The following is a 56,632-nucleotide window of genomic DNA, read 5'->3' on the forward strand; positions in this document are numbered from 1 at the left end:
TGCGAACCCGTCTCCGGAAGCCCCGCGTCCCCGCGCGGATCCCCGTCGCCCGGCAGCCCCGTCGAGCAGGGGGCTCCGCAGGCCCCGGCGCCAAGCGTCCAGCCCGGGGGCTCCGGCCGCCCCTCGGCCCGGCAGGCACCCACGCCGTCCGAACCCCTCTCCGGAAGCCCTGCCGCCCCGCGCAGGTCCCCGTCGCCCGGCAGCCCCCTCGCCCCCGCCGAGCAGGGGGCCCGGCAGGCCCCGGCGCCAAGCGTCCAGCCCGGGGGCTCCGGCCGCCCCTCGGCCCCGCAGGCGCCCGCGCCCGAGCCGGGCTGCGGTCGGCCCCCGGCTTCGCCGCCCCCCGCGTCCTCGGGCGACGTCTCCTCCGTGAGCCCTGCACCATGCGCACTCTCCGTGGTGTCCGGTCAGTCCCCGGAGGGGCCCGCGCTCGCCACGGACTCCGGCATCCCCGACCGGTCCCCACCCCGCCCACGAGCCCCCCTCGTCCCCCGCTCGCTCCTGCCGTTCCTCGCCTGCCTTCCGGGAATCGCCGTCGTGCTCGTGCTCGTGCTGTGCGTCACGGGTATCGAGGACGCGGTCGCGGACAAGTCCGCGCGAGGTGTCGCCGCCGCCCGGCACGGCGTGGTCCCGCACACCGCGGTCAGGCCGCACATCGTGCCGAGGTCGGTGTGGGCCGTCGGCGGTGAGGCGAACAGCACCGCCCGTACCCCGCCGCCCCCGCACTACGACGACAAGGTGCTCGCGGTGTTCGTGCACCACACCGACTCGCCCAACGACTACGACTGCGCCGACGCGCCCCGCATCATCCGCTACCTCGCCGCCGGCCAGACCGGCGCCCGGGACTGGGACGACATCGGCTACAACTTCCTCGTCGACCGCTGCGGCACCATCTACGAGGGCCGGGCCGGCGGCGTCGACCGCCCCGTCACCGGCGCCCACACCCTGGGCTTCAACCACCGCACGGCCGGCATCGCCGCCCTCGGCACCTTCACCGCGGGCGCCGCCGTCCCGCGGGCGATGACCGACGCGATCGCTGCCCTGACCGCCTGGAAACTCGGCCTCGCCGGCATCGACCCGCGCACCACCGTCCGTCTCACCTCCAGCAACAGCCTCAGCCGCTACACCGCCGGCACCACCGCCGAGCTGCCCGCCCTCGCGGCCCACGGCGACGCCTACATGACGACCTGCCCCGGCGCCGCCCTCAAGGCCCTGCTGCCCGAGATGAGGGAGCGCGCGGCCCGCCTCCAGGGCAGGAAGTGAGCCGCCGAGAGCGCGGGGCAACCGGCAGCCGGGTCACCTACGGCCGAGATACATCCCCAACGCCCGCTGCAGCACCCGCCCCTGGAGCCCCACCGGCCGTTCCCACTCGCCGAGGTACTCCACGACCCGGCCCCCCGCCCCCGTCTTGAAGCGGAGCCGGCCCAGCAGACGGTCCTCGTCGAGAGAGGGCGTGACGGAACGCAGGTCGTATGTCTCGGCACCGGCCGCCCGAGCATCGCACAGCATCCGCCACAACAGCGCGCTGCTGGGCCGCAGTTCCCGCCCCCGGCGGCCGGACGCGGCGTAGGAGTGCCAGACCCGGGAGCCCACGTTGATCATCAGCGCGGCGGAGAGCACCTCACCGTCGTACTCGGCGAGATAGAGCCGCAGCCGGTCGGGGTCCTCGGCGTTCAGGGCCTCCCACATACGCCGGAAGTAGACCGGAGGGCGGGCCCGGAAGCCGTCTCGGGCGGCGGTCGCGGTGTAGAGGCGGTAGAAGTCGGGCAGGTCGGCGGCCGTGCCCCAGGAGACCCGGACGCCCGCCGACTCGGCGGTGCGCAGGGACTGCGCGAAGTGCGGGGCGAGGGCTTCGCGCAGCTCGTCCACCGAGCGCCCCGCCAGCGGGATGTGACAGCCGTAGCGCGGCTGCCCGGGGCCGAAGCCGCTGTCCTCGTCGGCCGCGCACCGCCGCCACCCGAGCCCGCGCAGCCGCTCCCCGGCGTCCAGTGCGAACCCGTCGACGCCCGCCGCGGGCAGCTCGCGCACATGGTGGACGCCGGGGTCGGCGATACCCGCCGTCACCGTGCCGGCGTCCCAGTGCCGGACGACGACGGGCGGCCCGATCCGTACCGAGAACGCCCCGCGCTTCTCCAGATGAGCGACCAGGGGATCCAGCAGGCGCTCCGGGCGCGGGCCCAGCCAGTCGATCGTGGGGCCGTCGGGGAGGTAGGCGAGACGGCGCCGGGTGCCGGGCAGCGGCCGGTACAGGACCAGTGCCGCCGCGATCCTGGCCTCGTCCTCGAACCAGCCGACGCTCTCCGCCTGCCAGTCGGGCTTCACCTCGGCCCACTCGGGGATCTGGAGATGGCTCGCGTCGGGGTGCAGCCGCAGGTGGGCGAGATGTTCCTCGCGCGTGATCTCGCGCACGTACGGGCTGGTCATGGGCGGGGTGCTCCTGTTCGGGGCGGCCACGGTAAGCCGGGAGTCACGGCGGCGGTCAAGAGTCCGAGCCCTCACAGGTTTCTCGCAGGCGACTCAAGGGCCACGCCGAAACAGCAGCCCTATCGTCCTGCACACGCACTGACCGGAGGTGGGGAAGAAATGAACAGCAGTCACATGAACACCACGGAGAAGGCGGGCTGGGTCCGGACCGCCCGCGGCCCCTGGGCGGTCGTCTGCGCCGTCGCGGCCGTGGTCCTCGGCCCGGCCGCCGTCACCGCGTCCGCACTCGACCAGGCCAACGCGGCCCCGATGCACCACGCGGTGCGGGCCGACCCGGCACAGGGGTACATCCCGGCGGACACCACCCGGCGCAGGGCCACGACCGCGGCCTGAACCCGGCGGGGCGGCCTGACGGAGGCTCAGCCCCTGAACCGCTCCCACAGCTTGGGATACCGCTCCGACAGCACCCGGTCGCTCTCCAGGTCGACCGGCGCGCCGAGCGGCTCGGAGGCCCCGGGCGGGATGCCCAGGTCGGGAGCGACGGTACCGGTGAGCTGCTCGTAGGCCTCGTCGGCCGCGTAGCCCAGTTCCTCGCCGTCGCCGTCGATCTCCTCGTCGAAGTCGGCCAGCAGATCGGCGAGCGAGTCGGGGTCGTGCACCCCGCCCTCGTACACCTCGCGGCCCTGGCCGATCAGCCAGCACCGGAAGAAGTCGAAGGCGTCGTCGCTCGCCCCGTCCAGCAGGATCCAGGCGGCGCCCCACAGGTCCCAGGTGTACGCGCGGTTGAAGCGGGCCTCGAAGTGACGGGCGAAGTCGAGGACCATCTCCGGGTCCAGCGCCAGCAGCCGGTCCACGAGCAGGTCGGCCTGTTCCTCCGGGTCGCCCTCGGCGGCCTCGCGGGTGGCGTCCACCAGCTCCCAGAACTCCGTCTCGTCCATCACGGGTCCAGCATCGGGCCTGGAGGGGTGCGGCGCACGTGGAGTGCGGCGGATTGTTATGTCCCGAACAGAGTCCTTCACGTCTTGTACAGCCCCGCCAGACGTACGGCGTCCCTCGCGAACCGCGCCCGCAGACTCTGCGGAGCCAGCACCTCCACCTCCGGCCCCAGTGCGGCGAGCTGCGCGTGGGCGACCTCCTCGGACTCCACCGGCACAGTCACCGTCACCCACCCGTCGTCGTCCGGCGGCCCGGCCGCCGCCAGCACCTCCCGGGCCGCGGCGGGATCAACGGCGTACGGCAGTCCGCGCGCCCCCGCCTCGGTGAGCCGGACGACGACCTCGGCCCGCAGGATCGAGCGGGCGAACTGTTCGGCGCGCTCCTCCCAGAAGCCGGGCAGGTCGAACTCCCCGTCGCGCTCGAACCGTTCCCCGTCGGCCGTCACCGCCGTGAACCGGTCGATGCGGTACACCCGGAAGGAGCCGTCCTCGGGGACCCGCGCGCACAGGTACCAGACGCCCGCCTTCAGCACGAGCCCGTACGGCTCCAGCTCGCGCTCCACCTCGCCCTCCCGGCCGCGGTAGCGCGCGGTGACCCGTCGGTCGTCCCACACCGCGTCGGCGACGGCGGGCAGCAGCTCGGGGGACTTCGGCTCGGTGAACCAGTTGGGCGCGTCGAGATGGAAGCGCTGGGCGGCCGTACGGGAGGCGTCACTGAGGGAGGGGAGCAGCGCGGCGGACACCTTCAGCCGGGCGGCGGAGGCCGCGTCCTCCAGCCCCATCTCGCGCAATGCCCCCGGCACCCCGGACAGGAACAGCGCCTCGGCCTCACCGCGGGCCAGTCCCGTCAGCCGGGTCCGGTACCCGCCGATCAGCCGGTACCCGCCGGCCCGCCCCCGATCGGCGTAGACCGGAACCCCGGCCTCCGACAGCGCCTGCGCGTCCCGCGTCACCGTCCGCTCCGACACCTCCAGCTCCCGCGCCAGCTCGGCGGCGGTCATGGCGGGCCGGGACTGGAGCAACAGCACCATCTTGATGAGCCGGGCAGCACGCATACTGCCATGATGCCGGGGTCCACTGACAGTGAAGGGGCACGGCGGCCGCCGTACCCCTTCACCGCGAGCGTCGTAGCTCAGGCCCTCACAGCCCGTACTTCTCCCGTGCTTCCTTCACCGCCGTCGCCTTGACCTCGCCGCGGCGGGCCAGCTGGGCCAGGGCCGCGACCACGACCGACTCGGCGTCGACGCCGAAGTGGCGGCGGGCGCCCTCACGGGTGTCGGAGAGGCCGAAGCCGTCCGCGCCCAGCGAGGACCAGTCCTGCTCGACCCACTGCGCGATCTGGTCCGGGACCTGACGCATGTAGTCGGAGACCGCGAGCACCGGGCCCTCGGCGCCGTGCAGCGCCTGACGGACATACGGGACCCGCTCCTCGCCGCGCAGCAGACCGGCGTCGGCCTCCAGCGCGTCACGGCGCAGTTCCGTCCAGGACGTCGCGGACCACACGTCGGAGGCCACGCCCCAGTCCTCGGCCAGCATCCGCTGTGCCTTCAGCACCCAGTGGATCGCGGTGCCGGAGCCGAGGAGCTGGATGCGGGGGGCGTTCGCGACCGGGGAGAGGCCCGCGGACTCCGCCGTGTTGAAGCGGTACAGGCCCTTGACGATGCCCTCGTCGATACCGAGGCCGGACGGCTTGGCGGGCTGCGGGAGCGGCTCGTTGTAGACCGTCAGGTAGTAGAAGACGTTCGGGTCCTCGCCGGGGGCCGCCTCGCCGTACATGCGGCGGATGCCGTCGCGCACGATCGTGGCGACCTCGTAGGCGAACGCCGGGTCGTACGTCAGCGCCGCCGGGTTCGTCGCCGCGATCACCGGGGAGTGACCGTCCGCGTGCTGCAGGCCCTCGCCCGTCAGCGTCGTACGGCCCGCCGTGGCGCCGACGAGGAAGCCGCGGCCGAGCTGGTCGCCGAGCTGCCACATCTGGTCGGCCGTGCGCTGCCAGCCGAACATCGAGTAGAAGATGTAGAACGGGATCATCGCCTCGCCGTGCGTCGCGTACGACGTCGAAGCGGCGATGAAGTCGGCCATCGAACCGGCCTCGGTGATCCCCTCGTTGAGGATCTGGCCGTTCTGGGCCTCCTTGTAGTACATCAGCTGGTCGCGGTCGACCGGCTCGTACGTCTGGCCCTTGGGGGAGTAGATGCCCAGGGACGGGAAGAGGCTCTCCATGCCGAAGGTGCGCGCCTCGTCCGGGACGATCGGCACCCAGCGCTTCCCGGTCTCCTTGTCGCGGACCAGGTCCTTGATCAGGCGGACGAAGGCCATCGTCGTCGCGACGTTCTGCGTACCCGAGCCCTTGTCGAAGGAGGCGAACGCCTTCTCGGCGGGCGCGGGCAGCGGGGTCACCGGGTGCACCCGGCGGGCCGGGGCCGGGCCGCCGAGGGCCGCGCGGCGCTCCTGGAGGTAGCGGACCTCGGGGGAGTCCGCGCCCGGGTGGCCGTAGGGGACCACGCCGTCGACGAAGTCGCTGTCCTTGATGGGCAGTTCGAGCAGGTCGCGCATCGTCTTGAACTCGTCCACCGAGAGCTTCTTCATCTGGTGGTTGGCGTTCTTCGACGCGAAGCCCTCGCCGAGGGTGTGGCCCTTGACCGTCTGGGCCAGGATCACGGTCGGCGCGCCCTTGAACTCGACGGCGGCCTTGTAGGCGGCGTACACCTTGCGCGCCTCGTGACCACCGCGGGAGAGGTGGAAACACTCGAGGATCTTGTCGTCGGACAGCAGCTTCGCCATCTCGACGAGCGCCGGGTCCTTGCCGAAGAAGTCCTGGCGGATGTAGGCGGCGTCGCGCGTCTGGTACGTCTGCACCTGCGCGTCCGGTACCTCGCGGAGCCGTCGTACCAGCGCGCCCGTGGTGTCGAGCTGGAAGAGCTCGTCCCAGGCGTTGCCCCACAGCGACTTGACGACGTTCCAGCCGGCGCCGCGGAACTGGGCCTCCAGCTCCTGCACGATCTTGAAGTTCGCGCGGACCGGGCCGTCGAGGCGCTGGAGGTTGCAGTTGATGACGAAGGTGAGGTTGTCGAGACCCTCGCGGCTCGCGAGCGCGAGTGCCGCCGTGGACTCCGGCTCGTCCATCTCGCCGTCGCCGAGGAAGGCCCAGACGTGGGACTCGGAGACGTCCTTGATGCCGCGGGCCGTCAGGTAGCGGTTGAAGCGCGCCTGGTAGATCGCGGAGAGCGGGCCGAGGCCCATGGAGACCGTCGGGAACTCCCACAGCCAGGGCAGGCGGCGGGGGTGCGGGTACGACGGGAGGCCGTTGCCGCCCGACTCACGGCGGAAGTTGTCGAGCTGGTGCTCGTCCAGCCGGCCGTCGAGGAAGGCGCGGGCGTAGATGCCGGGGGAGGCGTGGCCCTGGATGTAGAGCTGGTCGCCGGACCCGTCGGCCTCCTTGCCCTTGAAGAAGTGGTTGAAGCCGGTCTCGTAGAGCCAGGCCGCGGAGGCGAAGGTGGCGATGTGGCCGCCGACGCCGTATTTGCTGCCCCGGGTCACCATCGCGGCCGCGTTCCAGCGGTTCCACGCGGTGATGCGGGCCTCCATCTCCGGGTCACCGGGCAGGCCCGGCTCGGCGGCGGTGGGGATGGTGTTGACGTAGTCCGTCTCGAGGAGCTTCGGCAGCGCGATGCCGTTGCCCTCCGCCCTCTCCAGTGTGCGGCGCATCAGGTACGCGGCACGGTGCGGGCCGGCCGCCTTGGCGACCGCGTCCAGGGAGGCCTGCCATTCGGCGGTCTCCTCGGGGTCCCGGTCGGGGAGCTGGTCGAGCTCGCTCGGCTGGATGGCGTTGGGGTCGGTCATGTCGCCGCCTTCCTCAGTCGAAGGGGGGTGCCCTTGGTCTTTGGCAGGACAGGGCAATGAGGCCTCGGTAGAAGCCCGTCGGCGACTCTAACTCCCTGATCGATGATCGATCAAAGCATTCAGGGTAAAACTTCTCGATCACGAGAAAGTCGGCACTCGGTGCCTCTGTGGCAGGCACGCCGTGCCGACTTCATGGCGCGTTTTCGCAGGTGAGCGCTGGTGTGCTCGACTGCGTCAGGCCCTCGGCGCGCAACCCAGGACGTGGGCCTTCACGATCTCCGGGATCCGCGGGTCGCGGCGCTTGAAGGCGGCCACCAGCTCCTCGTGCTCCTCCGCGTACGACTGCTGGACCGTCCCCAGCCACCGGATCGACAGCGCCGTGAAGACCTCGATGCCCAGGCCCTCCCAGGTGTGCAACAGCACCGAGTTGCCGGCCGCCCGCACCAGCTCGCGGTGGAAACCCACCGTGTGCCGCACCTGGCCCGTGCCGTCCGAGTCCCGGTCGGCCTCGTAGAGCGCGGCGACATGCGGTTCCAGGGCCGAGCAGTCCTGCGCCAGCCGCTCCGCCGCAAGCTCAGCCGCGATCGCCTCGAGACCGGCCCGGACCGGGTAGCTCTCCTCCAGGTCCGCCGCCGTCAGGTTCCGCACCCGTACGCCCTTGTTCGGCGCGGACTCGATCAGCCGCAGCGACTCCAGCTCGCGCAGCGCCTCCCGCACCGGCGTCTGGCTGACCTCCAGCTCGGTCGCGATCCGGCGCTCCACGATCCGCTCGCCCGGCTGCCAGCGCCCGCTGACGATCCCCTCCACGATGTGCTCGCGGATCTGTTCGCGCAGCGAGTGGACGACGGGCGCGGTCATGAGAGCTCCTTAAGGGCGTTTGACGTTTAGACAATAAGGCCGAGGGCCCGTCCGGGAGGGGCGCACGGGGGCGCTTTCATGCAGGTGAGACGAGGCTTACACGCTCCCAGCCGTACGACTTCTGTCAAGGCATGGAACCCCGTGGCCCTGAGAGGTGTCGCGTTCGGCAGGGGTACCCGCAGGGGGCGCCTCTTCGCACCGCAGGGGGACGGCATGCACATCGGGGGACGACGGGGACTGGCGGTCGTGGCCGTGATCGGCGCGCTCGTCGGAGTGGCGGGCTGCGGACAGCCGGCCGCCCGGGCGACGGCGCAGACGGCACCGAGCAGCTCGCAAGCGATCACCGGCATGGCGGGTGCGGCCCCGAGCAGGGGCGCCGCCTGTGTCTTCATCAAGCCGGACGGCGCACAGAAGTTCGGCCACGTCGGCTGGGGCTTCAAGGTCCCGGGCACCGGCCACTGGGCCTACGGCGCCGTGGAGAACCCCAGCGCCAAGCTGTACACCCCGCCGGGCGGCGACATCGGAGCCTGGCACGCGGAGGGGTCGTACGACCGCATGCTCGGCGAGATGTCGACGGACGCCCACTACCCCGGCACGTCGCAGCACCCCTACAGCCGCTACCGCTGCACGAAGTCCTCGACGTACGACGTGAACCGCGCCCGCACCATGATCCGTACGGTCGAGGCGCGCGGGTTCCTCGTCGGCGTGGACCCGAGGACCGGCAAGCTCACCTCCCGGGACTGCCTGGACGCCACCTACGACGTCCTGAAGGCCTACCGGACCAAAGGGCTCACGCCGGCCCCGAAGCTGTCCATCCCGAACGTGTGGGTGGAGGAGCTGTGGGGCTGGTCGGACAGGCAGCTCACGCCCAGGTGAGAGAACGCCGGTGCCCCCGCCCGGAAACCGGACGGGGGCACCGTACGAGCGAAGGCGCTTACAGGCCGAGCTCGACCTCGAACTCGCCCGCCTCCAGGATCGCCTTGACCGCGGTCAGGTAACGGGCCGCGTCGGCGCCGTCCACCAGACGGTGGTCGTAGGAGAGGGTCAGGTAGGTCATGTCGCGGATGCCGATGACCGTGCCCTCCTCGGTCTCGATGACCGCCGGGCGCTTGACCGTGGCACCGATGCCGAGGATCGCGACCTGGCCCGGCGGCACGATGATCGTGTCGAAGAGCGCACCGCGCGAACCGGTGTTGGAGATGGTGAAGGTCGCGCCGGACAGCTCGTCGGGCGTGATCTTGTTAGCGCGGACCTTGCCCGCGAGCTCCGCCGTGGCCTTGGCGATGCCGGCGATGTTGAGGTCGCCCGCGTGCTTGATGACCGGGGTCATCAGGCCCTTCTCGGAGTCCACCGCGATACCGACGTTCTCGGTGTCGAAGTAGGTGATCGTGCCTTCGCCCTCGTTGATCTTGGCGTTGATCGGCGCGTGCGCCTTCAGCGCCTGCGCCGCGGCCTTGACGAAGAACGGCATCGGGGAGAGCTTGACACCCTCACGGGCCGCGAACGCGTCCTTGGCACGGGCGCGCAGCTTCATCAGGCGGGTGACGTCGACCTCGACGACCGAGGACAGCTGCGCCTGCTCGTGCAGCGCCTTGACCATGTTGTCGCCGATGACCTTGCGGATGCGAGGCATCTTGACGGTCTGGCCACGGAGGGGAGAGGCCTCCAGCGACGGCGCCTTCTTGGCGGCGGCCGGGGCGGCGGCAGCGGCCGGAGCCGGGGCGGCGGCCTTCGCGGCCTCGGCGGCGGCGACGACGTCCTGCTTGCGGATACGGCCACCGACGCCGGTGCCCTTCACGGAGCCGAGGTCGACACCGTGCTCGGCGGCGAGCTTGCGCACCAGCGGGGTGACGTAGGCGCCGTCGTCACCGGAGGTCGCGGCGGGAGCCGGGGCCGGGGTGACCGGGGCGGGCGCCGGGGCCGGAGCAGCGGGCGCCGGGTCGGGCGCCGGAGCCGTCTGCTGCTGCGGGGCCGGAGCCGAGGGAGCCTGCGGGGCCGGGGCCGGGGCCGGGGCCGGGGCCGGAGCGGGCGCCGGAGCCGCGGGGGCGGGCGCCGGAGCCGGGGCGGGGGCCTCGGCAGCAGGGGCCGGAGCGGCGGGCGCCGGGGCAGCGGCCGGAGCCGCACCCGGGGCACCGATGACGGCGAGCTTGGCGCCGACCTCGGCGGTCTCGTCCTCGCCGACCACGATCTCCAGCAGCACGCCGGCGGCGGGCGAGGGGATCTCGGTGTCGACCTTGTCGGTGGAGACCTCGAGCAGGGGCTCGTCCTCCGCGACCTCCTCGCCGACCTCCTTCAGCCACCGGGTGACGGTGCCCTCGGTCACGGACTCGCCGAGCGCGGGCAGGACGACGTCCGTGCCCTCGGCGGAGCCGCCGCCGGAAGCGGCCTCGGCGGTGGGAGCGGGCGCCGGGGCGGCCTGCTCGGTGGACGGCGCGGCCTGAGCCGGCTCGGGGGCGGGCTCGGCGACCGGCTCGGCGGCCTGAGCCGGAGCGGCGGCCGGAGCGCCGGTGCCGTCGTCGATCACGGCCAGCTCGGCGCCGACCTCGACCGTCTCGTCCTCGGCGACCTTGATGGAGGCCAGGACACCGGCGGCGGGGGAGGGGATCTCGGTGTCGACCTTGTCGGTCGACACCTCGAGCAGCGGCTCGTCGGCCTCTACACGCTCACCCTCGGCCTTCAGCCAGCGGGTGACGGTGCCCTCGGTGACGCTCTCGCCGAGCGCCGGAAGGGTTACGGAAACCGCCATGGTTTCGGTTGCTCCTTACGAATTGCGGAAGTCTGTGTTCGAAGCGGAGTCGCTTCGTCGACCGAGGGATCAGTCGTGCGAGTGCAGGGGCTTGCCGGCCAGGGCCAGGTGGGCCTCGCCGAGCGCCTCGCTCTGCGTCGGGTGGGCGTGGATGAGCTGGGCGACCTCGGCCGGCAGCGCTTCCCAGTTGTAGATCAGCTGGGCCTCGCCGACCTGCTCGCCCATGCGGTCGCCGACCATGTGGACGCCGACGACGGCACCGTCCTTGACCTGGACGAGCTTGATCTCGCCCGAGGTGTTAAGGATCTTGCTCTTGCCGTTGCCCGCGAGGTTGTACTTCAGAGCGACGACCTTGTCCGCGCCGTAGATCTCCTTGGCCTTGGCCTCGGTGATGCCCACGGAGGCGACCTCGGGGTGGCAGTACGTCACCCGCGGGACACCGTCGTAGTCGATCGGAACGGTCTTCAGACCGGCCAGACGCTCCGCCACCAGGATGCCCTCGGCGAAGCCGACGTGCGCGAGCTGGAGCGTGGGGACCAGGTCACCGACGGCGGAGATGGTCGGGACGTTGGTGCGCATGTACTCGTCGACCAGGACGTAGCCGCGGTCCATCGCGACGCCCTGCTCCTCGTAGCCGAGACCGGCGGAGACGGGCCCGCGGCCGACGGCCACCAGCAGCAGCTCGGCCTCGAACTCCTTGCCGTCGGCGAGGGTGACCTTGACGCCGTCCTGGGTGTACTCGGCCTTCTGGAAGAAGGTGCCCAGGTTGAACTTGATCCCGCGCTTGCGGAACGCGCGCTCGAGAAGCTTGGAGGAGTTCTCGTCCTCGAGGGGGGCGAGGTGCTTGAGGCCCTCGATGATGGTGATGTCGGTCCCGAAGGACTTCCAGGCGGAGGCGAACTCGACGCCGATGACACCGCCGCCGAGGACGATCGCCGACTTCGGCACGCGGTCCAGGACGAGGGCGTGGTCCGAGGAGATGATCCGGTTGCCGTCGATCTCCAGGCCCGGCAGCGACTTCGGCACGGAGCCGGTCGCGAGGAGCACGTGGCGGCCCTGGATGCGCTGGCCGTTGACATCGACGGAGGTCGGCGACGACAGCCGGCCCTCACCCTCGATGTAGTGGACCTTCCGGGAGGCGACGAGACCCTGGAGGCCCTTGTACAGGCCGGCGATCACGCCGTCCTTGTACTTGTGCACCCCGGCGATGTCGATGCCCTCGAAGGTGGTCTTCACACCGAACTGCTCGCTCTCGCGGGCCTGGTCGGCGATCTCACCCGCGTGCAGCAGGGCCTTGGTGGGGATGCATCCCCGGTGCAGGCAGGTACCGCCGACCTTGTCCTTCTCGATCAGGGCGACGTCAAGCCCCAGCTGCGCCCCGCGCAGGGCCGCGGCGTAACCGCCACTACCACCGCCGAGGATCACTAGGTCGAAAACGGTGCTGGCGTCGTTCGCCACGTCACGTCCTCCATGCATGTGCGCCGTACGCCGGTCTCCAGTGACCGGGCGGCGGCTGGTGTCCGGCCGCTCTTTCTTCGGCCCTGTGTGGGGGCCCTGTCCTGCCGAGCCCCATCTTCGCACCTGTCGGCCCTGAACGAGACGCCGGGCCGGGGTGTGAGACACCACACGCTCACATGAGAAAGGGAGATGTGGTGAGACGTTCGACCAGGGGCACGGTGAGACCCCTCAGGGGCGCGGGGCTGTGTCGATCTGCGGCTCCGCCGCGCGGGCGCGACCATCCCCACGTTCACAGGCGGACAAGGGCCGCCGTAACCCACCCAGGGGCGCGGGGAACTGCGCGACACTCCACGACGGGCCCGCAGCCGCCCACGCCCCTCAGGAGCCGGGCTCCTGGGCGAACATCAGCCCAGGTCACCCGCCGCGGTCAGCTCCGCGAGCCGCACCAGCGTACGAACCGCAGACCCCGTCCCACCCTTCGGCGTGTACCCGAACGGCCCGCCGTCGTTGAACGCGGGACCCGCGATGTCGAGGTGCGCCCACGGAATCCCCTCGCCCACGAACTCCCGCAGGAAGAGCCCGGCGACCAGCCCGCCGCCCATCCGCTCACCCATGTTGGCGATGTCGGCGGTCGGGGAGTCCATTCCCTTGCGCAGGTGCTCCGGCAGCGGCATGGGCCACGCCGGCTCCCCGACCTCCTCCGCGGCCTCGTGCACCGCCGTACGGAAGGAGTCGTCGTTGGCCATGATCCCGAAGGTCCGGCTGCCCAGCGCGACCATCATCGCCCCGGTCAGCGTCGCCACGTCCACGATCGCGTCCGGCTTCTCCGCCGACGCCGCCCACAGCGCGTCCGCGAGCACCAGTCGGCCCTCGGCGTCGGTGTTGAGCACCTCCACCGTCTTGCCGCTGTACATCCGCAGCACGTCACCGGGGCGCGTGGCCGATCCGGAGGGCATGTTCTCGGCCAGCGCCAGCCATCCGGTCACGTTGACCTCGAGACCGAGACGCGCGGCCGAGACCACGGCCGCGAACACCGCCGCCGCCCCGCTCATGTCGCACTTCATCGTCTCGTTGTGGCCCGCCGGCTTCAGCGAGATACCGCCCGAGTCGTATGTGATCCCCTTGCCGACCAGCGCGAGGTGCTTCGTCGCCTTGGACGAGGTGTACGACAGCTTCACCAGCCGCGGTCCCGAGGCAGACCCCACGCCGACGCCGAGGATCCCGCCGTAGCCGCCCTTCTCCAGGGCCTTCACGTCGAGCACCTGCACCTTGAGGCCGTGCTCCTTGCCCACGGTCTGCACGATCGCGGCGAAGGCCTCGGGGTTCAGGTCGTTGGGCGGCATGTTGATGAGGTCGCGGGCGCGGTTGAGCTCCTCGGCGACCGCGGTGGCCCGGGCGAGCGCGGCCTTGTACGCGGCGTCGCGCGGCTTGCCGCCCAGCAGGGCGGCCTCGGCCAGCGGAGCCTTGCCGTTCCTGGCCTTGGCGTCCTTGCCGTTCTCCTTGTAGGCCGTGAAGGAGTACGCCCCGAGCAGCACGCCCTCGGCGACCGCGCCGAGGTCGGCGGCGTCGCTCAGCGGCAGCACGAACGCGGCCTTCTTCGCGCCGGTCAGCGCGCGGGCGGCGACACCGGCGGCCTTGCGCAGCGCCTCCGGGGCGAAGGAGGAGTCCTTCTCGGGCTCGGCGCCCAGGCCGACCGCCACCACGAGAGGGGCCTTGAGGCCGGAGGGCGAGGGCAGCTTCGTCACCTCGCCCTCGGCCCCGGAGGCACCGAGGGTCTCCAGGACACCGGCGAGCCTGCCGTCGTAGGCCTTGTCCACGGCCTCGGCGCCCGGTGCGACGACCGGGCCCTTCGCGCCCTTGGCGACACCGATCACGATCGCGTCGGCCCGCAGGCCGGGCGCCGCGGAGGTGCTGAGAGTGAGAGCAGTCACGGTGGTGAATTCTCGCTTCCGATGTGAAGTTGCTTGGGTCGAGGGGGTGGGGTCGACCGGGCCCGACGGCCGACCCTATTTCTTGTCCGGATCCGGATCCCGATCGGGGCCTTCACCCCTGTCGGCGACCACCCAGGAGGAGCCTACGCTCGGCTCGGGCGTGCGTACCTCCGGCTGCGGCGCGGGAGATCATTCCTGGGGTACCCCGCCGCACTGTCTGGAGCCCGCCCGTTGAAACGCCTCCTTCTCCTCGTCACCCTGCTCCTCCTGGTGGCCGGATGCTCGACCGGCCCCGGCTCCGACCACGGATCCGACGCCGACTCCGAGTCCGGCGGCCCCCGTTGGCGGCCCCGCCCCGGTATCGCCTGGCAGTGGCAGCTGAGCGGCCGCGTCGACACGTCCGTGGACGTGCCGGTGTACGACATCGACGGCTTCGACCAGTCGAAGGCCGTGGTGTCCGCCCTGCACGGCAAGGGCCGCAAGGTCATCTGCTACCTCTCCACGGGCGCGTGGGAGGACTGGCGCCCCGACGCCGACCGGTTCCCCAAGTCGGTGATCGGGCGCGGCAACGGCTGGGAGGGGGAGCGCTGGCTCGACATCCGCGCCACGGACGTCCTGGAACCGCTGATGGCGGACCGCCTCGACATGTGCCGCGAGAAGGGCTTCGACGCGGTGGAGCCGGACAACATGGACGGCTACCGGAACCGCACGGGCTTCGCGCTGACGGCGGCGGACCAGCTCCGCTACAACCGCCTGATCGCGCGACTGGCCCACGAACGCGGCATGTCGGTCGGCCTGAAGAACGACCTCGACCAGATCCCGGAGCTGGTGGGGGACTTCGACTTCGCGGTCAACGAGCAGTGCGCGCAGTACGACGAGTGCGGGGACATGGAGCCGTTCATCAAGGCCGGCAAGGCGGTCTTCCACGTCGAGTACGAGCTCCCCACCAGCCGCTTCTGCGCCGAGTCCCGGCGTCTGAAGCTGAGTTCGATGCTGAAGAGGTACGAGCTCGGGGTGTGGCGCGAGGCCTGCTAGAAGTTCAACGACAGGACCACCAGCGCGGTCGTCGCCGCCGTCTCCGCCAGCCCTCCGAACACGTCCCCGGTCACTCCGCCGAAGCGACGGGTGCAGTGCCGCAGCAGCAGTTCGGCCACTGCCACGGCGGCGGCGACCGCGAGGACCGCGCGGACGACGTCGTACGACCCGAGGAGCGCCCCCGCTCCGGCCGCCCCCAGCGTCACGGCGGCGGCCGTCAGCACCGCGCCCCGTACCGGAACGACCCCCGCCACCGCGGCACCCAGCCCCTCCGGCCGGGCCGGCGGGACCCCGGTGCGGGCCGCGAGGGTCAGGGCCAGGCGCGCGGCGGTCGCCGAGACCACCGCGGCCGTCGCACCCCGCGCCCACGAGTCGCCGTACATCTGCGAGAGCGCGGCCACCTGGGCGAGGAGGACGAGGACGAGGGCGATCACCCCGAACGGGCCGATGTCCGACTGCTTCATGATCCGCAGGGCGTCCTCGGCGGGCTTGCCGCTGCCCAGGCCGTCCGCGGTGTCCGCGAGGCCGTCGAGATGCAGGCCCCGCGTGAGGACCGCCGGTACGGCCACCGTGGCGACCGCGGCGAGCAGTCCGGAGGATCCCAGGGCCAGGAGCAGGAGGCCCAGCGCGGCCGACAGCCCGCCCAGTACCACCCCGACCAGGGGGGCGCAGAGCATTCCGCCGCGTGCCGTCTCCCGGTCCCAGCGGGTCACCTTCACGGGGAGCACGCTGAGCGTGCCGAAGGCGAAGCGGAGGCCGTCGAACGGGGGTGGGGTCATGGACACGTCGGCAGGGTAGCCCGGACGCCGTGGCCGCCGGGCGGCCCACCCCTCGCGAACGGACACTGGGTCCATGGGTCACTGGTTGCACCGCAACATCGTCGAACCCGGCAAACTGCCGCTGCTCCTCGCTCTGACCGCGTTCGTGCTGACCTTCCTGATCACGCGGGTCATCACCCGGCTCATCCGGGCGGGCAAGGGTCCCTTCGGCAACGTCAGTTCCGGAGGCGTGCACATCCACCACGTGGTGCCGGGAGTCGTCCTCACCGTCATCGGCGGTTTCGGCGCGGTCGCCAGCGGGCGGCACGGCTTCGGGGCGGGCTTGTGCGCGGTCGTCTTCGGGATCGGCGCGGGTCTGGTGCTGGACGAGTTCGCGCTGATCCTGCATCTGGACGACGTGTACTGGAGCGAGGAGGGCCGCAAGAGCGTCGAGGTCGTCGTCCTCACCGTGGCGCTGGTCGGCCTGGTGCTCGCGGGGTTCTCGCCGTTCGGCGTCAACGACGTGACGCAGGGCGAGGCGCAGGACCGCGGCGGCGTCATCAGCAGCGTGGTGGTCAACTTCCTCTTCGCGATGCTCGTCCTGTTCAAGGGCAAGACCCGGATGGCGATCTTCAGCGTGATCGTCCCGCTCGTCGGCCTCATCGGGGCGTTCCGCCTGGCCCGCCCCGACTCCCCCTGGGCCCGCCGCTTCTACGTCCGCCGCCCGCGCGCCCGCGCCCGCGCCATGCTCCGCGCCTACCACCGCGACAAACGCTGGTCGGGCCCCCGCCGAAGGTTCCAGGACCTGATCGGCGGCAAACCGGACCCGGTCCGACCGCTGGGGCGTTGAGGCGGGCCTCGCGTCGGGCCGCCGGGAGCTCATGCGGCGCGGAGGGGCCGGTCTCAGGGGCCGGGGCGTGGGAGTCCGGCGTCGGCACGCTGCCGGTTCCGGGTATGCCGTCGACGGGCCGCCGAGAGTCCGCACAGGGCCAGCATCGCCGCGATCGCCGCCACGTGTTCCCTGCCCGCGAGGTTCTCCTTCACCACCACCTCGACCACCATCGCCACGATCACGGCACCCGCGGTGACCCGGGCCCCGTAGCGCCAGCCGAGGAAGACGGCGAGGCCCACCACGGCCGCCGACGGGCCGGTGTCGACGACGTGGGCGTCCGAGGCGGGCAGGCCGAGCGGGCTGTCGGGGCCCAGCCAGATGCCCACGCGCGCGTACAGCGTCCCGGCGAGCGTGGCCGCGTACGCCAGCGTGAGCGTCCGCCACCGGCCCAGACAGATCTCGGCGAGCCCGAACACGAACAGGATCTGCGCGAGCGCACCCCACACCGGCAGGTCCAGGGCCGGCACGAACAGGGAGAGGGGGGTGCGGAGCAGGGCCGGCCAGAGGGGGTCCGCCGCACGTACGGCACCGACGTCCTGGACGAAGCCGTAGCCCCACGACCGGTTGTGCACGAAGTGCAGGGCCGCCGTCAGGCACACGGCCGCCACGGCCGCCAGGGGGAACGCCCGCCACCTCCGCCCCAGCAGCCGTCCGCGCACCGTGACGTACAGCTCACCCCACTCCGCGCGGGCCCAGCGGGCGAGCGTCTTCATCCCACGGCCCTCATCCTGCGGTCCTCATCTGTGCGTACTCAGGTGCTCCCGCCGCCGCAGCCATCCAGGCAGCCCCGGCACCTCCAGGAACCCCTCCGCGCGGGCGGAGGCGATGCCGATGCGCGGCAGGTCCGCGCTCTTCTCGAAGAGCAGGAACCGCGGCTCCCAGATGGGCCGGTACTTGGCGTTGGCCCGGTACAGGGACTCGATCTGCCACCAGCGGGAGAAGAAGCTGAGCAGCGACCGCCACAGCCGCAGCACCGGCCCGGCACCAAGACGTGCACCACGTTCGAAGACCGAACGGAACATCGCGAAGTTGAGCGAGACCTGGGTGATCTGGATCTCCTGGGCCCGGTTCAGCAGCTCGATGACCATGAACTCCATGAGGCCGTTGTCCGCGTCGCGGTCCCGGCGCATGAGGTCGAGGGACAGCCCGTGCGGCCCCCACGGCACGAAGGAGAGCACCGCCTTCAGTTCCCCGTCGGCATCGCTGCACTCCAGCGCCACACAACGGCCGTCCGCCGGGTCCCCGAGCCGCCCCAGCGCCATGCTGAACCCGCGCTCGGTGGCCCCGTCGCGCCAGTCGTCGGCCCGCCGTACGAGCGCCTCCATCTCCTCGCCGGGGATGTCCTCGTGGCGCCGGATCCGCACGGTGTAACCGGCCCGCCCGACCCGGTTGTAGGCCTGCCGGACGGTCCGCATCGCGCGGCCCTCCAGCGTGAACTCGGCGACCTCGACGATGGCCTCGTCGCCCAGCTCCAGCGCGTTCAGGCCGTGCCGCGCGTACACGGTCCCCGCCTCCTCGCCCGCGCCCATCACCGCCGGCAGCCACCCGTGCACCCGCGCCTCGGCGAGCCACGGCTCGATCGCCCCCGGCCAGGCCTCCGGGTCTCCGATCGGATCACCGGAGGCCAGGGAGACCCCGCTGACGACCCGGTAGGTGACGGCCGCCTTCCTGGTCGGCGACCAGATGACGCTCTTCTCCCTGCGCAGCGCGAAGTACCCGAGCGAGTCCCGCTCCCCGTGCCGCTCCAGCAGTTCCCGCAGGCGCCGCTCGTCGTCCTCGGTGAGCGGGTCGAGGGCACGCCGGGACCGGAAGGCGGCGTAGAGGACGGCGAGGACGAGGACCGTGCTGAGCACGTTGATGACGACGTTCACCCAGTTCGGCGTCAGGATCCCGTCGAAGCGGGAGTCGTCGGCCGCGACCGAGACCAGCCGCAGCGTGCCGTACCACCACCGCTCCCCGAAGGACGAGGACCTCGACGCCTTGTTGGTGACGGTCACCAGCAGCGCGGCCAGCAGGGAGCAGACGAGCAGTCCGCCCACGGCCACGGCGGCGGCGAGCCGTGGGTTGGACCGGTCGCCCTTGGCGTAGAACTCCCGCCGGCCGACGAGCAGGGCGGCCACGAAGGCGGCGGTGAGGATCAGGGAGATCCAGTTCTGGGCGTACCGCCGGATCTCCGGGAACGCCATCGCGAGGGCGAACAGCGCCAGGAACGCCCCCGACAGCACCAGGTTCAGGATCCACGCCGCACGCTTGCGCCGCCGCATGGTGATGGCGAGGAAGGCCGTGAACACCCCGGAGGCGAAGCCCGCCGTCAGCAGATACGGCGTGAAGTAGTCCTGCTGGTTGTGCCGCCGTACGTCCTGTCCCAGCGTCACCCACACCGCACTGAGGAAGTTGACGAACGTGACGACCCGCAGGTACCAGACGGCGAAACCGGCGGCCCGCCGCGAGCCACCGGTGGACCGGACATTCCGAACAGGTGCAACCCGGACATATCCCATGAAGGGCGATCATGCCCGTTGCGCCGGTGATTCCGGCGCAAGGGCACTCGTCTGTCCGCGACTACTCCTCGTCGGACGCCTTCTCCGGCTCCTCCTCGAAGACCGCGGGCGTCTCGGGCTCCTCGGGCCTCTCGGGCAGCTCGGCCGCCAGCGCCGCCGCGGCCTGCACGAGCGGCAGCGCGAGCAGTCCGCCCGCGCCCTCCCCGACCGTCACGCCATGGTCGAGCAGCGGTTCCAGTGCCATCCGGTCCAGCGCCTTCGTCTGGCCCGGCTCACCGCTGTTCTGCCCCGCCAGCCACCAGTCCGGCGCGCGGAACGCGATCCGCTGCCCCACCAGCGCACAGGCGGACACGACCACCCCGTCCAGGACCACGGGCAGCTTGCGCACCGCGCTCTGCAGCAGGAACCCGGTGATCGCAGCGAGGTCGGCCCCGCCGACCGCCGCCAGCAACTGCAACTGGTCCCCGAGCACCGGCCGCGCTCGCCGCAGGGCGTCCCGGATCGCCGCGCACTTGCGCATCCACGCGAGATCGTCGATCCCGGTCCCGCCGCGCCCGGTCACCACGGACGCGTCGGTGCCGCACAGCGCGGCGACCAGCACCCCGGCCGCCGTGGTCCCGCCCACGCTCACATCGCCGAGCACCACGAGATCGGTCCCGGAGTCGGCCTCCTCGTCGGCCACCGCGACCCCGGCCCGGAAGGCGGCCTCCGCCTCCTCCAGGGTCAGCGCGTCCTCGACATCGATACGACCGCTCCCACGCCGCACCCGGTGCCGGACGACATCCTCCGGCAGCTCGGCCGGGTCGCAGTCCAGCGCCATGTCCACGACCCGCACCGGCACGCCGAGACGCCGGGCGAGGATCGACACCGGGCGGCCGCCCTCCAGGACCTCCCGCACCAGCTCCGAAGCACTGCCCGCGGCCCGCCCCGAGACGCCCAGTTCGGAGATCCCGTGGTCACCGGCGAACAGCACGACCCGCGGCCGTTCGACCGGCCGTACCGGTACGGCCGACTGCGCCGCCGCCAGCCACTCACCCAGGTCGTCGAGGCGGCCCAGCGCCCCGGGCGGCACGATCTGACGCTCCCGGCGCGCCTCGGCGTCGCGACGCACCCCGCCGTCGGGGCGCTCGATCAGATCGGAGAAGTCGTCGAGATTAAGCGAGCTCATTCGCCGAACAGTACCGGCCCTGATCGAACACGGGGGCGCCACGGGGCCAGGACGTCATTGCACCCGGGATGGGGATCCCATACGTTCCAGTTTGTACGAATTGCCGTGCATCCTCGGGAGGCCCCATGCCCGCACCAACCGCCCCTTCCGTACGGCGTCTTCGCTCCACCGCCCGCGTGATGCTGCGCTTCCCCGAACCCGAGAGCTGGCTGGACGTGGACACGGGGGACGCGGACTTCCCGGAGGCGGCGAGGGCCTTCTTCCCCTACACGGCCTTCGACGGTCTGGACCCCACCCCCCGCGTCCTGCACGCCCAGGCGACCGAGCGTCTGGAGGAGGGGTATCTGGGGCGGCTGACGGACCCGCGGATCACCGCCCACCTGCGCGCCCGCTACGACGTGGTCAGCCTGCTGAACCCGCACGCGGACCCCGCCGAACTCCGGGCGGCCCTCGCCGTCCTGCGCCCCGGCGGCCACCTTCTGGTGGAGTCCCCGGACGACCCCCGCGCCGAACTGGAGTCCCGGGGCTGCACCATCATCGCGACGGCCCGCAGATCCGCGCACGTCCCGGCCCGCCTGACGGCCCGCCTGCCCGCCACCCTGCCCGGCCTGCCGGCCCGTGCCGCGAGAGCACTGGACCACGCCCTGGCCCTCCTCCTCGCCGGCACCCGGTTCGCGAGGGCGTACCGGGTGATCGCCCGCAAGGACGCGGACACCTCAGCCCCGTAGCGCCAGCGCCTGCCCCGCCACCACCAGCACCACCTGCTCGCACTCGGCCGCGAACGCCGCGTTCAGCCGCCCCAGTTCGTCCCGGTACCGGCGCCCCGAGGCGGTGGCCGGCACGATCCCCGACCCCACCTCGTTCGACACGGCCACCACGGTCCGCCGGGTCTCCCGCACCGCCTCCGTCAACTCCCTCACCCGCACCCGCAGTTCGCGCTCCCCGCCGTCGGCCCACACCGCGTCGTCCCACGCCCCCACGGCGTCCATCGCGTCCGTCAGCCACAGCGACAGACAGTCGATCAGCAGCGGTGCCCCGTCGTCCTTCAGCAGCGGCACCAGGTCACAGGTCTCCGCCGTACGCCACGACCCGGGCCGGCGCTCCCGGTGGGCGGCGACCCGGGAGGCCCACTCGGTGTCGCCGTTGCGCGAGCCGCCGGTGGCCACGTACAGCACGTCGGGGGACGCCTCCAGCCGCCGCTCGGCCTCCACCGACTTCCCGGACCGCGCCCCGCCCAGCACCAGCGTCCGCCGCGGCACATCCGGTACGTCCTCGTAGACCCCGGCGATCAGAGTCGTCCCGTCGGGCACGGCCCGCGCCCCGACCGCGGCCAGCCTCCGCCGCAACTCGGCGCCGGGCGGCACGTCGTGGTCGAGGTGGACGGCGACGACATCGGTCGTGGGCCCCACGGCCCCCACGGCCCGCAGCCGGGCGAGCGCGTCCGGCCGCCGTACGACATCGACGAGCACCAGGTCGTACGACTCCACGTTCCCCCGCTCCAGCCCGGCGGGCGCACCCCCGGGCGGCAGGTACAGCACCCGCTGCCCGTCGGGCCCGGTGACGGCGTACCCGGTCCCCGGCGCGTCCATCGCCACGGCCCGCACCCGATGCCCCGTCAACAACGCCAACTCCCGCCCGTCCGGCACCCGGCCCGGCTGCGGAAGCCCGGCGGGCACTTCGACGGGGGGCCCGTCGTGGGGGTGCGACAGCAGCACCTGCCGTACGCCGGCGAGCGACTGCCCGGCCCGGGCGGCGGCGAAGGCGGCACCGGGGGTGAGATCGAGCAGCAGGGTCTCGTCGACGAGCACGGCGGTGGCGGCCCGGGCGTTCACACCGAGCGCGGTGGCGCAGGCGGCACAGGGGCAGAAGGGCCGGGGGAGACCGGCGGGGGCGCCGGTGCCGAGCAATGTCAGTTCCACGACACCGATTCTCGCCGGTGCTTGGTGATCCAGCGCGCGCAGCGGCGCTTCCACAGGGCGCGGGGCGCCGCGCGAGCAACCCCACCGGCCCGCAGTCCGCGAACTACCGCTTAGGGTGCTCTTCGTAACGGATCAAACACGGGAGGCTCACATGGCGACATGGACCTGGCGATTCGAGAAGGCCGACGGCGCGGAGACCGAGCCAGCCGTAGAGCCGGAGGAGTTCACCACCCAGGGGGACGCCGAGTCCTGGCTCGGTGAGTACTGGAAGCCCCTGCTCGCCGGCGGCGCGGAACAGGTGCGGCTGTTCGAGGACGCCACCGAGATCTACGGTCCGATGAGCCTGAAGGCGGCAGAGGAAGCGTGACAGGGCGGGGCGAGGGCCACGACGGAGCCCTCGCCCGTCCCCCTACTGCTCGCCCAGCGTCACGTCGACCGTCTTCGCGCTGCCGTCCCGGGTGAAGGTCACGGAGGTCCTCTGACCCGGCTTGTCGGCGGCCAGCGCCTCGGACAGCGACGTGATCGTCGTGATCGAGGTGTCGCCCAGCTGCGTGATGACGTCCCCCGCCTCGATCCCGCCCTTGTCCGCGGCCCCGCCGCTCTTCACGTCCACGACCGCCACCCCGGCGGGCTGGAAGCTGTCGTCGACGACCGTCCGCCCGGTGATGCCGAGCGCAGCCCGGCCCGAGTCGGTGACCTTGCCGTTCTTGATGATCTGGTCGGCGATTGTTTTCACCATCGACGCGGGGATCGCGAACCCGATCCCGGGCGCCGCGCTGTTCCCGAGGTTCGGGTCGATCGCGGCGAGCGTCGGGATGCCGATGACCTGGCTGTCCAGGTTGACGAGGGCGCCACCGCTGTTGCCCGGGTTGATGGCCGCGGAGGTCTGCACCATGTTGGCGATAGTCGCTCCGGCCTCGCCGTCGCCACCCCCCTCGCTGACGGTCCGTCCGGTCGCCGAGACGATGCCCTGCGTCACGCTGGACGACAGCCCGAGCGGCGATCCCATGGCGAGCACGATCTGTCCGACCTGCACCTTGGAGGAGTCCCCGAGGGTCGCCGCCCTCAGCCCGTCCGGCACCCTGTCCAGCTTGATGACGGCGAGATCCTGCTGCGGGTAGGAGTACACGAGCGTCGCGGTCAACGGGCTCTGGCTGTTCGCCGTCGTCACCTTGAGGGTCTTCTCGTCCCCGACGACATGGGCGTTGGTCACGATGTGTCCTTTGTCGTCGTACACCACCCCGGATCCCAGATCACCGCCGGCCTCGATCTGTACGACCGACGGCAGAACGTCCTTGATCACCTTCTGGTAGTCGCTCTGCAGATCGCCGTCGGCGGCGGGCGCGACCGCCTGCGCGGCCTGCGTGGTCGACGCCTCCTTGCGCCCGGCGGAACCGGAGCCGGCGGAACCGGAGTCGGAGCACCCGGACAGGAGCACGACGGAACACACCAGCGCCGCCAACGGCAGCCGCAGAGCACGGGTACGCGAAGCATTCATGCCCCGAGTCTCACTTCGGGGCCGATGCCCGGGCCTGCGCTGTTCGCCCGAACGGGCTCAGCCCCGCACCCCGCACAGGTGAAGCAGCGCGGCGACCCCACGGTACGGATCCGTCCGCCCGGCCCGCTCCTCGCAGGCCAGCAACGCCTCCACATCGGCCGGTGCCTCGGCGTCGTCCGCCGCCGTGTCCGTGAACACCCGCACCCCGTACCAGGCCTGGAGCGGCGCCCCGATACCGGCGAGCGTCGCGGTCAGCGTGCTCAGCCGGTCGGCCCGCACATCGAGCCCGAGCCGGTTGCGGTACGCGGTGGTGTCGAAGGCGCCCAGCGCGCCCGCCCAGTCCCCGGCCAGCCCCGGCCGCATCGCCAGCGCGTCACCGTTGCGCACGAGCAGCGACAGCAGCCCGCCCGGTGCCAGCATCCGCGCCAGCCCGGCCAGGAGCGGATCCGGCTCCTCGACGTACATGAGCACGCCGTGGCACAGCACCACGTCGAAGCTGCCCGGCAGGAAGTGCACCCCGGTGTCCCGGCCGTCACCCTCGATGATCCGCATCCGCTCCCGGATGCCCTCGGGCTCGGCGGACAGGGATTCCCGGGCCGCCGCGACCATGGTGGCGTCCCGTTCGAGCCCGGTCACCTGATGCCCGGCCCGGGCCAGCCGCAGCGCCTGCGTGCCCTGCCCCATTCCCACGTCGAGCACTCGCAGCCGCTGCCCCACCGGGTACCGGCCGACTATCTGCTCGTCCAGTTGCCGGGCCACCAGCTCCTGTCGTACGACATTTCGCAGGCCGCCCAGCTTGTCCAGCCAGGCATCGGCCGCGCCCCCGGAGAAAGATGTCGTACTCAGGGCCGCTCTCCGCGCTTGACCTGCGGCTTCGGCAGCCGGAGGCGACGCATCTGGAGAGAGCGCATGAGGGCGTAGAAGACCGCGCCCTTGTGGCTTTGGTCCGGGAAGCGCTCGGCGAGCCGCTTCCTCAGACGGAAACCGGTGAGGATCGAGTCGAGCACGATGAGCACGATCACGACGAGCCACAGCAGCAGCGCGATGCTCTGCAGCGCGCCCACCCGCACCAGGCTCAGCACGAGGATGACCACGGCCATCGGCAGGAAGAACTCCGCCACGTTGAAGCGCGCGTCGATGGTGTCGCGGGCGAACTTGCGCACCGGGCCCTTGTCCCGCGCGGGCAGGTACCGCTCGTCACCGCCGGCCAGCGCCTGGCGCTGCCTCTCCAGCGCCGAGCGGCGCTCCTCGCGCTGACGCTTGGCGGCGTCCTTGCGGGTGAGCGACGTGTTGGCGACGCTGCGGCGCTGGGACTGGGCCTCATTGCGCTTGGGCGTGGGCCGGCCCTTGGGGGCCTGCGGGTCGCGGGGCTGCTTGGAGTCGGTCAGCTGCGCCTTGTCGGCGACGGCGGCCTTCTCTTCCTTGGTGGCACGGCTACGGAACACAAAACCCAAGGGTAAGGGGTGTCCGGGGTTGGACCCCAGCCCGGTGGGGAACGATCCGGCAACACCAGTCGTCATGTAGGGGGACAGAGGGGACGTCCGGTGACTTGCTCACCCTGAAGGTCACCTACTCCTTACGCCGGAGCAGGGGATCGGTCAGTCGTCCTTGGGGATGAGCGCATCCGTCCCGGAACAGTGCGTCAATGGATGCAGGGCCCGTACTGTGGGTTCTGTCGCAGAGCTGAGCTGGAAGTCCGTCAGAAGGGGGCGCGCGAAGCCCATGAGCGGTGTCATGAAGCGTATGGGGATGATCTTCCGCGCGAAGGCGAACAAGGCCCTTGACCGGGCCGAGGACCCGCGCGAAACCCTCGATTACTCGTACCAGAAGCAGCTGGAGCTGCTCCAGAAGGTACGCCGGGGTGTGGCCGACGTGGCCACCTCCCGCAAGCGCCTGGAACTCCAGCTGAACCAGCTGCAGTCGCAGTCCTCGAAGCTGGAGGACCAGGGCCGCAAGGCGCTCGCGCTCGGCCGTGAGGACCTCGCCCGTGAGGCGCTGTCCCGCCGTGCCGCGCTCCAGCAGCAGGTGACCGACCTGGAGACCCAGCACTCGACGCTGCAGGGCGAGGAGGAGAAGCTCACCCTTGCGGCCCAGCGCCTCCAGGCCAAGGTGGACGCCTTCCGTACGAAGAAGGAGACCATCAAGGCGACGTACACCGCGGCCCAGGCGCAGACCCGGATCGGCGAGGCCTTCTCCGGCATCTCCGAGGAGATGGGCGACGTGGGCCTGGCGATTCAGCGGGCCGAGGACAAGACCGCCCAGCTCCAGGCGCGGGCCGGCGCGATCGACGAACTGCTGGCCTCGGGTGCCCTGGACGACCAGTCCGGCATGCACAAGGACGACATCCAGGCCGAGCTGGACCGGCTCTCCGGTGGTACGGATGTAGAGCTGGAGCTGCAGCGCATGAAGGCGGAGCTGGCGGGAGGCTCGTCGTCGCAGCAGGCCATCGAGGGCGGCACCGGCCAGTCGCAGTCCCAGCAGCCGCAGGACACCCCACGCTTCGACAAGCAGTAGGTCCCACGCCGAGGAGGGCGACATGATCGTACGGATCATGGGGGAGGGGCAGGTGAGGCTGGCCGAGAGCCACCTCGCCGACCTGAACAAGCTGGACGACGAGCTGTTGGCCGAGATGGAGAAGGGCGACGGCCCGGGCTTCCGCCGCACCCTCCATGCCCTCCTCGCCCGCGTCCGGGAACTGGGCGTGCCTCTTCCCGACGACTCCCTGGAACCCTCGGAGCTGATCCTGCCGTCCTCGGACGCGACCCTGGAGGAAGTCCGGGACCTGCTGAGCGACGACGGCCTGATCCCGGGCTGAGGCAGGGGTGCGGACGAGGGTTCGGCTCTTCGACACGGTCCCCGCGACCCACCCCGCCCCCGGTCACCTCACGAGGTACCGCCACCACCGGTTCCGGCCCCGGCGACGGCCCCGTACTGTTCAAGCGTGAGCCGCCCCCTCGACCGCGCCCGGCACCACCTCAAGGCGCACCCCCTGGCCCTGGACGCCGTCCTCGCGGCGGGCGTCCTCGCCTGCATGGTGGCCGGTTCCTTCGTCCAGCCCCATGACAGGGACGCCGTCAGCTGGAGCATCCGCACTCCTGAGCCGCTCAGCCTCGTCCTCATGGCCCTGGCCGCCCTCGCCCTGGTCTTCCGCCGCCGCGCCCCCCTCACCGTCCTCGCCCTCACCGGCACCGCCTCCGTCATCGAGTGCGTCACCGGCGACCCCCGTGCCCCCGTCGCCATGGCCGCCGTGATCGCCCTCTACACGGTCGCCTCCACCACCGACCGCCCCACCACCTGGCGTGTCGGCCTGCTCACCATGACCGTGCTCACCGGCGCCGCGATGCTCGCCGGCCCGCTGCCCTGGTACGACCAGGAGAACCTCGGCATCTTCGCCTGGACCGGCATCGGCGCCACCGCCGGTGACGCCGTCCGCAGCCGCCGCGCCTTCGTCCAGGCCATCAGGGAGCGCGCCGAGAAGGCCGAGCGCACCCGTGAGGAGGAGGCCCGGCGAAGGGTCGCCGAGGAGCGTCTGCGCATCGCCCGCGACCTGCACGACGTCGTCGCCCACCACATCGCCCTGGTCAACGTCCAGGCCGGAGTCGCCGCGCACGTCATGGACAAGCGTCCCGACCAGGCCAAGGAAGCCCTCGCCCACGTCCGCGAGGCCAGCCGCTCCGCGCTCAACGAACTCCGCGCCACCGTCGGCCTGCTCCGGCAGTCCGGCGACCCCGAGGCGCCCACCGAGCCCGCCCCGGGTCTCGCCCGCCTCGACGAACTCGTCGGCACCTTCCGCAGCGCGGGCCTGCACGTCGAGGTCGCCCGCGCCGACCACGGCACCGCCCTCCCCGCCGCCGTGGACCTGGCCGCCTACCGGGTCATCCAGGAAGCCCTGACCAACGTCCAGAAGCACGCCGGCATGAAGGCGAAGGCCGAGGTCAGCGTCGTTCGTGTCGGCCCCCACGTGGAGATCACCGTCCTCGACGACGGGGCAGGCAAGGACGACGACCCGGACAACGGCGGGGGCCACGGCCTCCTCGGCATGCGCGAGCGCGTCACCGCCCTGCGTGGCACCCTCACCACCGGTCCACGCTACGGAGGCGGTTTCCGCGTCCATGCGATCCTGCCGGTCAAGACCCGCACCGCAGCAAGGGACCAACCGGGAGAGCCCGTATGACGATCCGTGTCCTGCTCGCCGACGACCAGGCACTGCTGCGCAGCGCCTTCCGGGTGCTCGTCGACTCGGAGCCGGACATGGAGGTCGTCGGCGAGGCGTCCGACGGCGCCGAGGCCGTACGGCTGACCCGGGAGGAACGCGCCGACGTCGTCCTCATGGACATCCGGATGCCCGGCACGGACGGCCTCGCGGCCACCCGCATGATCAGCGAGGACCCCTCGCTCGCCCACGTCCGCGTGGTCATCCTGACGACCTTCGAGGTCGACGACTACGTCGTGCAGTCCCTGCGCGCCGGTGCCTCCGGCTTCCTCGGCAAGGGCAGCGAACCCGAGGAGCTCCTCAGCGCCATCCGGGTCGCGGCCGGCGGCGAGGCCCTGCTGTCCCCGGCCGCCACCAAGGGCCTGATCGCCCGCTTCCTCGCCCAGGGCGACGCGGACGAGAAGGACCCGGTGAGCTCCGAACGCCTCGCCGCCCTCACCGTCCGCGAGCGCGAGGTCCTCGTCCAGGTCGCCGGCGGTCACTCCAACGACGAGATCGCCGAGCGCCTGGAGGTCAGCCCGCTCACCGTCAAGACCCACGTCAACCGGGCCATGGCCAAACTGGGCGCCCGGGACCGCGCCCAGCTCGTGGTGATCGCGTACGAGTCGGGGTTGGTACGGCCGAGGGTGGAATGACCCGACGAGGGCCGCGAGAACAAATTCTCGCGGTGATGTCGAGAACCCGTGCCCCGCTCCGTCCCCGTGGTGAGAGCGGCCGGAATGGGTCGCATCGGGACCGAGGAGAGACATCATGGCCAAGTACCTGCTGCTGAAGCACTACCGTGGCGCTCCGGCTCCGGCCAACGACGTGCCCATGGAGCAGTGGACACCCGAGGAGATCTCGGCGCATGTGCAGTACATGCGGGACTTCGCGGACCGGCTGGTGAAGACCGGGGAGTACGTCGACGGGCAGGCGCTCGCTCCCGAGGGGACGTGGGTGCGGTACGACGGCGAGGGGCGCCCGCCCGTCACCGACGGACCGTTCGCCGAGACCAAGGACCTCATCGCCGGCTGGATGGTGATCGACGTGGACAGCTACGAGCGGGCCCTGGAGCTGGCCGGGGAGCTCTCGGCCGCCCCCGGGGCCGGCGGGAAGCCGATCCACGAGTGGCTGGAGCTGCGCCCGTTCTACGCGGCGTCGCCCACCGACCCGGAGTGCCACGCCGGTGGATGAGGCGCTGCTCAGAAGCCTCACGCCGAGCGTACTCACCGTCCTCGTCCGCCGCGGAGCCGACTTCGCGGCGGCCGAGGACGCCGTCCAGGACGCGCTCGTCGAGGCGGTGCGGGTCTGGCCGGCCGACCCGCCGCGGGACGCGAAGGGCTGGCTGGTCACCGTCGCCTGGCGCAAGTTCCTCGACGCGACCCGCTCGGACACCGCCCGCCGCCGGCGGGAGGAACGTATCGAGGAGGAACCGGCGCCCGGTCCCACGCCCGCAGCGGACGACACGCTCCAGCTCTACTTCCTGTGCGCCCACCCCTCGCTCACCCCGTCCTCCGCGGTCGCCCTCACCCTGCGGGCCGTCGGCGGACTCACCACCCGGCAGATCGCCCAGGCTTACCTCGTGCCCGAGGCGACCATGGCGCAGCGCATCAGCCGCGCCAAGCGGACCGTCTCGAGCGTCCGCTTCGACCAGCCCGGCGACGTCGCCACGGTGCTGCGCGTCCTCTACCTCGTCTTCAACGAGGGCTACTCCGGCGACGTCGACCTCGCCGCCGAGGCCATCCGGCTCACCCGGCAGCTCGCCGCGGCCATCGACCACCCCGAGGTCGCCGGGCTGCTCGCCCTCATGCTGCTCCACCACGCCCGCCGCGCCTCCCGGACCGCCCCCGACGGCAGTCTGGTGCCGCTCGCCGAGCAGGACCGCACCCGCTGGGACACCGCGGCGATCGCCGAGGGCGTGCAGATCCTCCAGAAGGCCCTCGCCCGCGACCGGCTGGGCGAGTTTCAGGCCCAGGCCGCCATCGCCGCCCTGCACGCCGACGCCCCCACCGCCGAGGAGACCGACTGGGTGCAGATCGTCGAGTGGTACGACGAACTCGTCGGCCTCACCGACAGCCCCGTCGTCCGCCTCAACCGGGCGGTCGCCGTGGGCGAGGCGGACGGCCCTCGCGCCGGCCTGGCCGCCCTGGCCGCGATCGAGGAATCACTGCCCCGCCGCACCGCCGCCGCGGCCTATCTCCACGAACGCGCCGGGGACCTGACGGCCGCGGCCCGTCTGTACGCCGAGGCCGCCCACAAGGCCCCCAACCTCGCCGAACGCGACTACCTGACCCGCCAGGCGGCCCGGCTCAACTCCCGTTCGCGTGACTGATGCAGAACAGCTGCAACGCTGCGCGGTGCTCCGCGTATCGACGACTTGGCCGTCGGGGCGACCGGCGCTTCTGACGGCCGTTCTACGGCAGCGCCAGCATCCGCTCCAGCGCCAGCTTCGCGAACGCCTCCGTCTCCTTGTCGACCTCGATCCGGTTGACGAGCTTGCCCTCGGCCAGGGACTCCAGGGTCCAGACCAGGTGGGGCAGGTCGATGCGGTTCATGGTCGAGCAGAAGCAGACCGTCTTGTCGAGGAAGACGATCTCCTTGCCCTCGGGGGCGAAACGGTTCGCGAGGCGCCGTACGAGATTGAGCTCCGTGCCGATGGCCCACTTCGAGCCGGCCGGGGCCGCCTCCAGCGCCTTGATGATGTACTCGGTCGAGCCGACGTGGTCTGCCGCGGCCACGACCTCGTGCTTGCACTCGGGGTGCACCAGGACGTTCACCCCGGGGATGCGGGCGCGGACGTCCTCCACGGACTCCAGCGAGAAGCGGCCGTGGACCGAGCAGTGCCCGCGCCACAGGATCATCTTCGCGTCCCGCAGCTGCTCGGCGGTCAGGCCGCCGTTCGGCTTGTGCGGGTTGTAGACGACGCAGTCCTCCAGGGACATGCCCATGTCGCGGACCGCGGTGTTGCGCCCGAGGTGCTGGTCGGGGAGGAACAGCACCTTCTCGCCCTGCTCGAAGGCCCACTCCAGGGCCCGCTTCGCGTTCGACGAGGTGCAGATCAGGCCGCCGTGCTTGCCCGTGAACGCCTTGATGTCCGCGGAGGAGTTCATGTACGACACCGGCACGACCTGCTCGGCTATGCCGGCGTCGGTGAGCGCGTCCCAGCACTCGGCGACCTGCTCGGCCGTCGCCATGTCGGCCATGGAGCAGCCGGCGGCGAGGTCGGGCAGGACGACCTTCTGGTCGTCGGACGTGAGGATGTCCGCGGACTCGGCCATGAAGTGCACACCGCAGAACACGATGTACTCGGCCTCCGGGCGCGCGGCCGCGTCCCGGGCCAGCTTGAAGGAGTCGCCCGTGACGTCCGCGAACTGGATGACCTCGTCACGCTGGTAGTGGTGGCCGAGGACGAACACCTTGTCGCCGAGCTTCTCCTTGGCCGCGCGGGCGCGCTCGACCAGGTCCGGGTCGGAGGGCGAGGGCAGGTCGCCGGGACACTCGACGCCCCGCTCGCTCTTCGGGTCGGCCTCGCGGCCGAGCAGCAACAGGGCGAGCGGAGTCGGCTGTACGTCGAGCTCCGTGGTCTGGGCGGTGGTCACGACACGCACCCTTTCTACTTTTCGTCGATCTGACGTTATCTATCATAACCCGGTTCACGTCACTTTGACGATGGTCATTGCGTCGATGTGACGTGAATCCCGAAGATCGGACGATGAGGCGTTTTCCGCTTCCGGTGGCATGTGCGAGCATGAAGAAGGCACCGGAAAAACCGGCGTCCGGCCCGGAATGAATCCGCGGCCTTGCCGGTTGCACCAGTCGGCAAGCAGTCTCCGTACAACCCGGGAGAGATGTAGATGTCCGTATCGGACGAGACCGGCACCGTCACCGACGGCATCATCCTGTCCGACGCCGCCGCGGCGAAGGTCAAGGCCCTGCTCGACCAGGAAGGCCGTGACGACCTGGCCCTGCGCGTCGCCGTTCAGCCCGGCGGCTGCTCCGGCCTGCGTTACCAGCTCTTCTTCGACGAGCGCTCGCTCGACGGCGACGTCGTCAAGGACTTCGACGGCGTCAAGGTCGTCACCGACCGCATGAGCGCCCCGTACCTGGGCGGCGCGTCCATCGACTTCGTGGACACCATCGAGAAGCAGGGCTTCACGATCGACAACCCGAACGCGACCGGCTCCTGCGCCTGCGGCGACTCCTTCAGCTGAGCCCGGAGTTCGACCAGGCTTCGAGCGACAGAAGGCGGCGGCCCCCTCCGACGGGGCCGCCGCCTTCGTGCGTCCTCGGGGTCACCGGGTCCCTGAGGTCTACGGCAGCCGGGCCCCCGGCTTCTTCAGCGGGATCTCCTTGCCGTCCGAGCCCACGACCTTGCGGTCACCGAGCGGCTCGTCGAGCGGCACGGTCTTCTGGATCTCCTTGGCGATCATGATGCAGACCTTGTCCGGCCACGGCGTATAGGTCACCGCGACCTTCACCTCGTCCGCGCTCTCGCTCGCCGTGGCCGCGTAGTCCCCGCACACCCCGCCCGTGAAGCTCACGGTCAGCTCGTCGCCCTCGGCCGTGTAGCCGTCCACCTCGACATCCCGCGTCTTCGGTGCGGAGCTGGGCCGGTCGGAGGGCGCGGTGGGGGAGGCGGGCGTGGGCGGCGTCGCGGTCGCCGGAGAGGCGATGTACCGGGGGTCGACCGCCGGATACGTCACCGTGAAGGGGTCCTCCGCGCCCGTCGCCCGCACCTCGAACAGCCAGGACGGCACGAGCGCCTGCCGGCCGCCCACGAACTGCGACGCCAGCCCGAACACCGCCTTCTCGACGGTGAGCGTGCTCTTCGCCGGACTCGCCGTCGAATCCCCGCAGGGCGCCTCGAGGCGGTCCTTCAGCGGTACGGGACTGGCGCAGCCGCCGATGCCCATGCGGTGACCGGGCGCGGGCACCTTGTTCAGCAGGCCCAGCGTCTTCTCGGCGCTCAGCACGGGATACGTGTCGCTCTTCACCGGTGCCTTCAACTGGCCGGTGCCGCCGACCACTTCACCCTGCCCGTTCACGGTGACGCCGGTCGCCCAGCCGTATGTGGGCAGCCCGCCCACGACCGGATCGGCGTTCACGATCCGCTGGGCGCCCATGGCCTGGCTCGCGTCCAGCTTCGCCGTGCCCTGGCCCACCGCCTTCAGCACCGGCGCGGCGGCCTTCTCCGCGACCGCCTCGCTCACCGGACGGCCGGTGGGGGTCTGTTCGGTCCCGCACACGGTGTCACCGGCGCAGTCGTCGATGACGGGGGAGTAGCGCTGGAAGGTCCACGCGCCGGGCGCCTGCCGGTTCACCTGGAGAGTCGGCCCCGAACCGTCCTTGACCCCGACCCGCCAGACCTGCCCCTGCGCCACCGGTGTCCCCTTGACCCCGAGTGCCTCGGCGAGCCGCGTCACGTCGTTCTCGGTGACCTGCCCCTGGGCCCGGTAGACGGGCGCCGAGCCGGGCCCGTCCGGGAGGTCACCGTCGACGCGATAGGTCACGCCGTACGGATTCGGCTCCCCGGGCGCGATCCCGTTCCGCGCCCCACCGCCCGCGCCGTAACCGTCGAGCGCGAGAGGCGGCGGGGTGTCGTCACCGGACGCGCCCGCGGCCGTGCCGTCCCCGGACCCGCCGGAGGCACCGGCGGCGAGATACGCCCCACCGCCCCCGACCAGCAGCACGGCAGCGGCGACGGCGGCAATGGCGACGGGGGAGCGATGCCGGGCCGGGCGGGGGGCGTCGGCATCCTCGTGCCGGGGGATCTCGGAGTCGGGGAGAGCGGCAGTGGGGGGAGCCGGATCGGGGGCGGCATCGGGATCGGTGCCCTGGCCTACCGGTACGGCGGGATCGGCACCGCTGGGAGCCTGGGACTCGTCACGGGTGCCGGAGGCGTCGGCGCCGACGGCGGGCCGGGGCTGACCGGGGCCCACGGGCTCATCAGGAGCGGCGGCCCCGGGCCCGGAGATATCGGTGCCGACGGGAGTCCCTGGCTGGTCACGGTCCGACGGGGCGTCCAGGTCCGCGGCCGCCGCGGCATCGGAGTGGGGAGCGCTGTCGGCCTCGGCGGGAGACCGGGCCGCGTCCGCGTCGGCAAGGGCGGCGGGGCTCACGACGGCTCCGTCCGGCTCGACGGCGGCACCGCTGTCGGGGGCCGGGCGGTCGTCCGGGTCGGCGTCGGCGACTTGTCCGGCCTCTCCCGCCGAGCCTTCGGCGGCACCGGAACCTTCCTCGGTGCCCTCGGCTCCACCGTCCTGACCGGCCCCGGCGTGGGTGTCCTCCGCGCGGGAAGTCCCGGCGCCGCTCGTCCTCTCTCCGCCCGGGGCCTCGGAACCCCGCTCCTGCGCAGCACTCGCTTCACCGGCACCGTGCGCTTCCGCAGCGCTCCCGTCCCCGCCGCCGGAGGCCTCGCCGGGGCCGTTGTTGTCGGGTCGCTCGGTGTTCACCGCATCGCTCCTTCTGCTGCGCAACTGTCCCTCGACCCTGACCCGACCCTGTCAAAAAGGTCGGCAAACGGGTCGTATCCCGCATCCCCTTTCCGGGGGACGGCGATGGGACGCAGCGGGGGAGCGCGCGGTTCCCTCGAACGCGCCGAGGCTCGCGCCGAGGCACGCGCCGTAATTCAGCCGCAGCGACTCAGTCGCCGTACTCCGACATCGCCTCCAGCAGCCGGGCGGACCCCTCCGGAACCGTCACACCGTGGATCAGCGAGGGAGAGACCGGAAGGGCGGTGATCCGGTCCGGAACCGTCCAGTGCGGAGCCATCCGGGCACAGTCACCGCGCAGCGAGGCGAGGTCCCCGTCCAGGTCGGCCGGGGCGGAGGCGTACAGCTCAAGGTTCGTCATGACGGAACCGTAAGCACGCCGGAGCTCGCGAAGAAAGATCTACTATCGGGTAGTTTTACCTGCTTCACCGCACCGTCGGTTGCCTCGCAGTACTCCATACGGACCCGATAGCGTTAACCGTCAACACACCCTTCCTCTGGAGAGCCTCGCCGTGCGCATCGCAGTCACCGGCTCCATCGCCACCGACCACCTCATGACGTTCCCCGGCCGCTTCGCCGACCAGCTCGTCGCGGACCAGCTGCACACGGTCTCGCTCTCCTTCCTGGTCGACAACCTCGACGTACGCAGGGGAGGGGTCGGCGCCAACATCGCCTTCGGCATGGGTCAGCTCGGCACCAAGCCGATCCTCGTCGGCGCCGCGGGCTTCGACTTCGACGAGTACCGAGCCTGGCTGGACCGGCACGGCGTCGACACCGCGTCCGTCCGGATCTCCGAGACGCTGCACACCGCCCGCTTCGTGTGCACCACCGACGCCGACCACAACCAGATCGGCTCCTTCTACACGGGCGCGATGAGCGAGGCCCGCCAGATCGAGCTCAAGACGGTCGCCGACCGCGTGGACGGCCTCGACCTCGTCCTCATCGGCGCCGACGACCCCGAGGCGATGCTCCGCCACACCGAGGAGTGCCGCTCCCGCGGCATCCCGTTCGCCGCGGACTTCTCCCAGCAGATCGCCCGTATGAACGGCGACGAGATCCGCATCCTGCTCGAAGGCGCCACGTACCTCTTCTCCAACGAGTACGAGAAGGGCCTCATCGAGTCCAAGACGGGCTGGTCCGACGAGGAGATCCTCGCGAAGGTGGGCCACCGGGTCACGACGCTCGGGGCACAGGGCGTGCGGATCGACCGGGTCGGCGAGGAGCCGATCGTCGTCGGCTGCGCGGAGGAGAAGCGCAAGGCCGACCCCACGGGCGTGGGTGACGCGTTCCGTGCCGGGTTCCTGTCGGGGCTCGCCTGGGGTGTCTCCCTGGAGCGGGCGGCCCAGGTGGGCTGCATGCTGGCCACGCTCGTCATCGAGACCGTGGGGACGCAGGAGTACCGGCTGCGGCGCGGCGACTTCATGGAGCGGTTCACCAAGGCGTACGGGGACGAGGCCGCCGACGAGGTCCGCACCCACCTCAAGTGACCGGCTAGGAGATCCGGCGGACCACGTAAGCGGAACCCCGGTCCGCCGGTTCCTCTCCCAGGTACTCCTGCTCCCGCATCTCACACCATGCCGGGATGTCCAGCCGGGCCGCCTCGTCGTCCGACAGGACCCGGACGGTCCCGCCCACCGGCACGTCCTTGATCACCTTGGCCAGTTCGATGACCGGGATCGGGCACCGCTTGCCGAGGGCGTCCACGACAAGTGCGTCGTCCCCCGCCACGGCCGAGGGCGTCGGCGCTCCCAACTGCTCCCGGACCGCCGCCACCGCCCCCGGCAACACCTCCAGGAAGCGGTCGACCTCCTCGGAGACCGCCCCGAACGGCAACGAGACCCGCACATTCCCCTCGCTCAGCACCCCCATCGCCTTCAGCACATGGCTGGGCGTCAGGGTGCTGCTCGTGCAGGACGATCCGGAGGAAACGGAGAAACCGGCCCGGTCCAGTTCGTGCAGCAGTGTCTCTCCGTCGACATAGAGACAGGAGAAGGTCACGATTCCCGGCAACCGCCGCTCGGGATCGCCCACCACGTCCACATCAGGCACCAACTGCGGCACACGCGAACGGATCCGCGCCGTCAGCTCCCGCAGCCGTACCTCTTCCTGCGCCGCCTCGGCCCTTACCGCTCGCAGCGAGGCCGCCGCCGCGACGATCGCCGGCAGGTTCTCGAAGCCCGGCGCCCGCCCCGACTCCCGCTCGTCGGCCGGTCCCTGGGGGGAGAACCGGACACCTTTGCGTACGGCGAGCAGGCCGACCCCCGACGGGCCGCCCCATTTGTGCGCGCTGGCGGTCAACAGGGACCACTCGCCCTCGACCGGCCCCCACCCCAGCGACTGCGCCGCGTCCACCAGCAGCGGCACCCCGGCCTCCCGGCACACGGCGGCCACCTCGGCCACCGGCTGCACGGTCCCCACCTCGTGATTGGCCGACTGGAGACACGCCAGAGCGGTGTCGGGACGCAACGCATCGGCATACGACCGCGAACTCACCGCCCCGCCACGGTCCACCGGCACCTCGGTCACCTCGAACAACTCCGCCGAATGCAGTACCGAGGAGTGTTCGACAGCTGACACGATCAGGTGACGTCCGACCCGCCGACGCCCGCCCATCGCCCCGGCGATCCCGCTGTGCACGGCCCGGGTCCCCGAAGAGGTGAACGTCAACTCATCAGGACGACACCCGACGGCTTCGGCGGCAGCCTCCCGAGCGGCGTCCAGCAACATCCGAGCCCGCCTCCCCTCTCGGTAGAGGCGCGAGGGATCGGCCCACCCTTCATCCAATGAGGCCAACAGGGCCTGACGAGCTACGGGATGGAGTGGAGCACTGGAAGCAGCGTCGAAATAAGACACACAGCAACGCTAACCCCCTAGGGGCGCGGGGAACTGCGCGACCAGCCACTACGCACCCGCGGCCGCCAAACCAGCGAACCCCCGACCCAGTAGGCCCCCCTCCCGCTGAACCCCCGGAGGGCGTCGGCTAGGGTTTGGTCCGCATAAACATCCAAACCCCTGCCCGACGCAGGGCGGCGACCGACCACCGAGTAAGGGCAGGCCGCAGCCAATCCGCGCGGGCGAGACTCTCGGGAAGGCGCTACGTGAGTCCCAACGGCTCCGACCGCTCGCCGCGGCGCCCGATGCGGCGGAAGCTGCTGCAGGCAATGATTGCGGGCCTGGTCCTGGCGACCGCCACCGGTTGCTCGTACAACTGGGAAGACTTCCCCCGCCTTGGTATGCCCACCCCGACCACGGAAGAGGCTCCGCGGATCCTCTCCCTGTGGCAGGGCTCCTGGGCTGCCGCGCTCGCCGTCGGCGTGCTGGTGTGGGGTCTGATCATCTGGAGCGCCATCTTCCACCGGCGCAGCCGCACCAAGGTCGAGGTACCTCCGCAGACCCGGTACAACATGCCCATCGAGGCGCTGTACACCGTGGTTCCGCTCGTCATCGTCTCGGTGCTCTTCTACTTCACGGCCCGCGACGAGTCGAAGCTCCTCAGCCTCAAGAAGCAGCCCGACGTCACCATCAACGTCGTCGGCTACCAGTGGAGCTGGGCGTTCAACTACATCGAGCCCGTCGCGGGTTCGACGGGTGACGCGAAGACGGACAAGAACCTGGACGCGATTCCGACCCGGTTCAAGAACGACTTCCCGGCGAACGCAGGCGGTGTCTACGACTTCGGGACGCCCGCCACGCGGAACCCGCAGACCGGCAACCCCGGCCCGACCCTCTGGCTCCCCAAGGGCAAGACGGTCCGCTTCGTCCTCACCTCGCGTGACGTCATCCACTCCTTCTGGGTGGTGCCGTTCCTGATGAAGCAGGACGTCATCCCGGGTCACACCAACGCCTTCGAGGTGACTCCGAACAAGGAGGGCACCTTCATGGGCAAGTGCGCCGAGCTCTGCGGCGTCGACCACTCCCGGATGCTGTTCAACGTGAAGGTCGTCTCCCCCGAGCGCTACGAGCAGCACCTCAAGGACCTCGCGAAGAAGGGGCAGACCGGTTACGTTCCCGCGGGCATCGAGCAGACCGCCCACGAGAAGGACCGGGAGACGACGAACCTGTGAGCATCCTCAACGAACCCCAGGGTGCCGCGGCAGCAGGGTCCCACTACACGGACGAGCTGCCGGTCCGGCGCCAGAACCGCGGCAGTGTGGTCATCAAGTGGCTCACCACCACTGACCACAAGACGATCGGCACGATGTACCTGGCCACGTCGTTCGCGTTCTTCCTGATCGGCGGCGTGATGGCGCTCTTCATGCGCGCCGAGCTGGCCCGGCCGGGCCTGCAGATCATGTCGAACGAACAGTTCAACCAGGCGTTCACGATGCACGGCACGATCATGCTGCTGATGTTCGCGACGCCGCTGTTCGCCGGCTTCACCAACTGGATCATGCCGCTGCAGATCGGCGCGCCCGACGTGGCGTTCCCGCGGCTGAACATGTTCGCCTACTGGCTCTACCTGTTCGGCTCGACGATCGCGGTGGGCGGCTTCCTGACCCCGCAGGGCGCGGCCGACTTCGGCTGGTTCGCCTACTCCCCGCTGTCGGACGCGGTCCGCTCGCCGGGCGTCGGCGCCGACCTGTGGATCATGGGTCTGGCCTTCTCCGGCTTCGGCACGATCCTCGGTGCGGTCAACTTCATCACCACGATCATCTGCATGCGCGCGCCGGGCATGACCATGTTCCGCATGCCGATCTTCGTGTGGAACGTGCTGCTGACCGCGGTGCTGGTCCTGCTCGCCTTCCCCGTCCTCGCCGCCGCGCTGTTCGCGCTGGAGGCGGATCGGAAATTCGGGGCACACGTCTTCGATGCCGCGAACGGCGGAGCGTTGCTCTGGCAACACCTCTTCTGGTTCTTCGGCCATCCAGAGGTGTACATCATCGCCCTGCCGTTCTTCGGCATCATCTCCGAGGTCATCCCGGTCTTCTCCCGCAAGCCGATGTTCGGCTACATGGGTCTGATCGCGGCGACCATCGCGATCGCGGGCCTGTCCGTGACGGTGTGGGCCCACCACATGTACGTCACCGGCGGTGTGCTCCTGCCGTTCTTCTCCTTCATGACGTTCCTCATCGCCGTACCGACGGGCGTGAAGTTCTTCAACTGGATCGGAACGATGTGGAAGGGGTCCCTGAGTTTCGAGACCCCGATGCTCTGGGCCACCGGCTTCCTGATCACCTTCACCTTCGGTGGTCTGACCGGTGTCATCCTGGCCTCGCCCCCGATGGACTTCCACGTCTCGGACTCGTACTTCGTGGTGGCGCACTTCCACTACGTCGTCTTCGGCACCGTCGTCTTCGCGATGTTCTCCGGCTTCCACTTCTGGTGGCCGAAGTTCACCGGCAAGATGCTCGACGAGCGCCTCGGCAAGATCACGTTCTGGACGCTGTTCATCGGCTTCCACGGCACCTTCCTGGTCCAGCACTGGCTGGGCGCCGAGGGCATGCCGCGTCGTTACGCCGACTATCTGGCGGCCGACGGCTTCACCGCCCTGAACACGATCTCGACGATCAGCTCGTTCGTGCTCGGCCTGTCGATCCTGCCGTTCCTCTACAACGTGTGGAAGACGGCCAAGTACGGCAAGCCGGTCGGCGTCGACGACCCGTGGGGCTACGGCCGCTCGCTCGAGTGGGCGACCTCCTGCCCGCCGCCGCGCCACAACTTCCTCACCCTGCCGCGGATCCGCAGCGAATCCCCGGCGTTCGACCTGCACCACCCGGAGATCGCCGCTCTCGACCAGCTCGAGAACGCCGGTCACGGTGAGAAGGCTCTGGCCGGCAACGGCGGCAAGGAGGCCGGGAAGTGAAGATCCAGGGACGGATGTTCTTCTGGCTGAGCATCTTCATCCTCGCCATGGCGATCGTCTATGGCGTGTGGTCGAAGGAGCCCGCCGGTACCACCGCGCTCTTCCTGGCCTTCGGTCTGTCCATCATGATCGGCTTCTACCTGGGCTTCACGGCCAAGCGGGTGGACGCCGGCGCGCAGGACAACAAGGAGGCCGACGTCGCGGACGACGCCGGCGAGGTCGGGTTCTTCAGCCCGCACAGCTGGCAGCCGCTCGCCCTCGGCTTCGGCGGTGCCCTCGCCTTCCTGTCGGTCGCGATCGGCTGGTGGCTGCTGTACTTCTCGGTGCCGGTGATCCTGATCGGCCTGTACGGCTGGGTCTTCGAGTACTACCGCGGTGAGAACCGCACGCAGTAGCACGACCGGAGCTCAACAGGGGCCCGGACACTCCGTCAGGAGCGTCCGGGCTCCTGCTTTTGCCGTAATCCTTGTCCCTCGTACGAGTCACTCAGCGCGCCGTTCTTGACGGGGCTTCCTAGCGTGAAGTCATGAACCACGCACCGCGTACCCGCATCGTCGTGAGCTGCACGCTGCTGGTGATCGCCCTCGGCGCGAGCGCCGCCGCCTGCGGGTCCGACGGGAACCCGCTGGCGCAGGCGCCGTACGACGCGGCGGACCAGGTCGCCTTCAACGCGCCCACGGGCGACGGCAAGAAGGCCGACCCGGACAAGCCGCTCGAGGTCACCACCGACGACGACCGCATCACCGACGTCACGGCCACGGACGCCACGGGCCGCCATGTGGCGGGCGAACTCTCCGCCGACGGCACCCGCTGGCACAGCACCTCCCCGCTGGCCGCAAACGCCCACTACACGGTCCGGGTGAGCACCGAGGACGACGACGGGGCGCCCGGCCGCAAGGTCCTCGACTTCGACACCAGCAAGCCTCTCGGCAAGAAGCGCCTGAACGTCACCTTCGGCCCCAAGTCGGGCACGTACGGTGTCGGCCAGCCCGTCACCGCCAAGCTGGACCGTCCCGTCAAGGACAAGGCCCAGCGGGCTGTCGTCGAGCGGGCCCTCAGGGTCGACTCCACGCCTGCCGTGCCGGGCGCCTGGCACTGGGTGGACGACAAGGAACTCCACTACCGGCCCAAGGAGTACTGGCCCGCCCACGCCACGATCCAGGTCCGCAGCGACCTGGAGGGCATCAAGATCGGCGACCGGCTCTGGGGCGGCAAGGGCAAGTCCCTGAAACTGACCACCGGCGACCGCATCATCGCCGTGACGGACGCCTCGGCACACTCGATGAAGGTCTACAAGAACGACGAGGTCATCAACGAGCTCCCGGTCACCACCGGCAAGCCCGGCTTCGAGACCCGCAACGGCGTCAAGGTCGTGCTGGGCAAGGAGTACTTCGTACGTATGCGCGGCACCAGCATCGGGATCGCCGAGGGCTCCTCGGAGTCGTACGACCTCCCGGTCTACTACGCCACCCGCGTCACCTGGAGCGGCGAGTACGTGCACGCCGCCCCCTGGTCGGTCGGCTCCCAGGGCTACGCCAACGTCAGCCACGGCTGCACCGGCATGAGCACGTCCAACGCCGAGTGGTTCTTCGACACCGTCCACGAGGGCGACGTGGTCCAGGTCGTCAACTCGGAGGGCCGCACCATGGAGCCCTTCGGCAACGGCTTCGGCGACTGGAACCTGGACTGGAAGAAGTGGCGCGACGGCAGCGCCCTGGTGGCGGGAACCCCGGACGCCCCGAGCGCGGCGGAGCAGGCCAGGCTGAGGCCGGAGAGCGTCTAGAGGAGGCTCAGGGGCAGCGCCCCTTTAGGGGCGCGGGGAACTGCGCGACAAGCCACGACGGGCCCGCAGACGCCATTGACTCCGCACCCCGAGCTCTCAGGCGCTCAGAGCCTTCTTCTCCCGCAGCAGAGAAGCCAGCGCCGCCGCGAACTCCACCGGATCCACCGGATGCGTCACCGCGGCCTCGGCCCGGCTCCACGTGGCCAGCCACGCGTCCTGCGGCCGCCCGATCAGCAGCAGCACCGGCGGGCACTGGAACACCTCGTCCTTGATCTGCCGGCACAGGCCCATGCCGCCCATCGGCACGGCCTCCCCGTCCAGCACACAGACGTCGATGCCGCCCTTGTCCAGCTCCTTCAGCACCGCGGCGGGCGTGGCGCACTCCAGGAACTCGACCAACGGGACGTCCGGAGCAGGTCGCCGGCCGGAGGCGAGCCGTACCTGCTCGCGGGTGTTGGAATCGTCGCTGTAGACCAGCACCGTGGCGGTCGGCTGCATTGTTCCTCCGTGACGTCAGCGTCGTAAGGACAGGCCCGTTGGGCCGGATGCTACTCCCTTGAACACCACGTCAACACCGGTACGGAACAGGGAGACACTCCGAACGGCACCCCCCGGGGTGAGGGCGGGATAAGCGACCGACATAATGTCGGTCGTGGCGACAGCAACGACAGAGACAACCGGGCACGCGCACCCGTCGGTCAACCGACCGAACCTCACCAGCGTCGGAACCATCATCTGGCTGAGTTCCGAGCTGATGTTCTTCGCGGCCCTCTTCGCGATGTACTTCACCCTGCGATCGGTGACGGGTCCCGACCACTGGAAGGAAATGGCGTCCAGCCTGAACTTCCCGTTCTCGGCGACGAACACCACGATCCTGGTGCTCTCCTCCCTCACCTGCCAGCTCGGCGTCTTCGCAGCCGAGCGCGGTGATGTGAAGAAGCTCCGGGGCTGGTTCATCATCACCTTCATCATGGGCGCGATCTTCATCGGCGGTCAGATCTACGAGTACACGGAGCTGGTGAAGAAGGACGGGCTCTCGCTCTCCTCCGATCCGTACGGCTCGGTGTTCTACCTGACCACCGGCTTCCACGGCATGCACGTGACGGGCGGCCTCATCGCGTTCCTGTTCGTTCTCGGGCGTACCTACGCGGCCAAGAGGTTCACCCACGAACAGGCGACCGCGGCCATCGTCGTGTCCTACTACTGGCACTTCGTCGACGTCGTCTGGATCGGCCTCTTCGCCACGATCTACATGATCAAGTAGCCGGGCCCGCTCCCGACATCGCAAGCATCGACGCAGAAGATCCTGACACCGGGGTAATCCGTGAAAAAGCTCTCCGCACGACGACGCCACCCGCTGGCGGCGCTCGTCGTCCTACTCCTCGCGCTGGCATGCACCGGGGGGCTGTACGCCGTGTTCGCACCCGCGGACAAGGCGAAGGCAGATGAAACCGCCCAGTCCCTGGCCATCGACGAGGGCAAGAAGCTCTTCGCCGTAGGCTGCGCCAGCTGCCACGGCACCGGCGGTCAGGGATCCTCCGACGGTCCGAGCCTCGTGGGCGTGGGCGCCGCGGCCGTCGACTTCCAGGTCGGCACCGGCCGTATGCCGGCCCAGCAGCCGGGCGCGCAGGTTCCGCGCAAGAAGGTCATCTACACGCAGGCCGAGATCGACCAGCTGGCCGCGTACATCTCCTCGCTGGGCTCCGGTCCGAGCATCCCGACCGAGGCGCAGTACGGCCCCGACGGTGCCGACATCGCCAAGGGCGGTGAGCTCTTCCGTGACAACTGCACCCAGTGCCACAACTTCACCGGCAAGGGTGGTGCGCTGACGCACGGCAAGTTCGCGCCGAGCCTCGAGGGTGTCTCCCCGAAGCACATCTACGAGGCCATGCAGACCGGCCCGCAGAACATGCCGTCGTTCCCCGACACCACGCTGTCGGAGCAGAATAAGAAGGACATCATCGCGTACCTGAACGCGGTCAACGGCGACGACACCGTGAGCCCCGGCGGCCTTGAGCTGGGCGGTCTCGGCCCGGTCTCCGAAGGCCTGTTCGCCTGGATCTTCGGCCTCGGCGCGCTGATCGCGGTCGCCGTCTGGGTCGCCGCTCGGACCGCAAAGGCCAAGAAGTCATGAGTAGCCAAGACATTCCAGAAGAGAACCTGCCCGCTGAGCAGGACGCGCACGGCGCGGTAGGCGTCGCGGACGAGAAGAACCCGTTCGCGGACCCCGGTCTCCCGCCCCACGAGCACCGGGTGCAGGACATCGACGAGCGGGCCGCCAGGCGGTCCGAGCGCACGGTGGCCATGCTGTTCACGGTGTCGATGCTGGCCACCGTCGGGTTCATCGCCTCGTACGTGGGCATCCCCCACGACAAGTCGATCTACGTCTTCCCGATCGGGCACATCAACGCCCTGAACTTCGCGCTGGGCCTGACCCTCGGTCTCGCCCTCTTCTCGATCGGCGCGGGCGCGGTCCACTGGGCCCGCACCCTGATGTCCGACGAGGAGATCGCCGACGAGCGTCACCCGATCGAGGCGTCCCCCGAGGTCCGCGCGAAGGTCCACGCGGACTTCAAGCAGGGTGCCAAGGAGTCGGCGCTCGGCCGTCGCAAGCTGATCCGCAACACGATGTTCGGCGCGCTGGCCCTGTTCCCGCTCTCCGGCGTCATGCTGCTGCGCGACCTGGGCCCGCTGCCCGGCACCAAGCTCCGCCACACGATGTGGCGCAAGGGCCTCCAGCTCGTCAACATGAACACCAACGAGCCGCTGCGCCCCTCCGACGTCCAGGTCGGCTCGCTGACCTTCGCCAAGCCCGAGGGCCTGGAGGAGCACGACGAGGAGTTCCAGACCGAGATCGCCAAGGCCGCCCTGATGATCGTCCGCATCCAGCCGGACAACATCAAGGACAAGCGCGAGCTCGAGTGGTCGTACGAGGGAATCGTCGCGTACTCGAAGATCTGCACCCACGTCGGTTGCCCGATCTCCCTGTACGAGCAGCAGACGCACCACGTGCTCTGCCCCTGCCACCAGTCCACCTTCGACCTCTCCGACGGTGCCCGGGTGATCTTCGGCCCCGCCGGTCACGCCCTGCCGCAGCTGCGCATCGGCGTGAACGACCAGGGTTACCTCGAAGCGCTCGGCGACTTCGAGGAGCCCGTCGGTCCTGCATTCTGGGAGCGCGGATGAGTACTACAGAGTCCTCCGAGTCCCGCGCACGCGGGAAGGCGCCGGCCGGCGAGCGCGTCGCCGACTGGGCCGACGGACGGCTGGGGATCTACTCCCTGGCCAAGTCCAACATGCGCAAGATCTTCCCCGACCACTGGTCGTTCATGTTGGGTGAGGTCTGCCTCTACAGCTTCATCATCATCATCCTCACGGGTGTGTATCTGACGCTGTTCTTCCACCCGTCGATGAACGAGGTGGAGTACCACGGCAGCTACGTCCCGCTGCAGGGACAGCTGATGTCCGAGGCGTTCAACTCGACCATGCACATCTCCTTCGATGTGCGCGGTGGTCTGCTGATCCGGCAGATCCACCACTGGGCGGCGCTGATCTTCCTCGCCGGCATGTTCGTGCACATGATGCGTGTGTTCTTCACGGGCGCGTTCCGCAAGCCGCGTGAGGTCAACTGGCTGTTCGGCTTCCTGCTGTTCGTCCTCGGCATGTTCACCGGCTTCACCGGTTACTCGCTCCCGGACGACCTGCTCTCCGGCACCGGTGTCCGCTTCATGGAGGGCGCGATCCTGTCCGTGCCGATCGTCGGCACGTACCTGTCGTTCTTCCTGTTCGGCGGAGAGTTCCCGGGCGGCGACTTCGTGGCCCGCTTCTACTCGATCCACGTGCTGCTGCTGCCGGGCATCATGCTCGGCCTGGTCGTCGGCCACCTGATCCTGGTCTTCTACCACAAGCACACGCAGTTCGCGGGCCCCGGCAAGACGAACAACAACGTCGTCGGCATGCCGCTGCTGCCGGTCTACATGGCCAAGGCCGGAGGCTTCTTCTTCCTGGTCTTCGGTGTCATCGCGGCCATCGCGGCGATCGCCTCGATCAACCCGATCTGGTCGATGGGCCCCTACCGTCCCGACCAGGTGTCCACGGGCGCCCAGCCGGACTGGTACATGGGCTTCTCCGAGGGCCTGATCCGTGTCATGCCGGGCTGGGAGATCAACTTCTGGGGCCACACGCTCGTCCTGGGTGTGTTCATCCCGCTGGTGATCTTCCCGCTGGTCCTGGTCGCGATCGCGGTGTACCCGTTCATCGAGTCCTGGGTCACCGGCGACAAGCGCGAGCACCACATCCTGGACCGGCCGCGCAACGCTCCGACGCGGACCGCGTTCGGTGTCGCGTGGATCACCTGGTACATGGTGCTGCTGATCGGTGGTGGAAACGACCTCTGGGCCACCCACTTCCACCTGTCGATCAACGCCATCACCTGGTTCGTGCGGGTCGCGTTCTTCGTCGCCCCGGTCCTGGCGTTCGTCGCCACCAAGCGGATCTGCCTCGGCCTCCAGCGCCGCGACAAGGACAAGGTGCTGCACGGTCGCGAGTCCGGCATCATCAAGCGCCTGCCGCACGGTGAGTTCATCGAGGTGCACGAGCCGCTCAGCCAGGAGCAGCTGCACACGCTCACGGCGCACGAGCAGTACGAGCCGGCCGCGATCGGTGCCACGGTCGACGAGAACGGCGTCGAGCGCAAGGTGAAGAGCTCCGAGAAGCTGCGCGCCAAGCTGAGCGAGGCGTACTACGGCGAGGAGTCCCAGATCCCCAAGCCGACCGTCGAGGAGTACAAGGAGATCACGAGCGGCCACGGCCACCACTGATCGCTGCTTGTCGCTGCGCTCGCCACGGCGCGGTTGAAAGGACCCCGTCCGAATCTCGGACGGGGTCCTTTGCCGTGCGGGTGCGGGTGCGGGTGCGGGTGCGGTTCGGTGGGGGCGGGCGTTTTGCGCAGTTCCTCGCGCCCCTGGATGCCTGCGGCGCAGCCGCGGCCTCGGTGGGGGCTTGTGCACCGCGTGGCTGCGGGCTGGGACGGGTCCCGTCCGAACGCCGGACGGGGCCCTGTGTCGTGCCGCGGGCTGGATAGGGTGTGGGCACACTTTTCTTCGACATCTGGAGCGGCCCCATGAGCGCTGTGACCCCCGCTGGAGGCGACACCGCGGCGGGCCGTTCCTGGCCCGAGGTGCTGAACGGTCTGCTGTCCGGGCGGGACCAGGAGGCCGACGCCACGTTCTGGGCGCTGGACCGGATCATGCGCGGTGAGGCGACCGACGCCCAGATCGCCGGGTTCGTGGTGGCGCTGCGGGCCAAGGGCGAGACCGTCGAGGAGATCACCGGTCTCGTCCGCGCGATGTACGAGCACGCGAACGTCATCGAGGTGTCGGGCCCGACCGTCGACATCGTCGGCACCGGCGGCGACGGCGCGAAGACCGTGAACATCTCCACGATGTCCTCGATCGTCATCGCCGGCACCGGCGCCAAGGTCGTCAAGCACGGCAACCGGGCCGCCTCCTCGGCCTCCGGCGCCTCCGACGTCCTGGAGAAGCTCGGCGTCAACCTGGAGCTGACCCCGCAGCGGGTGGCCGAGGTCGCCGAGGAGGCCGGGATCACCTTCTGCTTCGCCATCAAGTTCCACCCGGCGCTGCGTCATGTGGGCGCCGCCCGCAGCCAGTTGGGCATCCGCACGGTGTTCAACGTCCTCGGTCCGCTGACCAACCCGGCCCGGGTGCGAGCCCAGGCGGTCGGCGTGGCCGATCCCCGTATGGCACCGATCGTCGCCGGCGTCTTCGCCGAGCGCGGCAACTCCTCCCTCGTCTTCCGCGGCGACGACGGCCTCGACGAGCTGACGACCACGTCGACCTCCCGCGTCTGGACCGTCCGCGACGGCAAGGTCACCGAGGAGAGCTTCGACCCCCGGGACGTCGGCATCGAGCTCGTCCCGGTGGAGGCCCTGCGCGGCGGTGACCCCTCGTACAACGCCGAGGTCGCGCGGCGGCTGCTGGACGGCGAGAGGGGCCCGGTGCGGGACGCCGTACTCCTGAACTCGGCGGCCGCCCTGGTCGCCCTGAATCCCGGCACCGGGACGCTGGCCGAGCAGCTGCGAGACCGGATGGACAAGGCCGCGGAGTCGATCGACTCGGGGGCGGCGAAACGCGTCCTGGCCCGCTGGGTGGCCGCGAGCAACGCCTAGCAGCCGGTCGCGGTCCCGTAGTTCGGACACGAGTTGCGGGACCGCGATCACTTCACGTACGTTCCTGTACCAGGTCATGAGTGACAGTCATGAGGCCCCGGCCGACTGTCCGGCAACCCTCCGTCCGTGGCGGGGTGCCCCGGGTGAGGACCAGGCCGTAGGCAGCGAGGTCTACGGCAAGCGCGGGCCCCTCTCGAAACCAGGGGTCCTGGTCGTCGAGGGAGTCTTCCGTGAGCAAGCGAATGCGATAGGGCGCCGAGCCCCGCCTCCGCATACCCATCTCACCTTTCACTTTTTTCACGGGAGCCCCGCCATGTCCGTCTCCACCGCTGCCTCCGTCCAGACCCTTTGTGCCCAGCTGCCCGTTCTGGGCAGGAATGTCACCGTCCCGCTCGTCACCGGCGGCGAGGTCACCTACGCGGCGCTCGACTACGCGGCCAGCGCACCGGCCCTCCAGCGGGTCTGGGACGACGTGGCGGCGTACGCCCCCTACTACGGCAGCGTGCACCGCGGGGCCGGCTACCTCTCGCAGCTGTCCACCGACCTGTTCGAGAGCGCCCGCAGGACCGTCACCGAGTTCCTCGACTGCCGCGACGACGACCAGCTCATCTTCACCCGCTCCACCACCGACTCGCTCAACCTCCTCGCCGCGGCGCTCCCCGCCGACTGCCAGGTCTACGTCTTCGAGACCGAACACCACGCGAGCCTGCTGCCCTGGCAGGACGCCCGGGTCAGCTACCTCGACGCCCCGCGCACCCCGAGCCAGGCCGTGGAGACCCTGAAGAAGGCCCTCGCCGACCGCGACTCCGACGCTCCGGCCCTGGTCTGCGTCACCGGCGCCTCCAACGTCACCGGCGAGCTGTGGCCGGTCCGCGAGCTGGCCGCCGCCGCCCATGCGCACGGCGCCCGGATCGTCCTCGACGCCGCCCAGCTCGCCCCGCACCACCCGGTGAGCGTCCGTGACCTCGACGTCGACTGGGTCGCCTTCTCCGGCCACAAGCTGTACGCCCCCTTCGGCTCCGGCGTCCTGGCCGGCCGCGCCGACTGGCTGCGGGCCGCCGACCCCTACCTCGCGGGCGGCGGCGCCAGCCGCAAGGTCACCCGGCGCGAGGACGGGGGAGTGGACGTGGAGTGGCACGAGAGCGCCGCCCGCCACGAGGCCGGCTCCCCGAACGTCATCGGCGCCTACTCCATCGCGTCGGCCTGCAAGGCGCTGACGGAAGCCGGTTTCGACAGCCTGGTCGCCCGCGAGCAGTACCTGATCGAGAAGGTCCGCCAGGGTCTCGCCGACGTCCCCGAGGTCCGCGTCCTGTCCCTCTTCGGTGACGACGCCCCCCGGGTCGGCGTGATCTCCTTCGTCGTCGAGGGCTGGAACAGCTCCCACTTCGCCGCCGCACTCTCCGCCGAGTACGGCATCGGCGTCCGCGACGGCCTGTTCTGCGCCCACCCCCTCGTCCGCACCCTCCTCGGCAGCGACCCGCAGTCCCAGGGCGAGTGCGGTGCCCCCGAGGCCGCGCCCGGCGAGAAGTCCCTCAACGCGATCCGGGTGAGCTTCGGCGCGGGCACGCCGGACGAGCACGTGGAGCGGTTCGTGAAGGCCGTGAAGGAACTGGTCACGGACGGTGCGAAGTGGACGTACCGCACCGAGGACGGGCGCTGCGTCCCGGCCGTCTGACGTACGGACGTCCGGCGCGCGTATACGCTCCCCCTCAGCAGCCGTACGGAATGCAGGGGGAGCACGGGGTGCAGGAGCTGCGCGAGACGGACCCGCGGACCATCGGGCCCTACGAGGTCCTGGGCAGACTCGGGGCCGGCGGCATGGGCGAGGTGTACCTCGCCGAGGCGCGCGGCGGGCTGCGCCTCGCCGTGAAGGTCGTACGGACCGAGCACGCCGGGGACCGTACGTTCCGCGCCCGGTTCCGGCACGAGGTGCGGGCCGCGCAGACCGTCGGCGGGGCGGGCACGTACACCGCGCGGGTCGTGGACGCGGACACCGAGGCCGCGCGGCCCTGGATGGCCACCGAGTTCGTGCAGGGTCCCAACCTGCGGGACGCGGTGCTCGACCGGGGGCCGCTGCCCGCGGACGCCGTACGACTGCTCGCGGCCGCGCTCGCCGAGGCGCTGGCCGCGATCCACGCCAAGGGCCTGGTCCACCGCGACCTCAAGCCCTCCAACATCCTGCTCGCGCCGGACGGCCCCAGGGTCATCGACTTCGGGATCGTCCGGGCCCTGGAGGGCACCGCCCTGACCCGGACCGGCGTGGTCGTCGGATCGGTCGGCTACCTGTCGCCCGAGCAGATCCGCAACGGCGCCCAGGTGGTGCCGGCCAGTGACGTCTTCTCCCTGGGCGCGGTCCTCGCCTACGCCTCGGGCGGCAAGGAACCCTTCGGCGAGGGACAGGATTCGGTCGTTCTGCTGCGGATCCTGACCGGTGACGTGGACCTGTCCGCCGTACCGGAGGAGCGGCTGCCGCTGGTGGAGTCGTGCCTGCGGGACGACCCCGGCGCGCGGCCGACGCCCGCCGAACTGGTCGCGGCAGCGGGACACACCGCGGAGTCGCTTCGCGAGGGGCTGCGGCCCGGGTGGTACGCGCCAGGGGCCGCGCAAGAGCCCGAGGCCGCCCGGAGCGGCGCGCTCTGGGTTCCCGGGCACGACTCGGGGGAGCGGGGCAGCCGGGTCGAGTACGTGGCACCCGTGACCGTCACGGACGTCCCCGCGGTCACCGATGCGACCCCGGTCCCGGTCCGGCCCTCCCGGCGCCGGCTGCTGCGGGCCGTGGCGGGCGGTGCCGGGGTCGTGGCGGCCGGAGGCGCGGGCGGGTGGCTGTGGCTGCGGGACTCGCCGGGCGGAACGGCGCAGGCCGGGGCGGGGTCCCCGACGGGCACCCCCGCGACGGGCTGGCAGTTCAAGGTCCAGGGGCTCGGCGGGCGGCGCGGCCCCTGCGCGGCCGTCTCGCCCGACGGCACGCGCGTGTACGTCGGCGGCACGGACGGCGCGCTGCACGCGCTGGACCTGGACGGGCGGCTCGTGTGGCGGACCCCGCTCGGCGCCGAGGTGATGTCCCCGCTCGCGACCGCCGACGGCGTGTACTGCCTGCTGGAGGACGGCCAGGAGGGCGCCTCCAAGCTGTGCGCGCTCGGCCGGCGCGGCAAGGTCCGCTGGACCAGGTCGTTCGCCGCGAACAGTCAGTTCCCGGTCGCCGCGGGCGGACTGATCCTGGTGTCCTACGGTGACGGCTCGGACGCGGGCGGGGTGCGGGCCTACGCCCCCGACGGCAGCGTGCGCTGGGCCACCCCGACCGGACCGGCGCCCACCGGTGAGCCCATGGTGGCGGACGGCGTGGTGTACGTCGGCACCTTCGGGGACCAGGTCCAGGCCCTGGACGCGAAGACCGGCAAGCGGCTCTGGGCGACGGCGGCGGGCCTCGACACCGGGCGCCCCGCGCTGGTCGGGGACACCCTGATGGTCGGTTCGGGCGGCGAGCGGATGCTGCACGGCATCGGCCGCAAGGGCAAGCCGCTGTGGCACTCGACCAACGACAAGGTGTACGGCGGCCGCTACTTCACCTGCGTGCCCTTCGGCGGTCTGGGCGTCACCGCCTCCGACTACGAACTGGTCGCCCTGGACCCCGCGGACGGATCGACCGTGTGGTCCTTCCGGTTCACCGACGAGGGAAACCAGTACAGCGACCCCACGGTCTTCGGCGACACCGTCTACGTGCGCCACGGCTCGACGCTCTACGGCATCGACCGCAAGGGGAAGCAGACCTGGCACCGGCGCGTCGAGGGCGGCGCGTCCATCGGCACCCAGAGTCCGGTCGTCCGGGACGGCCGCGTGTACGCCGCGAACGCCGACGGCATCACGGTGCTGGCGCTCGACTCCTAGCCCTCGGGGCCGCTCAGCTGTCGAGGCCGATCGCGAACGCGGCCTCCAGGTCGTGCTGGGAGTAGGTGCGGAAGGCCACGTGGGTGTCCGTCGCCTCGACGCCCGGGATCTTGCTGATGCTGCCGGGGATGACCTCGGCGAGGTCCTCGTGCTGCTTGACCCGGACCATGGCGATCAGGTCGTACGTGCCCGTGACCGAGAAGACCTCGCTCACGGACTCCAGCGCGGCGATCCGCTCCGCGATCTCGGGGATCCGGTCCACGCTGGTCTTGATGAGGACGATCGCGGTGATCACGGCTGGTTCTCTCCCTCGGAGGCCGGTGGCGGGGCTCTCACCCTACTCGCGGTCCAGCCGGCCTGGTTTTTCTGCCGCGGGTCCGGGGGCCGGCCCCCGGGAAGACACAGCAGTCGTACGGCCGAAACGCACCCAGGCGAAGACCAGGCCCAGGCCGAAGCCCACCAGGTGGGCCAGATAGGCCACGCCGGGGCCGTCGGAGGCCCGGCCCGCCGCGAGCCATTGCAGCGCCGCCCAGAACGGCAGGACGACCCAGGCGGGGAAGCGCAGCGGCAGGAAGAAGAGGAACGGCAGGAGACTGGTCACCCGGGCCCCGGGGAACAGGAACAGAAACGCGCCGAGGACCGCCGAGATCGCCCCTGAGGCGCCGACCAGGGACTGCTCGGAGCCGGCGTTGGCGGCCGCGTAGCCCAGCAGGGCGAGGTAGCCGCAGCCGACGTAGAAGAGGAGGAACTGCAGTCGGCCCATCCGTTCCTCGGTCATCACCCCGAAGACGTACAGGAAGAGCATGTTGCCCAGCAGGTGCACCCAGCTGCCGTGCACGAACAGTGCGGTGGCCGGGGTGAGGGCGGCACCCGGCGAGCCCTCGAACAGTTCGGCGGGGACCACGCCCCAGCGGTGGAAGTAGGCCCGCTGGGCGGCCAGGGCCGCGTTCCCGGAGCCGTAGGCCGGATCGAGACCCGAGGCGGGGCCGATCACGAAGACCAGAGAGCACAGGGCGATCAGACCGTAGGTGACCGGAGCCGGCCCCCACAGCGCCCTGTCTGCTCCACCGTGTGTCACCCTCCAGTTGCGGATCATGAACACAGAGCATGACGTAACGGGACGCAACCGAACAGAGTGCCTCGCCGCCGGACAGGTCCCGTGGACGCCCGAGCGGCGAGTACCCGCCAGGCCGTAGGGTTACGAGCCACACGCACCGGGACGCCGGTGTGTCACTGACAATGGCTAGTAGGAAAGAGCACAGCCACGATGACGGTTCCCCTCCCGACCGCCTCGACGCGGTGGCGCTGCACCCTCTGCGGCAACCTCACGCGCTTCGACGTGACCCGCTCGTCGAAGGTCGTCGAGTACGTCCACCTCGATCTGGCCGGAGAGCCGAAGGTCGAGGAGCGCGAGGTGGTCAGTGAGAGCATCGAGTCGGTGCGGTGCCGCTGGTGCAATGCCGTGGACCAGGTGGAACTCGTGGACAGGCCGGGCGCCGGTTCCTGACCGGGCCGGCCCCGCACAGTGATGGGGTGTGACGGATGGTGGAGACACAAGGCGGGGAGCCGGGCGACGGCGCCGCCGAGGTGCTCGACCGTCCGCTGCCCGACGGTGTGCGGCGCAGGGTCGTGCACATCGTCTCCGAGGGCTTCGGCGGGCTGACCGTCGGTGAACTGCCCGCACAGCTCAGGCAGTACGCGCGCTTCGCGCCCAACCGGCGGGCCAAGTTCGCGGGCAACGCGATGGCGGCGGCGCTGGAGACCGATCCGCTGTTCCGCCAGCGCATCGGGGAGAAGTTCAGAGAGGTCCAGCCGGAGCTGGCCGGCGCGCTCGACTCCGGCGCCCCGCCCCCGGCCGCGGACCCGCTCGACGTGGCGGCCGCGGCCTATGTCCTGCGTCCCACGGGCTGGGTCAAGCTGGTCACCGCGGCCGGCGAGGAGGCCCTGCGGGCGGACGCCGAGCGGGCCGACGAGGAGAGCCGCGCCGAGTTGGAGCGGCTGCGCGAGGAGCTCACGGCCGCCCGCGACCAGACGCGCGCCGAGACCGAGCGGCTGCGCACCGAGCTGGAGTCGGCCAAGAAGGAAGCCGAATCGCTTCACCGGAAGCTGCGCGCGGCACTCAGTGACGTCAAGCGCGGTGAGGCGGCCCTGCGCAAGCTGCAGGCCGAGATGGAGTCCGTACGCACCGAGGGTCAGACCCAGGTGTCCGCCGCCGAGAGCGAGTCCCGGCGCCTGAAGGCGCGCCTCGGGGAGGCGGAGGCTGCTCTGGAGGCCACGCGCAGAGCGGCACGGGAGGGGCGCAGTGTCGAGGACATGCGCGTGCGTCTGCTTCTGGACACCGTTCTGGACGCGGCCCAGGGACTGCGCCGGGAACTGGCCCTGCCGCCGGTCTCCGTGCGGCCCGCCGAGACGGTGGACGCGGTCGAGCCGGGCCGCATGACCCCGAAGGACATCGCCGCGCGGGCGCTGTCCGAGAACGACCCCGCGATCCTGGACCAGCTCCTCGCCCTGCCCCAGGCGCACTTGGTGGTCGACGGCTACAACGTCACCAAGACCGGCTATCCCCAGATGCCGCTGGAGAAGCAGCGCCTCAGGCTCCTCGGGCAGCTCTCCCAGCTCGCCGCGCAGACCGGGGCGGAGGTGACCTGCGTCTTCGACGGGGCCGAACTCGCCGCGCCGGTGCTGCTCGCGCCGCCCCGCGGGGTGCGGGTGCTCTTCTCGAAGGCGGGCGTCACCGCCGACGAGTTGATCCGTCAGCTGGTGCGCGCCGAGCCGCCCGGACGGCCGGTGATCGTCGCCTCGACCGACCGTGAGGTCGCCGACGGCATCGCCAAGGCGGGGGCGCGACCGGTCGCTTCTGCGGTGCTACTGAAGCGGCTGTCCTAAACATCGAAGTTAGCGGTTTAACGCCCGAATTGGCCGTATCGTCACGCAACGTAGCGTCAAGCGCGTCTCACTGCACGTGAGTTGTGTGTAAAGAATGCATGGCGTGACGAGATTTTGCTCCTGAGGATTTGAACTGATCACGGGAAGGTCACTAAGGTCTGGGCTCGAACCTCCGAGCGGGTGATCACTCAAAAGAAGGAGTTCACCTCCGTGGCGTCCCACCGTCGACCCAAGCAGCCGAGCCGTACGCGCGTGACCGTGCTCACGACCGCAGCCGCTGCCGCCGTGGCCCTCAGTGCCAATGCCGCCAACGCCGCGCCGAGCGAGAAGCCGAGCAAGGACGAGGTCAAGGCGAAGGTCGACGCCCTCTACGAGCAGGCCGAGCAGGCCACCGAGAAGCTCAACGGCGCCAAGGAGAAGCAGGAGAAGCTCCAGAAGGAGATCTCCACCATCCAGGACAACGTGGCCCGCGGCCAGGACGACCTGAACGAACTCCGTGACTCCATAGGCATGGCGGCCGCCGCGCAGTACCGCACCGGCTCCATCGACTCCTCGCTCCAGCTCTTCCTGTCGTCGAACCCGGACGACTACCTGGACAAGGCGTCCACCGCGGACCAGCTCAGCTCCCAGCAGGTCGAGGCGCTGAAGAAGATCCAGGAGAAGCAGCGCGAGCTGGCCCAGGACCGTGCCGAGGCCACCGAGAAGCTCCAGGACCTCGCGAGCACCCGCACCGAACTGGCCAAGCAGAAGAAGGCCGTTCAGGGCAAGCTCGCCGAGGCGCAGAAGCTCCTCAACTCGCTGACGGCCGCCGAGAAGGCAGCGCTCGCCGCCGCCGACGCCCGCGCCAGCCGCTCCGCCAGCGAGCGCGTGGACCTCGGTGACGCCCCCGCGTCCTCCGCCCGGGCCCAGGCGGCCTTCAACGCCGCCCAGACCCAGCTCGGCAAGCCGTACGTCTACGGCGCCACCGGCACCGCCTCCTACGACTGCTCGGGCCTGACCTCCTGGGCCTACGCCCAGGCCGGCATCACCATCCCGCGCACCTCGCAGGCCCAGGCCAACGCCGGCACGCGCATCTACAGCATGAGCGACCTCAAGGTCGGCGACCTGGTGATCTTCTACGGCGACCTGCACCACGTCGCCCTGTACGCGGGCAACGGCCAGGTCATCCACGCCCCGCGCACCGGCACGGTCGTGCGCTACGAGTCGATCAACAACATGCCGTTCCAGTTCGGCGTGCGGATCTGAGCCTCCTCACCTGAGCCCCGTTCCCGCTCAAGATCGCGACGACTTGCCGCCCGTTCGGGCGAATCGCGACAACCACAACTGACCGCCCGCCCCGCCCATGACCTGCGTCATAGGCGGGGCGTGACGTTGTGTGCCCGCGGAGGTCGTTGGATACGCCCCTGCCGCGGGGCTACTGTCGGCCGCGTTTCCCCCTCGTC

General features: G+C 70.8%; 52 protein-coding genes and 1 riboswitch. Of the genes, 29 read left to right on the forward strand and 23 right to left on the reverse strand.

What is annotated here, in order from left to right:
• Positions 1-534 precede the first annotated feature (534 nt).
• Positions 535-1,260 (forward strand): peptidoglycan recognition protein, encoded by a 726-nt coding sequence (locus tag ABZT93_RS24325; protein ID WP_356108135.1) that lies wholly within the window; start codon positions 535-537, stop codon positions 1,258-1,260.
• Positions 1,261-1,293: 33 nt separating this feature from the next.
• Here ABZT93_RS24325 and ABZT93_RS24330 read toward each other — a convergent pair whose 3' ends face one another.
• Complete coding sequence (locus tag ABZT93_RS24330; protein WP_356107976.1) at positions 1,294-2,421, reverse strand: peptidoglycan bridge formation glycyltransferase FemA/FemB family protein; 1,128 nt, start codon at positions 2,419-2,421, stop codon at positions 1,294-1,296.
• Between the two features lie 159 nt (positions 2,422-2,580).
• On the opposite strand from ABZT93_RS24330, the gene ABZT93_RS24335 reads away from it, so the two are divergent.
• On the forward strand, positions 2,581-2,814 hold the full coding sequence (locus tag ABZT93_RS24335; RefSeq protein ID WP_356107978.1) for a hypothetical protein: 234 nt from the start codon (positions 2,581-2,583) through the stop codon (positions 2,812-2,814).
• Between the two features lie 26 nt (positions 2,815-2,840).
• Here the strand turns inward: ABZT93_RS24335 and ABZT93_RS24340 are convergent, their stop codons facing one another.
• The 4 genes from ABZT93_RS24340 to ABZT93_RS24355 form a co-directional block, all read right to left on the reverse strand.
• Positions 2,841-3,359, reverse strand: a complete 519-nt coding sequence (locus ABZT93_RS24340; RefSeq protein WP_356108137.1) for a DUF4240 domain-containing protein — start codon at positions 3,357-3,359, stop codon at positions 2,841-2,843.
• 77 nt (positions 3,360-3,436) lie between these two features.
• The gene (locus ABZT93_RS24345; protein WP_356107981.1) at positions 3,437-4,411 is read right to left on the reverse strand and encodes a YafY family protein; all 975 of its coding nucleotides are present in this window, start codon (positions 4,409-4,411) and stop codon (positions 3,437-3,439) included.
• Positions 4,412-4,496: 85 nt separating this feature from the next.
• Positions 4,497-7,199, reverse strand: coding sequence for a pyruvate dehydrogenase (acetyl-transferring), homodimeric type (gene aceE / locus ABZT93_RS24350; RefSeq protein WP_356107984.1), 2,703 nt, complete (start codon positions 7,197-7,199; stop codon positions 4,497-4,499).
• Between the two features lie 234 nt (positions 7,200-7,433).
• Complete coding sequence (locus tag ABZT93_RS24355) at positions 7,434-8,057, reverse strand: GntR family transcriptional regulator (RefSeq protein WP_020115869.1); 624 nt, start codon at positions 8,055-8,057, stop codon at positions 7,434-7,436.
• 213 nt (positions 8,058-8,270) lie between these two features.
• Between ABZT93_RS24355 and ABZT93_RS24360 the strand changes: the two genes are divergently transcribed.
• Positions 8,271-8,933 (forward strand): hypothetical protein, encoded by a 663-nt coding sequence (locus ABZT93_RS24360; protein WP_356107987.1) that lies wholly within the window; start codon positions 8,271-8,273, stop codon positions 8,931-8,933.
• Between the two features lie 58 nt (positions 8,934-8,991).
• Here ABZT93_RS24360 and sucB read toward each other — a convergent pair whose 3' ends face one another.
• From sucB to ABZT93_RS24375, 3 genes are all read right to left on the reverse strand, one after another.
• On the reverse strand, positions 8,992-10,803 hold the full coding sequence (gene sucB, locus ABZT93_RS24365; protein ID WP_356107988.1) for a 2-oxoglutarate dehydrogenase, E2 component, dihydrolipoamide succinyltransferase: 1,812 nt from the start codon (positions 10,801-10,803) through the stop codon (positions 8,992-8,994).
• 69 nt (positions 10,804-10,872) lie between these two features.
• Positions 10,873-12,261: a dihydrolipoyl dehydrogenase gene (gene lpdA / locus ABZT93_RS24370; protein WP_329262996.1), complete on the reverse strand. Its 1,389-nt coding sequence runs from the start codon at positions 12,259-12,261 to the stop codon at positions 10,873-10,875.
• Between the two features lie 404 nt (positions 12,262-12,665).
• Complete coding sequence (locus ABZT93_RS24375; protein ID WP_356107991.1) at positions 12,666-14,192, reverse strand: leucyl aminopeptidase; 1,527 nt, start codon at positions 14,190-14,192, stop codon at positions 12,666-12,668.
• 231 nt (positions 14,193-14,423) lie between these two features.
• On the opposite strand from ABZT93_RS24375, the gene ABZT93_RS24380 reads away from it, so the two are divergent.
• Positions 14,424-15,227 (forward strand): endo alpha-1,4 polygalactosaminidase, encoded by an 804-nt coding sequence (locus ABZT93_RS24380; RefSeq protein ID WP_356107994.1) that lies wholly within the window; start codon positions 14,424-14,426, stop codon positions 15,225-15,227.
• Here the strand turns inward: ABZT93_RS24380 and ABZT93_RS24385 are convergent.
• Positions 15,224-16,006: an adenosylcobinamide-GDP ribazoletransferase gene (locus ABZT93_RS24385; protein ID WP_356108140.1), complete on the reverse strand. Its 783-nt coding sequence runs from the start codon at positions 16,004-16,006 to the stop codon at positions 15,224-15,226. The genes ABZT93_RS24380 and ABZT93_RS24385 overlap by 4 nt on opposite strands.
• Positions 16,007-16,079: 73 nt before the next feature.
• Between ABZT93_RS24385 and ABZT93_RS24390 the strand changes: the two genes are divergently transcribed.
• Positions 16,080-16,835, forward strand: coding sequence for a hypothetical protein (locus tag ABZT93_RS24390; protein ID WP_356107997.1), 756 nt, complete (start codon positions 16,080-16,082; stop codon positions 16,833-16,835).
• Between the two features lie 53 nt (positions 16,836-16,888).
• Here the strand turns inward: ABZT93_RS24390 and ABZT93_RS24395 are convergent, their stop codons facing one another.
• From ABZT93_RS24395 to cobT, 3 genes are all read right to left on the reverse strand, one after another.
• Complete coding sequence (locus ABZT93_RS24395; RefSeq protein ID WP_356108000.1) at positions 16,889-17,590, reverse strand: hypothetical protein; 702 nt, start codon at positions 17,588-17,590, stop codon at positions 16,889-16,891.
• A 24-nt stretch (positions 17,591-17,614) separates the two neighbouring features.
• A complete protein-coding gene (locus ABZT93_RS24400; RefSeq protein WP_356108002.1) occupies positions 17,615-19,378 on the reverse strand; it encodes a phosphatidylglycerol lysyltransferase domain-containing protein in 1,764 nt (587 codons plus the stop codon).
• Positions 19,379-19,439: 61 nt separating this feature from the next.
• Entirely contained in the window at positions 19,440-20,546 is a 1,107-nt protein-coding gene (gene cobT / locus ABZT93_RS24405) for a nicotinate-nucleotide--dimethylbenzimidazole phosphoribosyltransferase (RefSeq protein ID WP_356108005.1), read from the reverse strand.
• Between the two features lie 125 nt (positions 20,547-20,671).
• Here cobT and ABZT93_RS24410 point away from each other — a divergent pair, with 125 nt between their 5' ends.
• Positions 20,672-21,274: a MarR family transcriptional regulator gene (locus ABZT93_RS24410; RefSeq protein ID WP_356108007.1), complete on the forward strand. Its 603-nt coding sequence runs from the start codon at positions 20,672-20,674 to the stop codon at positions 21,272-21,274.
• Here ABZT93_RS24410 and ABZT93_RS24415 read toward each other — a convergent pair.
• Positions 21,263-22,465, reverse strand: a complete 1,203-nt coding sequence (locus tag ABZT93_RS24415; RefSeq protein ID WP_356108010.1) for a bifunctional adenosylcobinamide kinase/adenosylcobinamide-phosphate guanylyltransferase — start codon at positions 22,463-22,465, stop codon at positions 21,263-21,265. The genes ABZT93_RS24410 and ABZT93_RS24415 overlap by 12 nt on opposite strands.
• A 151-nt stretch (positions 22,466-22,616) precedes the next feature.
• Between ABZT93_RS24415 and ABZT93_RS24420 the strand changes: the two genes are divergently transcribed.
• Positions 22,617-22,832: a hypothetical protein gene (locus ABZT93_RS24420; protein WP_037719591.1), complete on the forward strand. Its 216-nt coding sequence runs from the start codon at positions 22,617-22,619 to the stop codon at positions 22,830-22,832.
• A gap of 42 nt (positions 22,833-22,874) precedes the next feature.
• Here ABZT93_RS24420 and ABZT93_RS24425 read toward each other — a convergent pair whose 3' ends face one another.
• From ABZT93_RS24425 to ABZT93_RS24435, 3 genes are all read right to left on the reverse strand, one after another.
• Positions 22,875-23,963, reverse strand: a complete 1,089-nt coding sequence (locus ABZT93_RS24425) for a trypsin-like peptidase domain-containing protein (RefSeq protein WP_356108017.1) — start codon at positions 23,961-23,963, stop codon at positions 22,875-22,877.
• A 57-nt stretch (positions 23,964-24,020) separates the two neighbouring features.
• A complete protein-coding gene (locus tag ABZT93_RS24430; protein WP_356108019.1) occupies positions 24,021-24,722 on the reverse strand; it encodes a methyltransferase domain-containing protein in 702 nt (233 codons plus the stop codon).
• A gap of 83 nt (positions 24,723-24,805) precedes the next feature.
• Positions 24,806-25,483: a DUF3043 domain-containing protein gene (locus ABZT93_RS24435; protein ID WP_356108021.1), complete on the reverse strand. Its 678-nt coding sequence runs from the start codon at positions 25,481-25,483 to the stop codon at positions 24,806-24,808.
• A gap of 214 nt (positions 25,484-25,697) precedes the next feature.
• On the opposite strand from ABZT93_RS24435, the gene ABZT93_RS24440 reads away from it, so the two are divergent.
• The 6 genes from ABZT93_RS24440 to ABZT93_RS24465 all read left to right on the forward strand — a co-directional run bounded on the left by ABZT93_RS24440 (position 25,698) and on the right by ABZT93_RS24465 (position 30,487).
• Positions 25,698-26,477: a PspA/IM30 family protein gene (locus ABZT93_RS24440; protein ID WP_234358555.1), complete on the forward strand. Its 780-nt coding sequence runs from the start codon at positions 25,698-25,700 to the stop codon at positions 26,475-26,477.
• A gap of 22 nt (positions 26,478-26,499) precedes the next feature.
• Positions 26,500-26,778, forward strand: a complete 279-nt coding sequence (locus tag ABZT93_RS24445; RefSeq protein ID WP_356108024.1) for a hypothetical protein — start codon at positions 26,500-26,502, stop codon at positions 26,776-26,778.
• A gap of 126 nt (positions 26,779-26,904) precedes the next feature.
• Positions 26,905-28,137, forward strand: coding sequence for a sensor histidine kinase (locus tag ABZT93_RS24450; RefSeq protein WP_356108027.1), 1,233 nt, complete (start codon positions 26,905-26,907; stop codon positions 28,135-28,137).
• The gene (locus ABZT93_RS24455; RefSeq protein WP_356108031.1) at positions 28,134-28,811 is read left to right on the forward strand and encodes a response regulator transcription factor; all 678 of its coding nucleotides are present in this window, start codon (positions 28,134-28,136) and stop codon (positions 28,809-28,811) included. Before ABZT93_RS24450 ends, ABZT93_RS24455 begins: the two co-directional genes overlap by 4 nt.
• A gap of 115 nt (positions 28,812-28,926) precedes the next feature.
• Positions 28,927-29,349 carry a YciI family protein gene (locus ABZT93_RS24460; RefSeq protein ID WP_020115848.1) on the forward strand — a complete coding sequence of 141 codons (423 nt, stop codon included), beginning with the start codon at positions 28,927-28,929 and terminating at the stop codon, positions 29,347-29,349.
• Positions 29,342-30,487: a DUF6596 domain-containing protein gene (locus ABZT93_RS24465; RefSeq protein WP_356108034.1), complete on the forward strand. Its 1,146-nt coding sequence runs from the start codon at positions 29,342-29,344 to the stop codon at positions 30,485-30,487. Before ABZT93_RS24460 ends, ABZT93_RS24465 begins: the two co-directional genes overlap by 8 nt.
• Before the next feature lie 82 nt (positions 30,488-30,569).
• On the opposite strand, the gene nadA is transcribed toward ABZT93_RS24465, so the two are convergent.
• Complete coding sequence (gene nadA, locus ABZT93_RS24470; protein ID WP_356108037.1) at positions 30,570-31,754, reverse strand: quinolinate synthase NadA; 1,185 nt, start codon at positions 31,752-31,754, stop codon at positions 30,570-30,572.
• A gap of 255 nt (positions 31,755-32,009) precedes the next feature.
• Between nadA and ABZT93_RS24475 the strand changes: the two genes are divergently transcribed.
• On the forward strand, positions 32,010-32,366 hold the full coding sequence (locus tag ABZT93_RS24475; protein WP_007381494.1) for an iron-sulfur cluster assembly accessory protein: 357 nt from the start codon (positions 32,010-32,012) through the stop codon (positions 32,364-32,366).
• A gap of 99 nt (positions 32,367-32,465) precedes the next feature.
• Here ABZT93_RS24475 and ABZT93_RS24480 read toward each other — a convergent pair whose 3' ends face one another.
• Together ABZT93_RS24480 and ABZT93_RS24485 are read right to left on the reverse strand one after the other, a co-directional pair.
• On the reverse strand, positions 32,466-33,926 hold the full coding sequence (locus tag ABZT93_RS24480; RefSeq protein ID WP_356108143.1) for a hypothetical protein: 1,461 nt from the start codon (positions 33,924-33,926) through the stop codon (positions 32,466-32,468).
• Positions 33,927-34,797: 871 nt separating this feature from the next.
• Entirely contained in the window at positions 34,798-35,007 is a 210-nt protein-coding gene (locus ABZT93_RS24485) for a hypothetical protein (RefSeq protein ID WP_356108040.1), read from the reverse strand.
• A 151-nt stretch (positions 35,008-35,158) separates the two neighbouring features.
• On the opposite strand from ABZT93_RS24485, the gene ABZT93_RS24490 reads away from it, so the two are divergent.
• Positions 35,159-36,133 (forward strand): carbohydrate kinase family protein, encoded by a 975-nt coding sequence (locus tag ABZT93_RS24490; protein WP_356108043.1) that lies wholly within the window; start codon positions 35,159-35,161, stop codon positions 36,131-36,133.
• 4 nt (positions 36,134-36,137) lie between these two features.
• Here the strand turns inward: ABZT93_RS24490 and ABZT93_RS24495 are convergent, their stop codons facing one another.
• Positions 36,138-37,499, reverse strand: a complete 1,362-nt coding sequence (locus ABZT93_RS24495) for an aminotransferase class V-fold PLP-dependent enzyme (RefSeq protein ID WP_356108046.1) — start codon at positions 37,497-37,499, stop codon at positions 36,138-36,140.
• 245 nt (positions 37,500-37,744) lie between these two features.
• On the opposite strand from ABZT93_RS24495, the gene coxB reads away from it, so the two are divergent.
• The 4 genes from coxB (at position 37,745) to ABZT93_RS24515 (ending at position 42,232) form a co-directional block, all read left to right on the forward strand.
• The gene (gene coxB / locus ABZT93_RS24500) at positions 37,745-38,710 is read left to right on the forward strand and encodes a cytochrome c oxidase subunit II (protein ID WP_356108049.1); all 966 of its coding nucleotides are present in this window, start codon (positions 37,745-37,747) and stop codon (positions 38,708-38,710) included.
• Positions 38,707-40,449 (forward strand): cytochrome c oxidase subunit I, encoded by a 1,743-nt coding sequence (gene ctaD / locus ABZT93_RS24505; protein ID WP_356108052.1) that lies wholly within the window; start codon positions 38,707-38,709, stop codon positions 40,447-40,449. Before coxB ends, ctaD begins: the two co-directional genes overlap by 4 nt.
• Positions 40,446-40,844 carry a cytochrome c oxidase subunit 4 gene (locus ABZT93_RS24510; protein WP_355738163.1) on the forward strand — a complete coding sequence of 133 codons (399 nt, stop codon included), beginning with the start codon at positions 40,446-40,448 and terminating at the stop codon, positions 40,842-40,844. The genes ctaD and ABZT93_RS24510 overlap by 4 nt, the downstream gene beginning before the upstream one ends.
• Before the next feature lie 131 nt (positions 40,845-40,975).
• The gene (locus ABZT93_RS24515; protein ID WP_356108055.1) at positions 40,976-42,232 is read left to right on the forward strand and encodes an Ig-like domain-containing protein; all 1,257 of its coding nucleotides are present in this window, start codon (positions 40,976-40,978) and stop codon (positions 42,230-42,232) included.
• A 96-nt stretch (positions 42,233-42,328) separates the two neighbouring features.
• Here ABZT93_RS24515 and ABZT93_RS24520 read toward each other — a convergent pair whose 3' ends face one another.
• Positions 42,329-42,730, reverse strand: a complete 402-nt coding sequence (locus ABZT93_RS24520; RefSeq protein ID WP_356108057.1) for a hypothetical protein — start codon at positions 42,728-42,730, stop codon at positions 42,329-42,331.
• Positions 42,731-42,875: 145 nt separating this feature from the next.
• On the opposite strand from ABZT93_RS24520, the gene ABZT93_RS24525 reads away from it, so the two are divergent.
• From ABZT93_RS24525 to ABZT93_RS24555, 7 genes are all read left to right on the forward strand, one after another.
• Positions 42,876-43,496 carry a heme-copper oxidase subunit III gene (locus tag ABZT93_RS24525; RefSeq protein WP_007381483.1) on the forward strand — a complete coding sequence of 207 codons (621 nt, stop codon included), beginning with the start codon at positions 42,876-42,878 and terminating at the stop codon, positions 43,494-43,496.
• A 60-nt stretch (positions 43,497-43,556) separates the two neighbouring features.
• Positions 43,557-44,366 carry a c-type cytochrome gene (locus tag ABZT93_RS24530; RefSeq protein WP_356108060.1) on the forward strand — a complete coding sequence of 270 codons (810 nt, stop codon included), beginning with the start codon at positions 43,557-43,559 and terminating at the stop codon, positions 44,364-44,366.
• Complete coding sequence (locus ABZT93_RS24535) at positions 44,363-45,418, forward strand: Rieske 2Fe-2S domain-containing protein (protein ID WP_356108063.1); 1,056 nt, start codon at positions 44,363-44,365, stop codon at positions 45,416-45,418. The genes ABZT93_RS24530 and ABZT93_RS24535 overlap by 4 nt, the downstream gene beginning before the upstream one ends.
• Complete coding sequence (locus ABZT93_RS24540) at positions 45,415-47,052, forward strand: cytochrome bc complex cytochrome b subunit (protein WP_356108067.1); 1,638 nt, start codon at positions 45,415-45,417, stop codon at positions 47,050-47,052. Before ABZT93_RS24535 ends, ABZT93_RS24540 begins: the two co-directional genes overlap by 4 nt.
• A 302-nt stretch (positions 47,053-47,354) precedes the next feature.
• Positions 47,355-48,419, forward strand: coding sequence for an anthranilate phosphoribosyltransferase (gene trpD, locus ABZT93_RS24545; RefSeq protein WP_356108069.1), 1,065 nt, complete (start codon positions 47,355-47,357; stop codon positions 48,417-48,419).
• A gap of 72 nt (positions 48,420-48,491) precedes the next feature.
• Positions 48,492-48,608, forward strand: a riboswitch (SAM riboswitch).
• 124 nt (positions 48,609-48,732) lie between these two features.
• Positions 48,733-50,094 carry an aminotransferase class V-fold PLP-dependent enzyme gene (locus ABZT93_RS24550; RefSeq protein WP_356108072.1) on the forward strand — a complete coding sequence of 454 codons (1,362 nt, stop codon included), beginning with the start codon at positions 48,733-48,735 and terminating at the stop codon, positions 50,092-50,094.
• Between the two features lie 68 nt (positions 50,095-50,162).
• The gene (locus ABZT93_RS24555) at positions 50,163-52,304 is read left to right on the forward strand and encodes a serine/threonine-protein kinase (protein ID WP_356108075.1); all 2,142 of its coding nucleotides are present in this window, start codon (positions 50,163-50,165) and stop codon (positions 52,302-52,304) included.
• A 13-nt stretch (positions 52,305-52,317) separates the two neighbouring features.
• Here ABZT93_RS24555 and ABZT93_RS24560 read toward each other — a convergent pair whose 3' ends face one another.
• Together ABZT93_RS24560 and ABZT93_RS24565 are read right to left on the reverse strand one after the other, a co-directional pair.
• Positions 52,318-52,599, reverse strand: coding sequence for an Lrp/AsnC ligand binding domain-containing protein (locus ABZT93_RS24560; RefSeq protein WP_020137395.1), 282 nt, complete (start codon positions 52,597-52,599; stop codon positions 52,318-52,320).
• A 42-nt stretch (positions 52,600-52,641) separates the two neighbouring features.
• Entirely contained in the window at positions 52,642-53,400 is a 759-nt protein-coding gene (locus ABZT93_RS24565) for a rhomboid family intramembrane serine protease (RefSeq protein ID WP_356108078.1), read from the reverse strand.
• 171 nt (positions 53,401-53,571) lie between these two features.
• Here ABZT93_RS24565 and ABZT93_RS24570 point away from each other — a divergent pair, with 171 nt between their 5' ends.
• The 3 genes from ABZT93_RS24570 to ABZT93_RS24580 all read left to right on the forward strand — a co-directional run bounded on the left by ABZT93_RS24570 (position 53,572) and on the right by ABZT93_RS24580 (position 56,435).
• Positions 53,572-53,811, forward strand: a complete 240-nt coding sequence (locus tag ABZT93_RS24570; RefSeq protein ID WP_046261230.1) for a hypothetical protein — start codon at positions 53,572-53,574, stop codon at positions 53,809-53,811.
• 35 nt (positions 53,812-53,846) lie between these two features.
• A complete protein-coding gene (locus ABZT93_RS24575; RefSeq protein ID WP_356108081.1) occupies positions 53,847-55,190 on the forward strand; it encodes an NYN domain-containing protein in 1,344 nt (447 codons plus the stop codon).
• Positions 55,191-55,400: 210 nt separating this feature from the next.
• On the forward strand, positions 55,401-56,435 hold the full coding sequence (locus ABZT93_RS24580; RefSeq protein ID WP_356108083.1) for an NlpC/P60 family protein: 1,035 nt from the start codon (positions 55,401-55,403) through the stop codon (positions 56,433-56,435).
• Positions 56,436-56,632: the final 197 nt, after the last annotated feature.

Source organism: Streptomyces sp. NPDC005303, from assembly GCF_040607335.1.
Classification (GTDB): domain Bacteria; phylum Actinomycetota; class Actinomycetes; order Streptomycetales; family Streptomycetaceae; genus Streptomyces.

Excerpts from the sequence above, each read along its gene's own strand:
- ABZT93_RS24330 (WP_356107976.1), bottom strand. The coding sequence starts at position 2,421 with ATGACCAGCCCGTACGTGCGCGAGATCACGCGCGAGGAACATCTCGCC.
- ABZT93_RS24335 (WP_356107978.1), top strand. The coding sequence starts at position 2,581 with ATGAACAGCAGTCACATGAACACCACGGAGAAGGCGGGCTGGGTCCGG.
- ABZT93_RS24340 (WP_356108137.1), bottom strand. The coding sequence starts at position 3,359 with ATGGACGAGACGGAGTTCTGGGAGCTGGTGGACGCCACCCGCGAGGCC.
- ABZT93_RS24345 (WP_356107981.1), bottom strand. The coding sequence starts at position 4,411 with ATGCGTGCTGCCCGGCTCATCAAGATGGTGCTGTTGCTCCAGTCCCGG.
- aceE (WP_356107984.1), bottom strand. The coding sequence starts at position 7,199 with ATGACCGACCCCAACGCCATCCAGCCGAGCGAGCTCGACCAGCTCCCC.
- ABZT93_RS24355 (WP_020115869.1), bottom strand. The coding sequence starts at position 8,057 with ATGACCGCGCCCGTCGTCCACTCGCTGCGCGAACAGATCCGCGAGCAC.
- ABZT93_RS24360 (WP_356107987.1), top strand. The coding sequence starts at position 8,271 with ATGCACATCGGGGGACGACGGGGACTGGCGGTCGTGGCCGTGATCGGC.
- sucB (WP_356107988.1), bottom strand. The coding sequence starts at position 10,803 with ATGGCGGTTTCCGTAACCCTTCCGGCGCTCGGCGAGAGCGTCACCGAG.
- ABZT93_RS24385 (WP_356108140.1), bottom strand. The coding sequence starts at position 16,006 with ATGACCCCACCCCCGTTCGACGGCCTCCGCTTCGCCTTCGGCACGCTC.
- ABZT93_RS24390 (WP_356107997.1), top strand. The coding sequence starts at position 16,080 with ATGGGTCACTGGTTGCACCGCAACATCGTCGAACCCGGCAAACTGCCG.
- ABZT93_RS24395 (WP_356108000.1), bottom strand. The coding sequence starts at position 17,590 with ATGAAGACGCTCGCCCGCTGGGCCCGCGCGGAGTGGGGTGAGCTGTAC.
- ABZT93_RS24400 (WP_356108002.1), bottom strand. The coding sequence starts at position 19,378 with ATGGGATATGTCCGGGTTGCACCTGTTCGGAATGTCCGGTCCACCGGT.
- cobT (WP_356108005.1), bottom strand. The coding sequence starts at position 20,546 with ATGAGCTCGCTTAATCTCGACGACTTCTCCGATCTGATCGAGCGCCCC.
- ABZT93_RS24410 (WP_356108007.1), top strand. The coding sequence starts at position 20,672 with ATGCCCGCACCAACCGCCCCTTCCGTACGGCGTCTTCGCTCCACCGCC.
- ABZT93_RS24420 (WP_037719591.1), top strand. The coding sequence starts at position 22,617 with ATGGCGACATGGACCTGGCGATTCGAGAAGGCCGACGGCGCGGAGACC.
- ABZT93_RS24425 (WP_356108017.1), bottom strand. The coding sequence starts at position 23,963 with ATGAATGCTTCGCGTACCCGTGCTCTGCGGCTGCCGTTGGCGGCGCTG.
- ABZT93_RS24435 (WP_356108021.1), bottom strand. The coding sequence starts at position 25,483 with ATGACGACTGGTGTTGCCGGATCGTTCCCCACCGGGCTGGGGTCCAAC.
- ABZT93_RS24440 (WP_234358555.1), top strand. The coding sequence starts at position 25,698 with ATGAAGCGTATGGGGATGATCTTCCGCGCGAAGGCGAACAAGGCCCTT.
- ABZT93_RS24445 (WP_356108024.1), top strand. The coding sequence starts at position 26,500 with ATGATCGTACGGATCATGGGGGAGGGGCAGGTGAGGCTGGCCGAGAGC.
- ABZT93_RS24455 (WP_356108031.1), top strand. The coding sequence starts at position 28,134 with ATGACGATCCGTGTCCTGCTCGCCGACGACCAGGCACTGCTGCGCAGC.
- ABZT93_RS24460 (WP_020115848.1), top strand. The coding sequence starts at position 28,927 with ATGGCCAAGTACCTGCTGCTGAAGCACTACCGTGGCGCTCCGGCTCCG.
- ABZT93_RS24475 (WP_007381494.1), top strand. The coding sequence starts at position 32,010 with ATGTCCGTATCGGACGAGACCGGCACCGTCACCGACGGCATCATCCTG.
- ABZT93_RS24485 (WP_356108040.1), bottom strand. The coding sequence starts at position 35,007 with ATGACGAACCTTGAGCTGTACGCCTCCGCCCCGGCCGACCTGGACGGG.
- ABZT93_RS24515 (WP_356108055.1), top strand. The coding sequence starts at position 40,976 with ATGAACCACGCACCGCGTACCCGCATCGTCGTGAGCTGCACGCTGCTG.
- ABZT93_RS24520 (WP_356108057.1), bottom strand. The coding sequence starts at position 42,730 with ATGCAGCCGACCGCCACGGTGCTGGTCTACAGCGACGATTCCAACACC.
- ABZT93_RS24525 (WP_007381483.1), top strand. The coding sequence starts at position 42,876 with ATGTCGGTCGTGGCGACAGCAACGACAGAGACAACCGGGCACGCGCAC.
- ABZT93_RS24535 (WP_356108063.1), top strand. The coding sequence starts at position 44,363 with ATGAGTAGCCAAGACATTCCAGAAGAGAACCTGCCCGCTGAGCAGGAC.
- ABZT93_RS24540 (WP_356108067.1), top strand. The coding sequence starts at position 45,415 with ATGAGTACTACAGAGTCCTCCGAGTCCCGCGCACGCGGGAAGGCGCCG.
- trpD (WP_356108069.1), top strand. The coding sequence starts at position 47,355 with ATGAGCGCTGTGACCCCCGCTGGAGGCGACACCGCGGCGGGCCGTTCC.
- ABZT93_RS24550 (WP_356108072.1), top strand. The coding sequence starts at position 48,733 with ATGTCCGTCTCCACCGCTGCCTCCGTCCAGACCCTTTGTGCCCAGCTG.
- ABZT93_RS24565 (WP_356108078.1), bottom strand. The coding sequence starts at position 53,400 with ATGATCCGCAACTGGAGGGTGACACACGGTGGAGCAGACAGGGCGCTG.
- ABZT93_RS24570 (WP_046261230.1), top strand. The coding sequence starts at position 53,572 with ATGACGGTTCCCCTCCCGACCGCCTCGACGCGGTGGCGCTGCACCCTC.
- ABZT93_RS24575 (WP_356108081.1), top strand. The coding sequence starts at position 53,847 with ATGGTGGAGACACAAGGCGGGGAGCCGGGCGACGGCGCCGCCGAGGTG.